48 protein-coding genes and 1 riboswitch (1 of these 49 running past the window's edge) are annotated in these 57,671 nt (G+C 39.3%); of the genes, 26 read left to right on the top strand and 22 right to left on the bottom strand.

Translation table 11 applies throughout. The annotated features are described in order from the left end of the window. Positions 1–202: 202 nt before the first annotated feature. The gene (gene murI, locus DK858_RS17135; RefSeq protein ID WP_109398442.1) at positions 203–1,069 is read right to left on the bottom strand and encodes a glutamate racemase; all 867 of its coding nucleotides are present in this window, start codon (positions 1,067–1,069) and stop codon (positions 203–205) included. Then, the gene (gene btuB / locus DK858_RS17140; RefSeq protein WP_109398572.1) at positions 1,014–2,870 is read right to left on the bottom strand and encodes a TonB-dependent vitamin B12 receptor BtuB; all 1,857 of its coding nucleotides are present in this window, start codon (positions 2,868–2,870) and stop codon (positions 1,014–1,016) included. Before btuB ends, murI begins: the two co-directional genes overlap by 56 nt. A 69-nt stretch (positions 2,871–2,939) precedes the next feature. Continuing rightward, positions 2,940–3,146, bottom strand: a riboswitch (cobalamin riboswitch). A gap of 111 nt (positions 3,147–3,257) precedes the next feature. Here btuB and trmA point away from each other — a divergent pair. Continuing rightward, positions 3,258–4,355 (top strand): tRNA (uridine(54)-C5)-methyltransferase TrmA, encoded by a 1,098-nt coding sequence (gene trmA / locus DK858_RS17145; RefSeq protein ID WP_109398443.1) that lies wholly within the window; start codon positions 3,258–3,260, stop codon positions 4,353–4,355. A gap of 123 nt (positions 4,356–4,478) precedes the next feature. Here trmA and DK858_RS17150 read toward each other — a convergent pair whose 3' ends face one another. Beyond that, positions 4,479–4,880, bottom strand: a complete 402-nt coding sequence (locus DK858_RS17150; protein WP_109398444.1) for a YijD family membrane protein — start codon at positions 4,878–4,880, stop codon at positions 4,479–4,481. Next, positions 4,880–5,566 carry an HTH-type transcriptional repressor FabR gene (gene fabR / locus DK858_RS17155; protein WP_072064633.1) on the bottom strand — a complete coding sequence of 229 codons (687 nt, stop codon included), beginning with the start codon at positions 5,564–5,566 and terminating at the stop codon, positions 4,880–4,882. Before fabR ends, DK858_RS17150 begins: the two co-directional genes overlap by 1 nt. 199 nt (positions 5,567–5,765) lie before the next feature. On the opposite strand from fabR, the gene sthA reads away from it, so the two are divergent. Continuing rightward, positions 5,766–7,163 carry a Si-specific NAD(P)(+) transhydrogenase gene (sthA, locus tag DK858_RS17160; protein ID WP_023583456.1) on the top strand — a complete coding sequence of 466 codons (1,398 nt, stop codon included), beginning with the start codon at positions 5,766–5,768 and terminating at the stop codon, positions 7,161–7,163. Here sthA and oxyR read toward each other — a convergent pair. From oxyR to argC, 5 genes are all read right to left on the bottom strand, one after another. Next, positions 7,155–8,072: a DNA-binding transcriptional regulator OxyR gene (gene oxyR, locus DK858_RS17165; protein WP_023583455.1), complete on the bottom strand. Its 918-nt coding sequence runs from the start codon at positions 8,070–8,072 to the stop codon at positions 7,155–7,157. The two genes, sthA and oxyR, sit on opposite strands and share 9 nt — an antisense overlap. Before the next feature lie 190 nt (positions 8,073–8,262). Further along, positions 8,263–9,645, bottom strand: a complete 1,383-nt coding sequence (gene argH, locus DK858_RS17170) for an argininosuccinate lyase (RefSeq protein WP_109398445.1) — start codon at positions 9,643–9,645, stop codon at positions 8,263–8,265. A gap of 76 nt (positions 9,646–9,721) precedes the next feature. Beyond that, positions 9,722–10,930 carry an argininosuccinate synthase gene (locus tag DK858_RS17175; RefSeq protein ID WP_109398446.1) on the bottom strand — a complete coding sequence of 403 codons (1,209 nt, stop codon included), beginning with the start codon at positions 10,928–10,930 and terminating at the stop codon, positions 9,722–9,724. 75 nt (positions 10,931–11,005) lie between these two features. Then, positions 11,006–11,779 (bottom strand): acetylglutamate kinase, encoded by a 774-nt coding sequence (gene argB / locus DK858_RS17180; protein WP_109398447.1) that lies wholly within the window; start codon positions 11,777–11,779, stop codon positions 11,006–11,008. Positions 11,780–11,799: 20 nt separating this feature from the next. Continuing rightward, positions 11,800–12,804 (bottom strand): N-acetyl-gamma-glutamyl-phosphate reductase, encoded by a 1,005-nt coding sequence (gene argC / locus DK858_RS17185; protein ID WP_109398448.1) that lies wholly within the window; start codon positions 12,802–12,804, stop codon positions 11,800–11,802. Positions 12,805–12,904: 100 nt separating this feature from the next. Between argC and argE the strand changes: the two genes are divergently transcribed. Further along, positions 12,905–14,068, top strand: a complete 1,164-nt coding sequence (gene argE / locus DK858_RS17190) for an acetylornithine deacetylase (RefSeq protein WP_109398449.1) — start codon at positions 12,905–12,907, stop codon at positions 14,066–14,068. Positions 14,069–14,194: 126 nt separating this feature from the next. Here argE and poxB read toward each other — a convergent pair whose 3' ends face one another. Further along, positions 14,195–15,919: a ubiquinone-dependent pyruvate dehydrogenase gene (poxB, locus tag DK858_RS17195; protein WP_109398450.1), complete on the bottom strand. Its 1,725-nt coding sequence runs from the start codon at positions 15,917–15,919 to the stop codon at positions 14,195–14,197. A gap of 567 nt (positions 15,920–16,486) precedes the next feature. On the opposite strand from poxB, the gene DK858_RS17200 reads away from it, so the two are divergent. The 3 genes from DK858_RS17200 to DK858_RS17210 are packed head-to-tail and all read left to right on the top strand — an operon-like array spanning position 16,487 to position 18,932. Continuing rightward, positions 16,487–17,308 carry a DUF3100 domain-containing protein gene (locus DK858_RS17200; protein WP_023583450.1) on the top strand — a complete coding sequence of 274 codons (822 nt, stop codon included), beginning with the start codon at positions 16,487–16,489 and terminating at the stop codon, positions 17,306–17,308. Beyond that, positions 17,305–17,754 carry a hypothetical protein gene (locus DK858_RS17205; RefSeq protein WP_006534124.1) on the top strand — a complete coding sequence of 150 codons (450 nt, stop codon included), beginning with the start codon at positions 17,305–17,307 and terminating at the stop codon, positions 17,752–17,754. The genes DK858_RS17200 and DK858_RS17205 overlap by 4 nt, the downstream gene beginning before the upstream one ends. Continuing rightward, a complete protein-coding gene (locus tag DK858_RS17210) occupies positions 17,754–18,932 on the top strand; it encodes a M20 metallopeptidase family protein (RefSeq protein ID WP_109398451.1) in 1,179 nt (392 codons plus the stop codon). The genes DK858_RS17205 and DK858_RS17210 overlap by 1 nt, the downstream gene beginning before the upstream one ends. 73 nt (positions 18,933–19,005) lie before the next feature. Here DK858_RS17210 and DK858_RS17215 read toward each other — a convergent pair whose 3' ends face one another. Beyond that, on the bottom strand, positions 19,006–20,019 hold the full coding sequence (locus tag DK858_RS17215) for a LysR substrate-binding domain-containing protein (protein WP_109398452.1): 1,014 nt from the start codon (positions 20,017–20,019) through the stop codon (positions 19,006–19,008). Positions 20,020–20,725: 706 nt separating this feature from the next. Between DK858_RS17215 and proP the strand changes: the two genes are divergently transcribed. Both proP and phrB read left to right on the top strand, forming a co-directional pair. Then, positions 20,726–22,228, top strand: coding sequence for a glycine betaine/L-proline transporter ProP (proP, locus tag DK858_RS17220; RefSeq protein WP_109398453.1), 1,503 nt, complete (start codon positions 20,726–20,728; stop codon positions 22,226–22,228). A gap of 10 nt (positions 22,229–22,238) precedes the next feature. Then, positions 22,239–23,666, top strand: coding sequence for a deoxyribodipyrimidine photo-lyase (gene phrB / locus DK858_RS17225; RefSeq protein WP_109398454.1), 1,428 nt, complete (start codon positions 22,239–22,241; stop codon positions 23,664–23,666). Positions 23,667–23,742: 76 nt separating this feature from the next. Here phrB and ppc read toward each other — a convergent pair whose 3' ends face one another. The 3 genes from ppc to metB form a co-directional block, all read right to left on the bottom strand. Continuing rightward, entirely contained in the window at positions 23,743–26,379 is a 2,637-nt protein-coding gene (ppc, locus tag DK858_RS17230) for a phosphoenolpyruvate carboxylase (protein ID WP_109398455.1), read from the bottom strand. Positions 26,380–27,285: 906 nt separating this feature from the next. Beyond that, positions 27,286–29,724 carry a bifunctional aspartate kinase/homoserine dehydrogenase II gene (locus DK858_RS17235; protein WP_109398456.1) on the bottom strand — a complete coding sequence of 813 codons (2,439 nt, stop codon included), beginning with the start codon at positions 29,722–29,724 and terminating at the stop codon, positions 27,286–27,288. 9 nt (positions 29,725–29,733) lie between these two features. Further along, positions 29,734–30,894, bottom strand: coding sequence for a cystathionine gamma-synthase (gene metB, locus DK858_RS17240; protein ID WP_109398457.1), 1,161 nt, complete (start codon positions 30,892–30,894; stop codon positions 29,734–29,736). Between the two features lie 282 nt (positions 30,895–31,176). On the opposite strand from metB, the gene metJ reads away from it, so the two are divergent. Next, positions 31,177–31,494: a met regulon transcriptional regulator MetJ gene (metJ, locus tag DK858_RS17245; RefSeq protein ID WP_109398458.1), complete on the top strand. Its 318-nt coding sequence runs from the start codon at positions 31,177–31,179 to the stop codon at positions 31,492–31,494. 189 nt (positions 31,495–31,683) lie between these two features. Here the strand turns inward: metJ and yjjJ are convergent, their stop codons facing one another. Both yjjJ and rpmE read right to left on the bottom strand, forming a co-directional pair. Next, a complete protein-coding gene (gene yjjJ, locus DK858_RS17250) occupies positions 31,684–32,988 on the bottom strand; it encodes a type II toxin-antitoxin system HipA family toxin YjjJ (RefSeq protein ID WP_109398573.1) in 1,305 nt (434 codons plus the stop codon). 212 nt (positions 32,989–33,200) lie between these two features. Then, complete coding sequence (gene rpmE / locus DK858_RS17255) at positions 33,201–33,413, bottom strand: 50S ribosomal protein L31 (protein WP_006534140.1); 213 nt, start codon at positions 33,411–33,413, stop codon at positions 33,201–33,203. 203 nt (positions 33,414–33,616) lie between these two features. On the opposite strand from rpmE, the gene priA reads away from it, so the two are divergent. The 7 genes from priA to rraA all read left to right on the top strand — a co-directional run bounded on the left by priA (position 33,617) and on the right by rraA (position 41,636). Further along, complete coding sequence (gene priA, locus DK858_RS17260) at positions 33,617–35,818, top strand: primosomal protein N' (RefSeq protein WP_109398459.1); 2,202 nt, start codon at positions 33,617–33,619, stop codon at positions 35,816–35,818. A 305-nt stretch (positions 35,819–36,123) separates the two neighbouring features. Beyond that, positions 36,124–37,155, top strand: a complete 1,032-nt coding sequence (gene cytR, locus DK858_RS17265) for a DNA-binding transcriptional regulator CytR (protein WP_072064648.1) — start codon at positions 36,124–36,126, stop codon at positions 37,153–37,155. Positions 37,156–37,225: 70 nt separating this feature from the next. Next, positions 37,226–38,017, top strand: coding sequence for a cell division protein FtsN (ftsN, locus tag DK858_RS17270; RefSeq protein ID WP_109398460.1), 792 nt, complete (start codon positions 37,226–37,228; stop codon positions 38,015–38,017). Between the two features lie 113 nt (positions 38,018–38,130). Further along, positions 38,131–38,661 carry an ATP-dependent protease subunit HslV gene (hslV, locus tag DK858_RS17275; RefSeq protein ID WP_006534149.1) on the top strand — a complete coding sequence of 177 codons (531 nt, stop codon included), beginning with the start codon at positions 38,131–38,133 and terminating at the stop codon, positions 38,659–38,661. A gap of 12 nt (positions 38,662–38,673) precedes the next feature. Next, complete coding sequence (gene hslU, locus DK858_RS17280) at positions 38,674–40,008, top strand: HslU--HslV peptidase ATPase subunit (RefSeq protein ID WP_109398461.1); 1,335 nt, start codon at positions 38,674–38,676, stop codon at positions 40,006–40,008. A 97-nt stretch (positions 40,009–40,105) separates the two neighbouring features. Further along, positions 40,106–41,023: a 1,4-dihydroxy-2-naphthoate polyprenyltransferase gene (locus tag DK858_RS17285; protein ID WP_072064651.1), complete on the top strand. Its 918-nt coding sequence runs from the start codon at positions 40,106–40,108 to the stop codon at positions 41,021–41,023. A gap of 109 nt (positions 41,024–41,132) precedes the next feature. Then, a complete protein-coding gene (rraA, locus tag DK858_RS17290; protein WP_006534154.1) occupies positions 41,133–41,636 on the top strand; it encodes a ribonuclease E activity regulator RraA in 504 nt (167 codons plus the stop codon). A 93-nt stretch (positions 41,637–41,729) separates the two neighbouring features. Here rraA and zapB read toward each other — a convergent pair whose 3' ends face one another. Beyond that, a complete protein-coding gene (zapB, locus tag DK858_RS17295) occupies positions 41,730–41,972 on the bottom strand; it encodes a septal ring assembly protein ZapB (RefSeq protein ID WP_072064652.1) in 243 nt (80 codons plus the stop codon). Positions 41,973–42,266: 294 nt separating this feature from the next. Here zapB and DK858_RS17300 point away from each other — a divergent pair, with 294 nt between their 5' ends. Together DK858_RS17300 and glpK are read left to right on the top strand one after the other, a co-directional pair. Next, positions 42,267–43,082 carry an MIP/aquaporin family protein gene (locus DK858_RS17300; protein ID WP_109398462.1) on the top strand — a complete coding sequence of 272 codons (816 nt, stop codon included), beginning with the start codon at positions 42,267–42,269 and terminating at the stop codon, positions 43,080–43,082. Between the two features lie 42 nt (positions 43,083–43,124). Next, positions 43,125–44,657 carry a glycerol kinase GlpK gene (gene glpK, locus DK858_RS17305; RefSeq protein ID WP_109398463.1) on the top strand — a complete coding sequence of 511 codons (1,533 nt, stop codon included), beginning with the start codon at positions 43,125–43,127 and terminating at the stop codon, positions 44,655–44,657. An 84-nt stretch (positions 44,658–44,741) separates the two neighbouring features. Here the strand turns inward: glpK and emrD are convergent, their stop codons facing one another. Further along, on the bottom strand, positions 44,742–45,926 hold the full coding sequence (emrD, locus tag DK858_RS17310; protein WP_109398464.1) for a multidrug efflux MFS transporter EmrD: 1,185 nt from the start codon (positions 45,924–45,926) through the stop codon (positions 44,742–44,744). A 332-nt stretch (positions 45,927–46,258) separates the two neighbouring features. On the opposite strand from emrD, the gene fpr reads away from it, so the two are divergent. After that, positions 46,259–47,005 carry a ferredoxin--NADP(+) reductase gene (fpr, locus tag DK858_RS17315; RefSeq protein WP_109398465.1) on the top strand — a complete coding sequence of 249 codons (747 nt, stop codon included), beginning with the start codon at positions 46,259–46,261 and terminating at the stop codon, positions 47,003–47,005. A 55-nt stretch (positions 47,006–47,060) separates the two neighbouring features. On the opposite strand, the gene DK858_RS17320 is transcribed toward fpr, so the two are convergent. After that, positions 47,061–47,492 carry a DUF805 domain-containing protein gene (locus tag DK858_RS17320; protein WP_109398466.1) on the bottom strand — a complete coding sequence of 144 codons (432 nt, stop codon included), beginning with the start codon at positions 47,490–47,492 and terminating at the stop codon, positions 47,061–47,063. A 97-nt stretch (positions 47,493–47,589) separates the two neighbouring features. Between DK858_RS17320 and DK858_RS17325 the strand changes: the two genes are divergently transcribed. After that, positions 47,590–48,225 (top strand): DUF1454 family protein, encoded by a 636-nt coding sequence (locus tag DK858_RS17325; RefSeq protein WP_109398467.1) that lies wholly within the window; start codon positions 47,590–47,592, stop codon positions 48,223–48,225. 106 nt (positions 48,226–48,331) lie between these two features. Beyond that, a complete protein-coding gene (tpiA, locus tag DK858_RS17330; RefSeq protein WP_069366847.1) occupies positions 48,332–49,102 on the top strand; it encodes a triose-phosphate isomerase in 771 nt (256 codons plus the stop codon). 105 nt (positions 49,103–49,207) lie between these two features. Here the strand turns inward: tpiA and DK858_RS17335 are convergent, their stop codons facing one another. Both DK858_RS17335 and pfkA read right to left on the bottom strand, forming a co-directional pair. Next, positions 49,208–50,209, bottom strand: a complete 1,002-nt coding sequence (locus DK858_RS17335) for a sulfate ABC transporter substrate-binding protein (protein ID WP_109398468.1) — start codon at positions 50,207–50,209, stop codon at positions 49,208–49,210. Positions 50,210–50,467: 258 nt separating this feature from the next. Then, positions 50,468–51,445 (bottom strand): 6-phosphofructokinase, encoded by a 978-nt coding sequence (pfkA, locus tag DK858_RS17340; protein WP_023583426.1) that lies wholly within the window; start codon positions 51,443–51,445, stop codon positions 50,468–50,470. A gap of 532 nt (positions 51,446–51,977) precedes the next feature. Between pfkA and fabG the strand changes: the two genes are divergently transcribed. The 3 genes from fabG to DK858_RS17355 all read left to right on the top strand — a co-directional run bounded on the left by fabG (position 51,978) and on the right by DK858_RS17355 (position 54,957). Beyond that, positions 51,978–52,733, top strand: a complete 756-nt coding sequence (gene fabG, locus DK858_RS17345) for a 3-oxoacyl-ACP reductase FabG (RefSeq protein ID WP_109398469.1) — start codon at positions 51,978–51,980, stop codon at positions 52,731–52,733. 213 nt (positions 52,734–52,946) lie between these two features. After that, on the top strand, positions 52,947–54,101 hold the full coding sequence (locus DK858_RS17350; RefSeq protein ID WP_109398470.1) for a glycosyltransferase family 4 protein: 1,155 nt from the start codon (positions 52,947–52,949) through the stop codon (positions 54,099–54,101). Between the two features lie 70 nt (positions 54,102–54,171). Next, on the top strand, positions 54,172–54,957 hold the full coding sequence (locus DK858_RS17355; protein WP_109398471.1) for a glycosyltransferase family 25 protein: 786 nt from the start codon (positions 54,172–54,174) through the stop codon (positions 54,955–54,957). A gap of 150 nt (positions 54,958–55,107) precedes the next feature. On the opposite strand, the gene cpxP is transcribed toward DK858_RS17355, so the two are convergent. After that, entirely contained in the window at positions 55,108–55,650 is a 543-nt protein-coding gene (cpxP, locus tag DK858_RS17360) for a cell-envelope stress modulator CpxP (protein ID WP_109398472.1), read from the bottom strand. A 198-nt stretch (positions 55,651–55,848) separates the two neighbouring features. Here cpxP and cpxR point away from each other — a divergent pair, with 198 nt between their 5' ends. Then, positions 55,849–56,547: an envelope stress response regulator transcription factor CpxR gene (cpxR, locus tag DK858_RS17365; protein ID WP_109398473.1), complete on the top strand. Its 699-nt coding sequence runs from the start codon at positions 55,849–55,851 to the stop codon at positions 56,545–56,547. Between the two features lie 12 nt (positions 56,548–56,559). Further along, a protein-coding gene (gene cpxA / locus DK858_RS17370; RefSeq protein ID WP_109398474.1) for an envelope stress sensor histidine kinase CpxA crosses the window boundary here: on the top strand, positions 56,560–57,671 show its 5' portion. 280 nt of this gene lie beyond the right edge of the window; the window shows 1,112 of its 1,392 coding nt (coding positions 1–1,112); its start codon is at positions 56,560–56,562; its stop codon lies beyond the right edge, outside the window.

Below are 57,671 nucleotides of genomic sequence, written 5' to 3' on the forward strand. Positions count from 1 at the left end.
GAGGAGGTGCATTCTACATCTTCCTCATTCAGTGTCAAGCGTTTATTTTCAAGGCTTTTCACTTTTTTTCTTTGTTCTCTCGGCTAACTCACTTAGCGTGGTTTGCCGTGACAACGAGGGCGCATTATAGGGAGTTTTGTGAAGCTGGCAATACTTTTTTTGAGTTTTTTTACTGACCGTTGAATTTTCAATCAAATTGCACTTAAAGTGCCAGTTTTCTAAGCGATTCAAAACCAAAGCCCGCTAAAACAGGTTTTAATAATTCACTATTCTCATCTTCTTTTAAGCAATAAGCGAAGCTAATTTCATTTGAACCTTTTATTTTCGCTTGATTTACGACCAACCACGCAGTTCTTCGTGCAATTGCAGCACCAGAATCGATAATTCGTGTGCCATCAGGTAAAACAGAAAGAAGTTCATCAGCTAATAAAGGGAAATGTGTACAACCTAATACCACAGTATCCGGTGGTTCTTTCATTTTTAGCCAAGGTGTAAGGATTTTACGAAGCGCATCTAAAGAAACGGATTCACCATGAAGTTTTTTCTCCGCTAGCTCCACCAGCTCAGCCGAACCCAAAGAGTGAACTTTGCAATCAGTCGCAAAGCGTTCAATAAGTTCATGGGTATAAGGACGCTTAACTGTTGCTCTTGTTGCTAATAATCCAACCACGCCATTACAGGTTAATTTAGCTGCCGGTTTAATAGCAGGTACAACACCCACAATAGGAATATCAATAAACTTAGCACGTAAAGCAGGGAGGCTCACTGTGCTTGCTGTATTACAAGCAATAACAATGGTGGCGAGATCATGCTTTTCAGCAATCGCGCTAACTATTCGAACAACACGGTCAATAATGAATTCTTGTGATTTCTCACCATACGGAAAAGCTTCATTATCGAAAACATAGATATAATGAGCATCCGGTAATTTTTCACGGATCTCACGATAAACAGATAAACCGCCAACCCCTGAATCAAAAACCAATACAGTAGGGTTAGCGGTAAGTTGTACATCAGAAGTTGTAGCTTCCTGTAAGGAAGTATTCACGTCCTGGCGTGCGATAGCCATAAGCTGTCTCATAATCTTTATCAAACAGGTTGGCTATTCTACCACGAATTGAGAGATGTGATGTAATAGGATATGACGCAGTTAAATCCCAAATACTCACACCACCTAAAGAAACATTCTCATTAGTTCCATAATCTTTATCTGTCCGTTGACCGATATATTGGTAAGTTACCCCCATATCGAGTTTTTCTACTTGCCAATCAAGCTGATATTTCAGTTGTTGACGCGCTCGACGATCAAGACGTTGGTGCGTTTCTTTATTTCTTGCATCTATATATTGATAATTAAAGGTATGATGGAAAACCCATGTATCCATTTCCCCTGTAAATTCGGCACCTTTAATTAACACCTCGCCAATATTATGATTTTTCCAACCTTGATTAGGATCTGACTGAATAAGATTATTAATTCGGTTTCTATATGCTGTTAATCGCCACGTTAAAGGCCCCGTTATGCCTTCAAATCCACCTTCCCACTGTTTACTTTTTTCAGGTTGTAAATCTGGATTACTTCCCCATTCACTATAAAGTTGCATCAATGTTGGTGCTTTAAATGCTGTACCATAACCCCCTATCACGCTATAGCCTTCAACAAACTCCCACGCTAAATTAGATTGCCACGTAGTATGCCAATTATATTCAGAATGATGATCAGAACGTACCGATGCTTCAGCAATCACATTGCCTAACTTTTGCTGTCCGGTTAGATATAAGCCTGTATTATCGAAATGTTCTTTATTAGGAAATCCGTTAGAGCCTTCTTTAACAGATTGACGTTGCCAATCAACACCACCACCAATACTGCCACTGCCTAATAGAAGGTGATTACCCCACTGCACATTATATTGCTCCGAATTAGTAAAACGGCTTCCTTTACCATAGCGACCGTAACGGGGATCATAGTCATAATCTTTGGTGTAGTTATAGCTGGCATTTAAAGAAGAAGAGTAATTATCACGATGAAACTTTACACCACCATCATAGGTACGACTAAAGAGAGCTCTTGTATCCGTTAACGTTTTATTATAACTGTCATAATAAGCATCATACGCTGTGCGATTATCGAAACCATAAGCCCGTGCATATAAAGAAACATCATCGTTAACATCGTGGTTAACACCTAACCACAGAGATTTATTCATAAAACCATCGCGATCGGGTTGCGGATGTCCACCAGTATTGCCATTCGCCTCTACATCATAACCTTTAGTATAGAGATAACTGCCCGCTGCAGTTAATGTCGTTCTATCACCGACTTTCTGTTTTATAGAACCATCATATTCTTGATAACCATGCGAACCCATTGTGGCATTAAGCGTTCCTCCTTCTGTTTTTCTTTCTGTGAGGATATTAATCACGCCACCAATTGCATCAGAACCATAAACAGAAGAGCGAGGCCCTCTTATATATTCAATACGTTGAACAAGAGAAAGGGGAATTTGGCTAATATCAGAACTACCAGATACATTCGCCTGATTTAAACGCACACCATCCACTAAAATCAGCACGTGGTTTGAATTTGTACCTCTGACAAATATTGAGCTTTGCTGCCCTATTCCACCGTTTTGCCCCACATCAATACCGGGCATTCTGCGTAACACATCAATAACACTATTACTCTGCCAACGATCGATCTGTTCACGTTCAACAACAGTGATAGGCGCTAAAATAGACGAGTCAGGCTCTTGAAAGCGGTTTGCTGTCACACTTAATGTATCGCTGTTATTCGCAAACGCACTAAAACTGCCCACCATTACACTCAACGCTATATTTGAAATAAGAAAAACTTTTTTATTATTCATGAAAATCTGCATCCAACAGAATAAGTAGCAGGATGCCGCCCAAATTAAATAAAACGCGTATTTAATTAAAGATGCGACAGGTCTTCGGCAGGTCTTCGGACTCTAGGTTAAATAAACAATTTTGTGTATTTAAGATAATGACTTCCCACGGTACTTATTAAGGTACTTGTAGTGTCTTTTATTATCCTTGATCCTATTACCGCTGCGCGTCAGTTCTGGCTTTGCACCAGATTCCCTTTTCACTCCTATTAGGAGACCGAATAACTATGCTACGATTTCAAATCCACTGAGTCCAGAAATTGAACATGAAGAATACTGGACATCTTCATGAGGATCTCTACAATTTCGCTCGCTTAATTTTATTACTGCCAAAAAAGGCGAGATACCATGCAGAATTCATTACCAACGCAAACATATCAGTCTCAACTGAATGAAAAAACACAACGTTTACAAACAATGATGGCACCTTTTAATGCGCCTGAAGCAGAGGTTTTTTCATCACCAGAACAGCATTATCGTATGCGTGCGGAATTCCGTATCTGGCATGAAGAAGACGCGCTCTATCATATTATGTTTGACCAAAAGACTAAGCAGCGTATTCGTGTTGACCAATTTCCGGTTGCCAGCCAACTGATTAATAAAATGATGGTTGTCTTGTTGGCAGAAATAAAAGATAAACCAACACTCAGAAAGAAACTGTTTCAGATTGATTATCTTTCTACGTTGAGTAATAAAATTATTGTCTCACTGCTTTATCACAAGAAAATTGATGAAACTTGGCAACAAGAAGCAATGGCATTACGCCAATCATTAATTGCTCAAGGTTTTGATGTGCAATTAATCGGTCGTGCATATAAAACAAAAATTATGCTTGATAACGATTTTATTGATGAAGTATTACCCGTCGCTGGCAAAGAGATGATTTATCGCCAAGTTGAAAATAGCTTCACGCAACCTAATGCTCAGGTCAATATTAAAATGTTGGAATGGGCATTAAAGGCAACGGAAAATGCAAAAGGCGATCTGCTTGAGCTGTATTGTGGTAATGGCAACTTTTCATTAGCACTCGCGCGTAATTTCGATCGTGTACTGGCAACTGAAATTGCAAAACCTTCTGTTTATGCCGCGCAATATAATATTGCAATGAATCATATTGATAATGTGAAGATTATTCGCATGTCTGCGGAAGATTTTACTCAAGCAATGAATGGTGTAAGGGAATTTAAACGCCTAGAAGGGATTGATTTAAAAGATTACCAATGTGAAACCATTTTTGTTGACCCACCTCGTAGTGGTTTAGATGAGAAAACAGTAGAGTTGGTTAAAACTTACCCTCGTATTTTATACATTTCTTGTAATCCAGAAACACTGTGCCAAAATTTAGAAACCCTAACAAAAACACACAAAATCAAAAAGTTAGCTTTATTTGATCAATTTCCATATACTCATCATATGGAATGTGGCGTGTTATTAGAAAAAAGATAACTGCATATTTCACTTGTTATAGATAAAAAATCCCCAATAGTACGAATAAAAACAAAAACACCAGCAAGATCACTTGCTGGTGTCAAAATTTCGCTGTGTTTACAACAAAGAGATAAGTACAGACTAGTACTGTTCTGCTTGTGATGCTCTCTCAGCTTCCTCTGCCTGTATACGTAAACGTTGACGATGTTTGAACTGACGATAAATCCATAACGCAACGATGACAATACAAACTGAAGAGAAGAAATTTGAACCCCATTCAGGGTTAACGGTTCTGGTGTAAGCGTTATAACCGAATAAGCCTAATAAAAAGAATGAAAAAATCAACTTAGGCATTCCATCAGTCATCGGTTGATTTAAATAGCGCTGATATAAACAGTAAACTGCCAATATTAAACTGATGAGTGGGAAAACCGACCACGTCTCAATCAACGGATTAAAAAAGCTTGAATATGTACCATGTAAAGCGACACCAATGACTGTGGCAAGTAATAGCGTGCTTTTTTCACAGCGATTTTGTTCCATCATTTGTCTCCTTTCTGATGCGTTTTTTTCTTTATCTCTGGGTTATCTTGTTGAGGTATTTGCGTTTCTTGCTCACGTCGATACCAATAATAGGCACCTTTAGCAATCATTCGCAGTTGTATAACTAATCTTTCTTCTAATTGTTGACGCTTTTCAATATCGATATCCAGTGCTTCTGCGCCTGCACTAAATACAATAGTGACCATTGCTTCAGATTGCATTTCTGTAAAATAGCGTGGCATATGACTCTCTTGCTCAAGATAGTCTGCCAGTTCTGCAATAAAATGTTGGATCTCTCGTGCGACAGCCGCACGAAACTCAGCAGAAGTCCCAGAACGTTCACGAAGTAATAATCGAAACGCATTAGGATTATTACCAATGAATTCCATAAAAGTTGCTACTGATGTTCTGATAACGCTACCGCCTTTCGCAATACGTTGACGTGCTTGGCGCATTAATTGACGTAACATCAATCCACTTTCATCAACCATGGTCAGCCCAAGTTCATCAACATCTTTAAAATGACGATAAAATGAGGTGGGTGCAATACCAGCTTCTCTAGCCACTTCTCGTAAACTTAGACTTGTAAAGCTACGCTCGGCACTGAGTTGGCTAAAAGCTGCTTCAATTAAAGAGCGACGGGTTTTTTCTTTTTGTTTAGCTCTGATGCCAATATTATTACTCACAGAAATCCTGATAATCCTAATTTGGTTTATACTCAATATATCAAACTTTGTTAAAAAAGCAGTGCGTACAATCATCTCTCAAGACACATTCTCATAAAAACTCAACAAAGTGTGACTAATGCCCTTAATGTCCGTTGGGCTATTATTCATTGTAATGTTAATATAGCGTTGTCGGTTTGTATAAAACAGGTCTCTTCCTATGCAACATTCTCATTTCGATGCAATTGTGATCGGTTCAGGTCCTGGTGGTGAAGGCGCGGCCATGGGGCTTGTTAAACAAGGAAAGCGCGTCGCAGTTATAGAACGTTATAACAAAGTTGGTGGGGGCTGTACTCACTGGGGAACCATTCCTTCAAAAGCCCTACGTCACGCAGTAAGTCGTATTATCGAATTTAATCAAAACCCGCTTTACAGTGACCAATCTCGTCTGATTAACTCCTCTTTCTCCCAAATACTTCGCCAAGCCAGTACCGTAATTAATCAGCAGACTAAAATGCGCCAAGGTTTTTACGAACGTAATAATTGTACGATGTATTCAGGTGAAGCTGCATTTATTGACGAGCACCGGATCAGCGTGCGTTATCCTGATGGCACTTGCGATATTCTTTCGGCTGATAGTTTTATTATTGCAACAGGCTCACGTCCTTATTGCCCGCCAGATGTCGATTTTTCTCATTCTCGTATTTATAACAGTGACACTATTCTCGATTTAGAGCATGAGCCTCATCATGTCATTATTTATGGTGCCGGTGTTATTGGTTGTGAATATGCCTCTATTTTTAGAGGATTAAGAGTAAAAGTAGACTTAATTAATACTCGTGATCACCTATTGTCTTTCCTTGATCAAGAGATGTCTGATGCACTTTCTTATCACTTCTGGAATAACGGCATTGTTATTCGTCATAATGAAGAATATGAAAGCATTGAAGGTGTCGATGATGGGGTTATTGTTCATCTAAAATCAGGTAAAAAAGTCAAAGCAGATTGCCTACTTTATGCGAATGGTCGAACAGGAAATACAGACACTCTAGGCTTAGAGAACGTGGGTATCAAAACAGATAGTCGTGGACAAGTTTCTGTTAATGCACATTACCAAACCAGTTGTGAACACATTTATGCAGTCGGTGATGTCATTGGTTATCCAAGCCTAGCTTCAGCCGCTTATGATCAAGGCCGAATTGCGGCTTTGGCTATCACAACTGGTAAATCAGAAACACATTTAATTGAAGATATTCCAACGGGGATCTACACCATTCCTGAAATTAGTTCTGTTGGTAAAACAGAGCAGCAACTCACTGCAATGAAAATCCCTTATGAAGTGGGACGCTCTCAATTTAAACATTTGGCAAGAGCACAAATTGCAGGCATGAATGTAGGGAGTTTGAAAATTCTCTTCCACCGCGAAACCAAGCAAATTTTAGGTATTCACTGCTTCGGTGAACGTGCTGCTGAAATTATTCATATCGGTCAAGCAATTATGGAACAAAAAGGTGAAGGCAATACTATCGAGTATTTCGTTAATACCACCTTCAACTATCCAACAATGGCTGAAGCCTATCGTGTTGCGGCTCTTAATGGTTTAAACCGCTTATTTTAATGCGTTTTGTTTTTCTGCATAAAATGCGGTCATATGTTCACGGATTGTCTCTGCTAATTGTTCATAACGATTACGCAAAGGCGATCCGGGACGATAAACCAAAATAATAGAACGTGATGGATTAGGATCTGTACATTCTAGATAACACACCCCATCACGCTTTTGTTCTTGAGGGACGGATAAATCAGGTAATAAGGTAATTCCACTACCGGCAGCGACCATATTACGTAGGGTTTCTAAACTTGTTGCTCTAAAATGAGTATCTTCTTTTGCACCCGCTTGGAAACAGAACCCTAACGCTTGATCGCGTAGGCAGTGTCCATCTTCTAACATCAATAAACGTTGACCCGCTAAGTCACCCATCGGCACAGATCCACGTTCATGCCATGGATGTCCTTCATAAATAGCTAACTTCATCGGCTCTTCAAATAAAGGCACTTCAATAAACGGCGCACTCTCTTTTACCATTGCTAAAATGGCACAATCGAGTTTTCCGCTATCTAATTGAGCTAATAAGCTATGAGTTTGTGCTTCATGAAGATACATCTCTAACTTAGGATAGTTTTTATGTAATTCAGGAATGATGTGAGGCAATAAATAAGGACCAACTGTAGGGATAAGCCCGATATGTAAAGGCCCGGCCATACTTTCACCTTGCAATGAAGCCATTTCTTGTAGCACTTTGACTTCACGTAAAACGGTTTTCGCTTGATCCACCAGCAATAAGCCTTGTTGAGTAAACAAAACCTTACGGCTCGTTCTTTCAAGTAACATTACACCGAGTTCATCTTCAAGTTTACGAATTTGACCACTTAATGTTGGCTGGCTCACATGGCAAGAATCTGCCGCCCGACGAAAATGTTTATGCTCAGCTAGAGCCACCAGATATTCCAAGTCACGGATATTCATTGCAGATCCCACATTTATTGCTGATAGTTAATGACTATAGATAATATAGTAACTGATAAATTTTTCTATCAGTCGAATGTTATTCTGTCTCTCTTTTTCGATATTATCGGCAATTTAAAATAAAAAAACAGAGTGAGATTCACCCTGTTCTTTTTTAATAACAGTAAGTTGTCTTAAATAAACTCTTTTCTTATTTATTTATATTTAAAACTTCTTTGGCTTTTGCTATCGCATAAGCGACCTGTTTTTGAGAAACACCACCTTTGGCAAGACGTTTATCCAAACAAGATTGGAGCGATAAAATATCGTACACATCAATCATAATTTTACTGTTAAACATCTGTAATTCAGAAAGAGGAAGTTCTTCAATCGCTTTACCTTGCTCAAGGGCGCAAACAACCACTTCACCCACAATATGGTGAGCTTCACGAAATGGTACACCTTTGGCAACAAGATAATCTGCCAGTTCAGTGGCATTAGCATAACCTTGTTTCGCGGCTTCTTCACAACGAGGACGACGAATTTGGATCCCATCAAGAACAAGGGTTGCCATATGCAAACAATCAGACCATGTATCGATAGCGTCAAACAACCCCTCTTTATCTTCTTGCATATCTTTATTGTAAGCGAGAGGTAGACCTTTTAAGGTCATCATCATACCCGTTAATGCACCTTGTACTCGTCCACATTTCCCACGGATAAGCTCAAGTGCATCTGGGTTTTTCTTTTGTGGCATTAATGATGAGCCAGAGGTCACTTTGTCTGATAATTCAATAAATCCCGCTTCACCACTATTAAAGAAAATAAGATCTTCTGCAAAACGAGATAAATGCACCATACCAATAGCTGCAGAGGATAAGAGCTCTAAAACATGATCACGATCGGATACGCTATCTAAGCTATTATTGGTTGCACTCGCAAAACCTAACCATCCCGCTAATTGTTCACGATCGATATCATAAGCCGTTCCAGCTAAAGCCCCACAACCTAATGGACTGATATCTAAACGTTTTAATGCATCAGCTAGGCGACTTTCATCTCTGGCTAGCATTTCATTGTATGCTAAACACCAATGTGCAAAAGTTATTGGCTGAGCACGCTGTAAATGGGTGTAACCCGGCATTACCGCATTTTGATTTTGTTCTGCGGTAATAACTAAGGCTTTTTGTAGCTCAACAATCGCTTGGCGAAGATGAATCACTTCTTCTTTACACCATAATTTTAAGTCTGTAGCGACCTGATCATTACGGCTACGCCCCGTATGTAGTTTTTTACCTAAATCACCCACTTTGGCAATAAGCTTACTTTCAACCCAACTATGGATATCTTCTGCATCACTTTGCAAAATAGACTGAGGGTTTGCCGTTACTTCTTCTGATAATTCATTTAAAGCTTGCTCAAGTTGAGCTTGTTCATCTTGTGATAACACACCAACGGTGACTAACGCTTTAGACCAAGCTACTGAACCAAAGATATCCTGTTGTGCCAGTCGAAAATCAAACCGCAGTGAATCATTGAATTGTTTAAACCGTTGATCTGCTTCCTGACTAAAACGTCCACCCCAGAGTGCCATAATCGCTTCCTGTATTTGTTCTGTATAATAAAAAGAGTGAGAGTGATGCTTATTCGCACCACTCTATTGTCTTACGTTATTTCTTGCTCAATGCACGAATACGTGATGGCAGAGAATATAGACGGATAAAACCTTCAGCATGGCTGTGGTCGTAAACTTCGTCTTCACCAAAGGTTGCAAACTCTTCAGAGTACAGGCTGTTGTCTGATTTTTTCTGAATTGCATTCACATGACCTTTATAAAGCTCTAACACCACTTCACCATTCACATCTTTTGCCAGTGCTTCAGCAGCAGCTTGTAGTGAAGCACGAATTGGCGTAAACCAACGTCCATCATAAGCGACATAAGACATCTCTAAGCCTAATTGCTGACGCCATTTAAATGCATCTCTATCAAGGACAAGTTGTTCAACACCACGCAAAGCCGCCATCATGATAGTTCCCCCTGGGGTTTCATAGCAGCCACGAGATTTCATTCCCACTAAACGGTTTTCAACAATATCAATACGTCCGATACCATGCTTCACACCTAATGTATTTAATGTATCTAAACATTCAAAAGGTGATTGTGTTTTACCGTTTACTGCGACAACTTCACCCGCTTTTACTGTAACCGTGACTAATTCTGGTGTTTCTGGGGCTTTCTTAGGATCGACGGTCCATGCCCAACAATCTTCATTTGAGGCATTCCACGGACTCTCTAATACCCCTCCTTCTGTTGAGATATGCCATGCGTTTTCATCACGGCTATAAATTTTCTCTAGGGTTGCTGTTGTTGGGATATTACGAACTTTTAGATAATCCAATAACGCTTCACGAGAACGTAAATCCCACTCTCTCCAAGGCGCAACCACTTTCAGTTGTGGAGCCAGTGCCGCATAAGTGCTTTCAAAACGAACCTGATCATTACCTTTACCCGTTGCACCATGAGCAACAGCATCAGCACCTAATTTTAAGGCTAGTTCAACTTGTGCTTTAGCGATAACAGGACGTGCCATTGAAGTACCTAATAAGTAGCTACCTTCATATAAAGCCCCTGTTTTTAATACTGGGTAAACGTAATCTTTGATAAATTCTTCACGTAAATCGACGATATGACACTCAGAAGCCCCTGATGCCAATGCTTTTTGTTCTACACCAACTAAATCATCACGGCTTTGACCCACATCTGCCACAAAAGCGACAACCTCGCAGTTATCATAATGTTCTTTTAGCCAAGGAATGATTGCCGATGTATCCAATCCGCCAGAGTATGCCAATACAATTTTCTTAATACCTTTAGTCATAGTGATAACCTTCAATTCCCAATTTGTTTAAATCCGCCAACTATCAAATAGCGATAAGATTTCTAGAGTGATTTTTTAAGCTAAAATACGAGTTCCTACTGCAACACCATTAAATAATGTCGTCAGTTTTTCAGCATGGCGCCAACTTGCGATTTCAACAGGTCGTCCTAGCGTTTTAGCCGCTTCCAATGCTGCGTTTACTTTCACTATCATGCCGTCAGTAATAATGCCTTGATCGATTAACATCTGTGCTTTTTCAGCTGACATCTCGGCAATCTTCTGACCTTTACCATCTAAAATGCCACTAACATCGGAAAGCAGGACTAAATCAGCGCCTAATGTTTCAGCAATAGCGGTTGCTGCTTGGTCAGCATTCACATTCATCAGCTCACCTTGTTCTGTCATACCAATAGAACTGATAATAGGTAGATAGCCAGCACCCAATAGTAAATTGAGTAAATCAGGAGAGCCGGGATTGGCCTTTCCTACATGGCCTAACTCTTCATTAATTTGAGTCACTTTCGCTAATTGCCCATCCCCCAAAGAAAGCCCCACGCCATTAAGCCCAAACTTAGTTGCCCACGATAACAAGGTTTTATTGGCACTTCCGGCAAGTGCTCCTGTGATGATGTCTATCTGATCAGCAGGTGTGACACGAAGCCCCTGTTTTTTCACCACAGGCAATTGCAATTTACCCATCAACTCATCCACTAAACAGCCACCACCATGCACGATAACTAAAGGACGAGAATACGTTGAGCGATACTGTTGTAATGCGGTGAAAAACCGCGTTAACGCTTCTTCATTATCAAGGAGCACACCACCCAGTTTGATAATTAATGGTTCCATGAAACTTCCCTACTCATTATTTAAATAAGTGATTCGGTTTCATCGAAACCAAACCGAATATTCATACATTGCACTGCTTGTGCAGCAGCCCCTTTCAACAAGTTATCTTCAACACCGACGACAATCAGATGTTCACCTTGTTGAGCAAACCCAATATCACAGAATGCTGTTCCTACAACGGCTTTTAATGCAGGTAACCCTTTTTCATAAACACGCACTAATGGTTTATCTTGATAAGCATCTTCAAAAACCTGTCTGACATCCTCTTGTGTCACGCCTGTTTTTAACTTACAGGTAATAGTGGCTAAGATCCCTCTGGCAAAATTGCCTAAATGAGGTGTAAAAATCACATTGATACCCAGATGTGTTGCAATTTCAGGTTGATGACGATGAGTAAACACGCCATAAGGTTGCAAACTCACTTCACAAAAGCTACTGGTTAAGGAGGCTTTTCTACCTGCGCCACTCACCCCGCTAGTCGCATTAATAACTGGCCACTGTGCTGTATCTAAAAATCCCGCTTCTACTAAAGGTTTTAATGACAGCTGAGAGACTGTTGGATAACACCCTGGCACAGCAATTAATTGAGCCTGGCTAATCATGTCAGCATTCCATTCAGCCAGCCCATAAACTGCCTGTGATAACCAATCAGTATTTTTATGCTCAAATCCATAGTATTGTTGATAAAAATGCTTGTTTTGTACTCGATAGGCACCAGACAAATCGAATACCACACAACCTTGCTCTAAAAAAACAGGGGCGATGTCATGGCTGACTTCATGAGCCGTTGCGAGAAAAACGATATCAATGTTTTCAGCGGCTTTAGCAACATCAACCATCGGCTCAAGTGGGAGATCCACTAAGCCACGATATTGTGGATAAAGTTCAGAAAAGCACTTTCCTGCATCTGCACTTTGAGCGGATACCATCAGTCTGCTCAAATTCACATGAGGATGCTGCTGAAGATAGGCGGCTAATTCAGCGCCAGTGTAACCACTTGCTCCTACAATCAGAGTATTTAACATGTCATTCTTACCTTGTACTATGAACACAAACCGATTAATGTATTTTTATTCAAAAAAAGTGCATGAATATTGATACTATTATGAAGAAAGGCTGTCAACAGTGAATATTAAATTACCTACATTTATTGAGATTTATCGTCAATTAATTGCAACACCCTCTATCAGTGCTACAGACGCTAAAAACGATCAAAGTAATGAAGCGCTGATTAATCTGCTTGCTAATTGGCTGGAAACATTAGGTTTTTCAATTGAAATCCAACCCGTGCCCGAAACACGAGGTAAATTTAACCTTCTGGCAACATTAGGAACGGGAAAAGGTGGATTACTACTCTGTGGTCACACTGACACAGTACCGTTTGATGAAGGCCGTTGGACACAAGATCCTTTTACGCTGACAGAGAAAGGAAATAAGTTATATGGCTTAGGCACTGCTGATATGAAAGGCTTTTTTGCCTTTATTCTTGATGCATTGCGGGATGTCGATACTAAGACCTTAACTCACCCTCTCTACATTCTTGCTACCGCAGATGAAGAAACATCAATGGCAGGGGCTCGTTATTTTGCCGCTCATACAACAATCCGCCCTGATTTTGCCATTATTGGCGAACCCACATCACTAAAACCTATTCGTGCACATAAAGGGCATTTATCAAATGCAATACGTATTACAGGGCAATCAGGGCACTCTAGTGATCCAGAAAAAGGTGTGAATGCAATAGAACTGATGCATGAATCTATTACTCACCTGAGTACACTGCGCGATACGTTAAAAACTCGCTATAACAACCCTGCGTTTGTTATTCCTTATCCAACGATGAACTTTGGTTATATTAATGGCGGTGATGCAGCAAATAGAATTTGTGCTTGCTGTGAATTACATATGGATATTCGCCCACTACCAGGATTAACATTGCAAGACTTGGATGATTTACTTCACGAAACATTAGCGCCAGTCAAAGCACGTTGGCCAGGTCGTTTAAGTGTTGAAGCGTTACACGATCCTATTCCGGGTTATGAGTGCCCAACCGATCATAAAATGGTCGCCGTGATCGAAAAACTGTTAGGTGAGAAAGCGCAAACTGTGAATTACTGTACTGAAGCGCCGTTTATTCAAGATCTCTGCCCTACCTTAGTTTTAGGCCCAGGTTCTATTGAACAAGCACATCAGCCTGATGAATTTATTGATATGGCATTTATTGAACCAACTCGTGAATTAATAGGGCAATTAATTGAAAACTTCTGTTTAACAGAGAAAACGCAATAATAAAAGTTAATAGAGTCTGGTCTATTTCTCTTCAATTTATACTCAAAATAATTTGAGTTGCAGGTAAGCGACTAACTGAACGTAGTCCCCCCTGCAACTTGAAGTATAACGAGTATAATTTAACGACTAACGTAACCAATTAGTTTTGGCAAGTTGTACAATCTCATCACCACGACCATTAATGATCGCTTTCATCATATACAAACTAAAACCTTTAGCCTGTTCAAATTTAATTTCAGGAGGCATAGAAAGCTCTTGTTTTGCGGTTACCACATCCACAATTACAGGGCCATCATGTTCAAAAGCTTCTTTAAGCGCATTATCTAGATCTTCACCTTTTTCTACTCGAATACCTTTTATACCAGACGCATTAGCAATAGCAGCAAAATCCGGATTATGTAAATCTGTACCATCCGTTAAATAACCGCCGGCTTTCATCTCCATCGCAACAAAACCTAATACACTGTTATTAAAAATAATCACTTTGACCGGCAAATTCATTTGAGCTAATGAGATAAAATCACCCATTAACATAGTAAATCCACCATCACCACACATTGCCACAACTTGACGCTTTCTATCTAACGACTGCGCACCAATGGCTTGAGCCATCGCATTTGCCATAGAGCCGTGATTAAAAGAGCCCAGTAACCGACGTTTTCCATTCATTCCTACATAACGAGCCGCCCATACTGTTGGCGTTCCTACATCACAGGTGAAAATAGCGTCATCATTTGCTAATTCACTTAATCGACGCGCTAAATATTGTGGGTGAATGAGTTCACGATCACTGGGTTGTGCTAATGCATCCAGATCTTGCCGTGCTTTGGCATAATGTTTTAATGAAGCATCAAGATGAGTTGTGTCGGCTTTCTCTTTTAAACGAGGTTGTATCGCATTCAGTGTGGCTTTAATATCGCCAACCATCGCCATATCGACATGACAATGTGAACCAATACTACTTGGATTAATATCGATTTGAATAATATTGGCTTTTGATGGATAAAATGCGCGATAAGGGAATTGCGTACCTAATAACACTAACGTATCAGCATTTTCCATCGCATGATAACCCGATGAAAAACCAATTAATCCTGTCATCCCCACACTGTAGGGGTTATTCCACTCAATGTACTCTTTCCCTCGCAATGCATGTACAACAGGAGCTTTTAATGTTTGAGCCAATTTAATCACTTCATCACGAGCTTGAGCACATCCGGCACCACACATTAAGGTGATATTTTTTCCATTATTCAAGGCATCGGATAATTTTTCGATTTCGAAACGATTTGGCATGATGAGTGGAGACTGCAACGGATACCAGTTTTCATGCGCATCTTCTGGAGCAGGTTTTAGTGCAATATCTCCCGGTAAAACAACAACCGAGACCCCTTTTTTCAAAATAGCGGTTCGCATTGCAATGGCAAGCACTTGAGGGATCTGCTCTGGATTTGAGACTAATTCACAATAATGGCTACATTCGCGAAAAAGTTCTTGAGGATGTGTTTCTTGAAAATAATTACTACCAATTTCAGCAGAAGGAATATGTGCAGCAATGGCTAACACAGGAACATGATTACGATGGCAATCAAAAAGTCCATTGATAAGATGTAAATTTCCTGGTCCACAAGAGCCTGCGCAAACCGCTAATTGGCCATTAACTGCCGCCTCAGCTCCTGCAGCAAAAGCAGCCACTTCTTCATGGCGAGTTCCCATCCACTCAATGGTTCCCATCTTTCGCAAGCTATCACTTAATCCATTGAGAGAATCGCCTGTCACGCCCCAAATACGTTTTACACCTGCATTATGGAGTACTTTAGCAATATAGGTTGCAACTGTTTGCTTACTCATGGTGATGTTTTTCCTCAGTTTTGGGTGAATTGTGCCTCTGCGAGCTACATTTATCTCCTTCCCATATTCTGTTTCTCTTCCTCATCAGCTTGCAGAGAAAATAATCTTACTAACTCAAATATAAAGAATAACACCAATCACTATAATGTCACTGTGAAGATAAGATCCGTCCTTAAAAATACAAAGAATAAAATATCACTTCCAAATACATTCATTAAATTTATAATAACCGCACCAAATAAGAATATCTCTCATTAATAACTTATTATTATTTGCTAAAGTGTAGACAAATTTTTATTATGGGATTATTTTAATAATTAAAATAATTTTTAATTATTATTTTTCTCATTACATCTTTATTAACAATTAAGCTGACTCATTTCAGCCTTACTCACTGTCTTTATTAAAAAATTTAACTTTCCTCTATTTGTTAATAAATTTATCACCATTGCATTATTTCATGCTCCATGAAAAATAGGTATGAAATAAACATGACATTGGTCACGCTACCTTTTGCTTTTTGTCCTCTAGAATAAAGCCTGATTATTTTTCAACGGAGATTAACGGATGGACAAAAGTAGAAGTCCGATAAAGGTTTTCTTTATTAGTATTCTGGCAGTCCTTTTCTTAATTTTTATTTCACAATATGTCATTGGTAAAAAAGAAATTAAGATTGGCATTGCGGTAATACCTATTTTACCAATGTTATTTGCTGTAATTATTGGTATGTGTATATCTGCTGGATTTACCCGTAAAAAAATTAAAGTATGGGGTAAATTATTTACAGAAAAAGAAGAAGGCTTCTGCGGTAAAATGGTAGGTTTCAGCCTACTTATTTTAGGCACACAATATGCAGGAATGATTGTTCCTAATATTAAAATGATTTTAAGTGTCGGTATTCCTTTATTTGTTCAGGAACTCGGTAACTTATTACCAGTATTAATTGCGGTTCCATTAGCCATTAAATTTGGATTTGGTCGTCGTGCAATTGGTGCTTGTTCATCTATTAGCCGTGAACCTTCTATCGCTGTTATTCAAGGTAAATTTGGTACAGGCTCTCAAGAATATATTGGTGTATTAGCCATTTATTTATGCGGTTCTGTTATCGGTACTTTATGGTTTAGCGTATTAGGTAGTATTGCACCATTAACTGGATTACATCCACTTGCTCTTGCCGCCGGCTCTGGCGTGGGTTCAGGTTCAATGTTAAGTGCTGCATCAGGTGCATTAATTAATGGTCTTGATGAAGCATTAGCACAGCAAGTATTAAGTGTTGCCGCTGCATCTAACTTATTATCTTCAGCATTAGGCGCACTGTCATTAACCTATTTAGGTTTACCTCTTTCAGAAAAAATTTATAAAATTTTCACCAGAGGCAAAACTGCATGAAAAATATAATTATTGATATGAAATTTGTATTCGTTGCTATTTTACTGGCAATGTTTACTCAGACGTTAACATCAGGGATCGCTCTTTATGCAATGTGGGATAGCTTTATTGCTATGTCATTAGTGGTATTTATTTCACTCGTTGCAAAACATTATTTACCTTCATCTTTACCAACATTTGCTTATGCAACAATTATCGGGATACTTATTTGTTTACCCGAAACTCCGGTAAGAGATTTCTTTATTAGCTCTATTGGTAAAGTTTCTTTCTTATCTTGTTGTGTTCCTTTATTAGCATTTGCTGGTTTATCCGTTGGTGGTCAATTAGAAGAACTTAAGAAAATGTCATGGAAAGTTATTCTTATTTTCATGATTGTTTCAACTTGTTGTTTCTTTGGGGCATCAATCGTCGCGCAAATTGGATTTACTATCCAGGGAGTTATCTAATGAATAATATTTATAATGTCAGTGAAAAACTCTTTCAATTAAATGACTTTAGTAAAAAAACACGACAAGACCTGCATAAAATACCTGAGCTATCAGGTGAAGAATATAAAACATCTAAATATTGTCGTGAATTAATGGAAAGTTTCGGTTATCAAATTAAAACTTTTGATGGATATACTGGTTTTACCGCAGACTTAATTGTTAATTCTGAATTTCCATTAATTGCTATCCGTGCCGATATGGACGGATTAGAAATGCCAGACTTAACAAATAACGAACATAGTTCAATTCACCAAGGTTGTGCACATAACTGTGGTCACGATACTCATATGACCATGGCATTAACCAGTGCTAAGTATCTTGCCGAAAATAGAGAAGAGATGAGCGCGAACGTTCGCTTTATTTTCCAAATGGCTGAAGAAGATATGCGTGTACCTGGCGCTGAAAAAATGGTTGAACTAGGTTGCATGGAAGGCGTTGATGAAACTTATGCACTTCATAACGATGCCGCAATTGAAACGGGTTGTGTTCGCTTTAATGATGGTGTGATGTCATCTTATGGCTCTGCATGGACATTGGATGTTTATGGTGTTTCTGCCCATGGTTCTACACCACACAAAGGCTTAGATGCGATTCGTGAAGCAACGCGCTTAATTGATTATATGGATTATGTTGTTGCGAAAAAAACAGATCCATTTAGCCCAGCAGTCTTTGGTTGTGGCATGATCAATGGGGGAACAATCCCTAATGCATTAGCTGATCACGTACAAGCTCGTGGTACTATCCGTTCTATGGATGAAAATACCGACCAAGTACTGAAAGCAAGTTTTGATGAAATCGTTGCACGCAGTACAGCGGGTGGATTTAAAACCACATTAAGCTATAGCGGATACCCAGCTGTTGTGAATCATCCAACTGCACATCAGCATTTATTAGATGCGATGCGTAAATTCTTACCAGAAGAGAATATTGAATCAAACGGTAAGCCAATGACAGGCAGTGAAGACTTTAGCTATATGGTTAATGCCACAAAAGGTAAAGTCGGTGCAATGTTCTTCTTAGGAAGTGGTAATCAAGCGAAAGGTATTAATAATTACCTTCACGCAAATCCTTATTTTGTCGATGATGATTGTTTACTAGTCGGTGCTCAGATTTTTGTTAATATTCTGACTCGTTAATCTCTTATTATTCTGCCTTAAGCCCGTTATTGCCCCCGCAAAAAACGGGCTTTTTTATACCTGATTCCGGTATCTATTCTGCAACGCTATTATTTACATTTACTGATCGTAAATCAGGTAATCCTTGGTATACCTCTTTGCTGTGCCATTGTGTTTCCCACTGATCTGGCATCTGAATAATATTTCTATCAATATGTGGCGCATAGAGAGAAATAAATTCATGCATATAATCTTTCATATGGGTATGTTTACTGACACAAATATGGGTATAGCTCGGTTGCACTAAATGATCGATATTAATACATTTTAATGCGCCGCTATCTTCAGTCTCATCATAAGAGGCGGTCGCAATAACACCAATACCTAAATGTCGCTTAACATAGTATTTAATAATCTCTGTATCCGTCGCGGTTAATGCCACCTTCGGTTTAAGGTTACTTTTATAAAACACCTTGTCTAATTTAGATCCTCTTGTAAAACCGAAAACATAGGTAATCAATGGATACTCTGCCATTTGTTCGATGGTAACCTGCTCTTCATCTTTCAATAAGGCAAGAGGATGATCATAAGGAACTAATAAACTACGAGTCCAGCGGTAACAAGGTAATGTAATGAGATCTTCATAAAGGTGCATGGATTCTGTTGCAATAGCAAAATCCACATCACCATTTTTAACCATCTCCGCTAATTGAGCAGGGGCACCTTGATGAAAATGTAGCGAAATATTAGGGTAATAGCGACGAAAGTGATCAATCACATTAGGTAATGAATAACGTATTTGAGTGTGTGTTGTCGCAATATGTAAATCAACTTTTTTATTACGATCTTCTTCTGCCACAATGCTTTTTATTCGGTCCACTTGGCCAAGAATATCGCAAGCAATTTTATGAACTTCTTTACCCATCGGGCTTAATGCTAATAAGTTATTATTTTTACGCACAAACAGCGACACACTAAGCTCATCTTCTAATATTTTTAGTTGCTTACTGATTGTCGGTTGTGAGGTATAGAGTTTTTCAGCCGCATTAGTAATGTTGAAATTATTTTTCACGACTTCAACAAAGCTTTTCAGTTGATTAATGTTCATAGAGGTACCCGGGGTTATCTGCACAAATGCGCGGTTAATTATTAAATTTATAAATTGTTATTCTAAATATAGGTAACGCTTGGCGACCTTTAATATCTCTGTAGTAATATCCCATAACTGCCTTGATATAAACTTATAATAAGAATAGCGAGATCTATTCTATTATCCACATTTTCATCTTGATTATTCTCTCAAATAATTAAGTAAAATAAGGCGTTATTATTTGCTATTTATCTATCAGACCTTACATTATGCACAATGCCCATATAAATGCGTTAGCCTGAATCAAAAAAACAGAAAAAGGATATAACACACTGTTATTAAAATAAAAAAACAAATTTGTTTTTTATTTATTTGAATGAAGCTTTCAATTAACTTAACGCAAATAATCACTCAATAACGCCATAAATTTTACACAAAAGCAGAATTACGTTATGATATTGATCACGTTTTAATACTTAGAGGCTCTGTTTTGTTATATCAAAACAACAAAGAAAACATTCTAATATCTTATTCAATCTCATCTATACTTAATAAATATTCTCTTATCTATTAGCTTAATACCACTATTTAAACTTGGTAGAAGTAAGCTGTTTTTTAGTGAATTTTTATTACTCACTCTTCTCGCTAACAAATAGTCACTTCATTTCTTTTAATTAATTGAACAACAAGAAATTACGAATACCTTAATAAAAGGTCACTTAATATGAAAATGAAGAAAAAAAGAAACAAACCGCTAAGAATCAATGATATAACTATTATTGATGATAGTAAGCTTAAAAAAGCGATTACGGCGGCAGCATTAGGTAATGCCATGGAATGGTTTGACTTTGGTGTCTATGGCTTCCTTGCGTATGTCTTAGGTCAAGTCTTCTTCCCTGGTGCATCTCCAGGTGTCCAGATGATTGCTGCCCTTGCCACATTCTCAGTGCCATTCCTTGTAAGACCGCTAGGGGGTGTTGTATTTGGGATGCTTGGGGATAAATTTGGTCGTCAGAAAGTGTTATCTGTTACTATCATCATTATGGCACTCAGTACATTTGCCATCGGCCTTATTCCTGCTTATGAAACCATCGGTATTTGGGCTCCGGTCTTATTATTACTCGCTAAATTAGCACAAGGTTTCTCTATTGGTGGTGAATATTCAGGAGCTGCGATTTTCGTTGCTGAATACTCACCCGACCGTAAACGTGGATTTATGGGAAGCTGGTTAGACTTTGGTTCTATTGCTGGTTTTGTTATGGGTGCTGGTGTTGTCGTACTTATCTCTACTATCCTTGGAGAAACAGCATTTCATGAGTGGGGATGGCGTATCCCGTTCTTCTTAGCATTACCATTAGGTCTTATTGGCTTATATTTACGTCATGCTTTAGAAGAAACCCCAGCATTCCAACAACACGTCGATGAAATGAATAGCGACGATCGTAAATCTATCCAAGATCCACCTCGTGTTTCATTACGTGAAATCGCATCAAAATATTGGAAAAGCTTAACTGTCTGTGTAGGTTTGGTAATTGCCACTAATGTTACCTACTATATGTTATTAACTTATATGCCGAGTTATTTATCTCATAACCTAAATTATTCGGCAGATCACGGTGTGCTGATCATCATCGCGATTATGATAGGTATGTTGTTTGTACAACCTGTTATTGGGTTACTTAGTGATAAAATTGGTCGTAAGCCATTTGTTATCGGCGGAAGCATTGGGTTATTTATCCTTGCTTACCCTGCATTTATGATGATTAACAGTGACGAGATCGGCTTAATTTTCTTAGGACTCTTAATTCTTGCCGTTCTACTCAACTGTTTTACTGGAGTTATGGCATCAATATTACCGGCTATTTTCCCAACCCATATTCGTTATAGTGCATTAGCAATTGCTTTTAATATTTCAGTATTAATTGCAGGGGCCACACCAACAGCGGCAGCTTGGTTAGTTGAAGCAACCGGTGATTTATATATGCCAGCTTATTATCTGATGATTGTCGCTGTTGTCGGTTTGATAACAGGTATCAAGATGATCGAAACTGCAAATAAACCTTTACGAGGTGCAACACCTGCAGCATCAGATAAATCAGAGGCAAAAGAAATTCTGTCTGAACATTATGATAATATCGAACAACGTGTTGAAGATATTGAAGCAGAAATCGAAGCATTACAGAAAAAACGCCAATCCCTTATCGATCAACATCCTAAGTTAGATTAAGAGAGGTTACATGCACCCGTCCCCTGTTCATTTAGTTTGGTTTCGTAATGATTTAAGAGTGACAGATCACAAGGCACTCTTTCACGCTTGCCAAGATAAACAAGCACAGGTGCATGCTATTTTCACCGTAACGCCTGAACAATGGAAAGCTCACAATATGGCTTTGTCATGTCAGGCGTTCATTCATGATGCGTTACTGGATCTTTCAACTTCACTAGCAAAACTCAATATTCCACTGACAATAGTGATTAGCGATATTTATTCAAATGCAGCCGATAAAGTGGCTGAGTATTGCCAACAACATCACGTCACTGCGCTTTTTTTCAATCACCAATATGCTCTTAATGAACAACGCCGTGATAAAAAAGTCACTGAGTTACTAAAGAATAAGACAACCATTTATACTTATCATGACAATGTATTTATTCCACCAGGTGATGTAGTTACCCAACAAGGAGAGATGTACAAGGTTTTTACTCCCTTTAGAAATGAATTTTTGCGACTCTTCGTTTCACAAGATAACGCTTCATTACCTATCCCAGAGATAAGAACACATCAAAAAGCAGTATCGCCTTTAAAAGCACCGCTATTCTCGCTTGAAAATACAAACTCGCTCTCTTTTATCTCTACCGAAGAAGAGGCACTTAAACGCTTAAAACAGTTCTGTTACGAAAGCGTGCCACATTATGCAAAATGGAGAGACATTCCTGCAGTTGATGGTACAAGCCGATTATCCCCTTATCTTTCCATTGGATTACTGTCTATTCGCCAATGTTTTAATCGCCTTTACCAAACTGAACCTGATTTCTTAGAAAACAGTACATCAGGTGCATTTGTTTGGTTTAATGAACTTATTTGGCGAGAATTTTATCAACACTTAATTGTGACAAACCCCAATTTATGCAAACACATTGCATTTCAGCTTTGGACAGAAAAAATCAATTGGCGTAACAACCAAGATGAATTTAATGCTTGGACTCAAGGCTCAACAGGCTTTCCTATTATTGATGCTGCAATGCGACAGCTTAACCAAACAGGTTGGATGCATAACCGCTTACGGATGCTCACAGCGAGCTTTCTTATCAAAGACTTGTTAATTGATTGGCGTTGGGGCGAAGCTTATTTTATGTCACAACTCATTGATGGTGATTTCGCATCAAATAATGGGGGTTGGCAGTGGGCTGCATCCACAGGAACGGATGCCGTACCTTATTTTCGAATTTTTAATCCTACCACCCAAGGTCGTAAATTCGATCCTGATGGTGAATTTATCCGTCGTTGGCTTCCTGAACTTGCTAATGTGCCGAGCCGATATATTCACACCCCTCACGAATGGGCGGCAAAAACCAATAATTCGCTCGATTATCCATTACCCATTGTTGATCACGCCAAAGCACGAATAAGAGCAATTGAGTCTTATGAAAAAGCAAAAAAATAAAACCAATAGCAGTAATAAGAGATAAAAAAACAGCGCTGTTATTAAGCGCTGTTTTTCTTTCTAAATACTGATGACTCTAACCTGTATTACGCATACCCGCAGCAATACCTGCAATAGTAACCATTAATGCCTGTTCAATACGCGGATCTGACTCGCTATGTGTGCGAGAACGCTGTAACAACTCAGCCTGAAGCACATTCAATGGATCGGTATAGACATTACGTAGTGCAATAGATTCAGCAACCCATGGCAAATCCGCCATTAAGTGTTCATCTTTTGAAATTGCTAAAACACTCTTAATATCATCGGAAAGTTGCTGACGTAATTTCGCACCTAATGGCCATAAACGTTCTTCAACTAAACGTTGATCGTAATATTCCGCTAACCATAAATCCGCTTTGGCATACACCATTTCCAACATCGCAATACGTGTATTAAAGAACGGCCAGTTCTCACACATATCGTCTAATACCGCTTGTTTTCCGCTATCAATTTCATGTTGTAATGCAGCTCCAGCCCCCAACCAAGCTGGTAACATTAAGCGGTTTTGAGTCCATGCGAAAATCCACGGGATCGCACGCAAAGTTTCAACACCACCGGTAGGACGACGTTTCGCAGGACGTGAACCTAATGGTAGTTTGCCCAACTCGCCTTCTGGGGTTGCTGCTCTAAAATAAGGCACAAAGTCTTCTTCCCCTCGTACATAGTCACGATACATCGCACAAGAAACGTCAGACAAAGAATCCATTACATCAATCCAAGGCGCTTTGGGCTCTGGTGGTGGTAATAAATTCGCTTCTAAGATTGCACCTGCATAGTGAGCAAGGCTACTAATGGTGACCTGAGGTAATCCGAACTTAAAGCGGATCATTTCGCCTTGTTCCGTCACCCGCAGACCCCCTTTTAAACTTCCTGGTGGTTGAGAAAGTAATGCCGCATGTGCTGGCGCACCACCACGGCCAATTGTACCGCCACGTCCATGAAATAGTGTTAATGTCACACCTGATTTTTCACAGAGTTTGATTAATGCATCTTGAGCACGGTATTGCGCCCATGATGCTGCCATCACACCCGCATCTTTTGCTGAATCTGAATAGCCAATCATCACCATTTGTTTATCATCGATTAAATCGCGATACCAAGGAATATCAAACAAACGGGTCATGACGCTTTCAGCATTATTTAAGTCATCAAGTGTTTCAAATAACGGGGCAACAGGTAACCGGATATCCGCACCCGCTTCTTTCAGTAATAGTTTTACAGCCAATACATCAGAAGGCACTTTTGCCATTGAAATCACATAAGAGGCAATAGAATCTTTAGGTGATTGTGCAATGACACGACAAGTCTCAAAGACTTCTTGAGTCGCTACACTTGGTTGCCAATTTGTCGGGATCAGTGGACGTTTAGAATTTAATTCTTCAAGTAAGAACGTTTGTTTTTGCTCTTCGGACCAATTCGCGTAATCACCAATTTCTAAATATTGTGTCAATTCAGAGAGTGCTTCCGTGTGATTGGTACTTTCTTGGCGAATATCGAGCTTAACTAACTGTAAGCCAAAGCAACGGATTCGACGTAATGTATCTAACAGTTGCCCATTAGCGATAATACGCATCCCACATTGAGTCAATGATTGATAGCAAGCGTATAGCGGATCCCAAAGTTGGGCATTATCAATTAACAGCCCTTCAGGAGGTAGAGATTGCTGTCCTTTAATACGTTGTTCTAAATAATCACGAGTCACTTGTAAGCGAGTACGTAATTGTTTAGCTATTTCACGATATGGCTCTGCAACTTCAACCCCTCCCGCTAATTCACGCAGTTCTGGTGTACTTTCTGTCATTGAAAGTTCTGAAACTAGAACTTGAATATCATTTAAGAATAAATCAGCGGCTTTCCAACGGCTTAATAGTAAAGCATGGCGTGTGATTTCAGCCGTCACATTTGGGTTGCCATCGCGATCTCCCCCCATCCATGAGGTAAAACGAATAGGAGACGCTTCTACTGGTAAGTTGTAATCAATAGATTCTTTAAGCTGTTCATTAAATTCACGTAAAAAAGCAGGAACACCTTCCCATAGGCTATTTTCAACAACCGCAAAGCCCCATTTCGCTTCATCAATCGGTGTTGGGCGAATTTTTCTAATTTCATCAGTGTGCCATGATTGAGCGACTAACTGGCGTAGACGACGCATAATATTAGTACGCTCATAATCCGCTAAATCATCGTGATCAAGTTGAGATAAACAGGAATTAACTTCAACCAACTTATGAATAAGTGTACGGCGTGCAATTTCGGTTGGGTGTGCCGTTAATACCAGTTCAATAGAGATTTGCTCTACTGCTTCTTTTAATTGCTCGTCGGTAAAATTCTTATCTTTTAGCCGCGTGATCAGTTTTGCCAATGCCACAGGATTGCTAGCAGCTTCACCATGAGGCGAAATGCTATGGTATTGTTCAGCCACATTCGTCAGGTTTAAGAATTGATTGAATGCTCTAGCAACGGGCAATAATTCATCATTAGAAAGATTTTGTAACGTCAACAACAGTTTTTGTCGCTGAACTTCATTACCCGCTCGTGACGATTTAGATAATTTTCGAATAGATTCAACCTTATCTAGAATTTCTTCACCGAGTGCTTCTTTTATCGTATCTCCAAGTAGCTTGCCAAGCATACTGACATTACTACGCATAGCAGAATATTGTTGATTCATAAGACTCCTGACCTTGTCTTTGTGGCGGTAACAACATGCTTCTTCCTATTAGAAAAGTCATGTCCTCCCAGTTGTGTAATTAACTTTCATTTCTTATGTGACTTTATTTTGATTTTTGTGATAAGCCACACTGCTTTTTTTACTTAGCCTACTATTCATATCAGAAAATAATCGTTTTGGGGGATTTTTCTGAAATTTAATTACGGCTTTAGTCTTATAAGAATGGCTAATAATCATGCTGTTCTAGCTCAATTTTATTCAGAATAAGGACATTTTTTCGTTTCTTATCTACTACGAAGAGTTTTTTACTAAAAAGGAAGGAATACGTAAAAATTTATGTGGCGGTAAATTTAGATGATTTTTTTTAATATTGATAAATTGTCTGGTCTGTTTTTTTTGATTTTTAGCTTATTCCGCGCGTAGGGCTAACTCATGTTTCTCTGTCACTCCTTATTTTCCTTCTCTTTTACATTTTTACTAGATTAAGATTTTCATAAGATAAAAACGAATAAAGCGCTGAATATCAGCGCTTTAAATTAAGAATAACGAATTGTCTTTCAGTAAGTTAAGTTGTCTGTTGTAAATAATGTGGTTAATCGAATTGTACTCTAAATAACGTTTAAACACGTTGTAACTGTACTTCAACTTCCACTCAAGACGCTTAAATTCACATCATGAGCTACTGACAAAAGTTCTCTTTAGCTTGATGGTTCACCTCCGTCATTTCATTTCTTAGTGGGACAATCTGTCTTACTACTTTTGACATCAATCGCTCCTTTGTGACTAGAGATAAGTTAAGTATAGCCAAAGAAATTAAAAAAATTGGGTGATATGACACAAAAATGACAAAAGGTTATCAGCAAGAAATAACCCACTGATAACCTTTATAAAAAAGAAATAATAAAATTACAGTAATTGAGAAAGGCGGTTTAAATCTGATTGAATTGCGCCTGCTGTCACATCTCTGCCAGCTCCTGGCCCTCTGATCACAAGAGGATTATCACGATACCAACGGCTTTCAATCGCAAATAAATTATCCCCCGGTAATAGTGAAGCGAGAGGATGATCTTTTCTCACGGCTTCAACACCAACTTTGGCTTTGCCATTAGCATCAAAACGAGCGATATAACGTAATACCATGTCCATTTCATTTGCGGCGGCTAATCGTTGTTCCATTTGTTCATTGATCAACGCACTGTTATCAAAGAACGCTTCTAACGAACCCGTTTCAGCTTGTACAGGCACTAAAGATTCAACTCGTACTTGCTCTGGCTCGATATCATAACCCGCTTCACGAGCAAGAATAACCAGTTTACGCATCACATCTTGCCCTGATAAATCAATACGAGGATCAGGCTCTGTTAATCCTTGTTGCCAAGCTTGTTCCACCAGCTCACTGAAAGGGACTGTGCCATCAAATTGCAAGAATAACCAAGAGAGCGTGCCAGAAAAAATACCGCTAATTGATAAAATCGTGTCACCACTTTCACGCAGATCACGCACCGTATGATTAATTGGCAAACCCGCACCCACTGTAGCGTTATATAACCAATGGCGGCCTGTTTTAGAAAACGCATCTCGCGTAGCACGATAACGTACACTCGAAGCAGAGCCTGCAATTTTATTCGCACTGATAACATGAAAACCGTAGCTAGCAAAATCTTCATAAGAAGCAGCAAGAGACTCATTGGCTGTAATATCAACAACCACTAAATCATCATAAGGATGAGATCTCATCCAAAGATAGAGCGATTCTTCCGTATGTTCAGTCGCTTCGTCATCAAAGAAAGCCAAAGCACGACTAGGATTAATCCCTTGATAATCAAGTAAACTACGACGGCTATCAACCACACCGGCAAGAATAAACTCAAAATCACTACGCGCTGATAAAGGCTCTTGTTCACGAGCAAACAATTCTAACCAACGTGAACCAATATTCCCTTTACCAAACAGCACTAAGCCAATTTGTTTTTCAGCCCTAAATAATGTTTGATGCAAACCTTGCAGTAAGTGCTCAGTATAGTTACGTAGCACGGCAACTAAGCTGATGTGATCTTCCGCATGCCAAATAAATTCAACTGGTTGATCTTTAAGTTGTTGATAAAAACGATGACAATGCAATGGATTTTTACAGACACCCGCTCCCACTAAAGCCACTAATGAGAAGCCTTCTCGTAAATGCAATTTACCTGGCAAAACGGCATCTTGTAGTACATCTAATGCGCTGTTAGCAACTTCACTGGTATAACAAAGTTGTAAAAGTTGGCTGTCTTTATCCACACCCGTGGCTAAAGGACGAATTTGTGCACGCTTAAGTAATTCATCAACCTCTTTCACCACTTGTTCAAAATTTTGATGAGATGAAAGTTGGAGTTCAATCAAACAAACATCATCATGGCTAGTCACGATTTTAGCACCCGTTCCTGATGCCAAAACACGTTCTATACGAGTTGAACCCTGTTCTGGTTGATAGCTACAACGAAGTTGCAAATCAATATTACTGCCTGAAACGGGTTGAAGTGTACGCGTATGTAAAACAGGGGCGGCTAATCGAGCTAATTCACTCGCTTCATCTAAACGCAACAAGGGTAATAAACACGCATCTTTTACTTTGCGAGGATCTGCACTATAAACCCCTGCAACATCACTCCAAATTGTGACTTTACCAACATCAGCTAAAGCACCTACTTGTGTAGCTGAGTAATCACTACCGTTACGACCTAGCAAGACCGTTTCACCCTGTTGATTACGACTAATAAAACCCGTTACAACAAAACGGCTTTCAGGATATTGAGCTAATAGTGATTGTAATAATGGGCGAGATAACGTTTCGTTTACTTGTGGTTGAGCGGCTCTTTCAGCACATAAAAATTCACGTGCATCTAACCACACACTAGGTAAACCTTGCTCGGTAAGTAAACTCGCCATTAATCTTGCAGACCAAATTTCGCCGTGGCCGACAACTTCAGCATAAGTTGCATCTGTAATAGGTTTATCTAACAAATAGCTTAAACGTTCAAGATCAGCAATAAAGGCTTGAGAAAGCTGCTCTGCATTCTCTTTTGAAAGTAACCCCTCAATTAAAGATAATTGGTAACGGCGTAAAGTTTGCTGAACTTGGTGAGCAGAAATACGATCGCTTTGGCTAAGTTTTAGCCAGCTAATCAACTGATTTGTCGTCGAGCCCGCCGCAGAAACCACCATTAGGTCATTAGGTTGGCTATAGTTCGTCATGATATTCACGACACGTTGATAACATTTTATGTCTGCAAGACTGCTACCACCGAATTTATGTAACTGACGGCAAATCGGCTCCGCCTGTTGTTTAATCGCCACTACGCTCATGATCCATGGTTACCTTTTAGTTGCTGCATCAAACGCACTTTGCAAATCGTTGATTAAATCCTGACTATCTTCAATACCCACTGAGATACGAAGTAATGAGGGACTTATCCCTGCTGTTTTTTTCGCTTCTTCTGACATACCTGCATGTGTCATGGTGGCAGGGTGACAAATTAAGGTCTCTACCCCACCTAAAGATTCTGCCAGTGTAAAGAGTGTTAATTGAGATAAAAAGAGTTTAATCACATCCAATCCCCCTTTTAACTCAAAACTTAACATCGCACCGAAACCTTGTTGCTGTTTTTTTGCTATTTGATGTCCAGCATGATTTTCCAGTGCGGGATAATACATTTTTTCGACTAAAGGCTGTGCTTGTAAAAAAGCCACTAATGCCTGTGCATTTTCTTGTTGAAGTCGAATTCGAGGCACTAATGTTCTTATGCCACGTAATAATAAATAGCTATCAAATGCGCCAGAAGTGACACCAATATTATTCGCCCACCAGCTTAGCTCCTCAAGTTGTTTCTGACACTGACAGATAACAACCCCTGCGACAATATCTGAATGTCCATTAAGATATTTTGTACATGAGTGCACAACAATATCAGCGCCTAATGTTAACGGTTTTTGCAAGACAGGGCTCATAAAGGTGTTATCAGCAACGACTAAAGCTCCTTGCTGATGAGCCAGTTCACTGATCTTTTGAATATCCGTTATTCTTAAAAGAGGATTACTTGGTGTTTCAATAAAAACAATTTTAGGCTGATGTGCTAAAGCCTGCTTAAGGGCAATATCATCATTTTGATCAACAAAAATGACACGGTAAGCACCACGCTCTTGTTGGCTGTTAAAAAGGCGATAACTTCCCCCATAACAGTCATGAGGTGCAACAATCACATCGCCAGGTTTTAGAAAAACCGTACAAATTAAATGAATTGCTGACATTCCACTGCTAGTGACAACGGCCCCTACTCCACCTTCTAACTCGGCTAATGTCTTTTGCACCATATCTCGAGTTGGATTACCTCGACGAGAATAATCATGCTCGCGAGGCTGATTAAATTCTAAAAAATTATAAGTACTAGAAAGATAGATAGGCGGTACGACACAACCAAATTGCGTGTCTTCATTTAGCCCATTATGGATAGCAATTGTTGCTGTTTTCTTCGTCATACAGGCACCTTGTCACAGCGATAAGTGGAGAAGTCTACAACAGCATATCCAATTAGACACCAAGACGTCAATACATCTAGCCATCTAAACTACTTTACGGATAGATTAAGTAATGGAATAATACATAAATTGAGAATATCGCCAGTGGCTATTACTTTTTCTCTCACCTTTAGCCAGAAGAGTCGGTGGTTTTAGAAAAGTCATGATAAACTGGTATTGCCCGTCAGAATGTGGATTAACCCTATTCTGGCTTCAACTAAATGATATTAATTAAGGTAATCCATGGCTGAATGGAACGGTGAATATATCAGCCCTTACGCTGAGCATGGCAAAAAGAGTGAGCAAGTTAAAAAAATTACAGTTTCAATTCCATTGAAAGTGCTAAAAATTTTGACTGATGAACGCACTCGCCGTCAGGTTAACAACCTAAAACATGCAACCAATAGTGAATTATTGTGTGAAGCATTTTTGCACGCATTTACTGGACAACCTCTGCCAAATGATGAAGATTTACGTAAAGAACGTAATGATGAAATCCCTGAAGAGGCAAAAAAAATAATGCGCCAGCACGGGGTTGATCCCGATACTTGGGAGTATTAATCAGCGTCAGTCTTTGACTTATTGCTTGATTAACACGAACAAAAAAAGCCCAAAGCAAAAACTTTGGGCTTCAGATTATGCCCCCCAAACTTTTAGCGAGAGTGGGTTATTTAGGTATGTATTGAAGATCTTTCCAAATAAAATTCAGCAATACATCATCTCAAATTAATTTTTTAGGTCTATTTGTCATCAGCCTAGGCGAGATATACGCGAACTTGCTTCATCAAGATGACTACGTAACGCTTTAAGGCATGGAGAAAAATTATCAGAAAAACAATTACAGCTCTCAGCTAAAGTATAAAACTGCTCGGCTAACCCTAAACATTCCTGCCAGATTTCACAGCTGACCCCATCAAGTAATGTCACAGGACGAAGTGTATTGACTATTTCACCACCGGACTTAGGTGCAAATCCCATTGGTAAAATATCGTAGGCAGGTGAAATCTCATATGGGTGACCATGTCTATTGATAAACGACAAATTGCCATGATGCATATCAGTATTTCCAATCAACATACCAAATGCCCAACGGCGTGCCGTGCTAATCGCAGCATCTGGATGAACGCGTTTTTGCTTAATTAGCTCATTAACTAATACTGGCCAAGGCTCCCTTGCCCGTCCTATAAACTCAGCATCTAGCGCTTGTAAAGAAAAAAGACCTATACGGCCTAGTGGACCTACACGATCAAATCGTGGAATTTCGAGGAAGCGTTGGCCTTCAAAATCAAATACCTCTGTTTCAACTCCAAGTACTTTTAATGCCAGATGCTCAGCTTGAAGCAGATCACGCCAACGCTCACTAACTGCATTATTGTCAGGCGCCGTAAATTTTACGATAACATGACCTTTCTCTGTATAGGCACAAAATTTGGGTTGCTCTCCACCAGCGGATGAGCCAGGATCCTCTCCCGAACTAACAGCTCGTGCTAATATGGGAAAAGTTTTATCACGCTCAACAATTTCTGGTGTCTGCATACCCAAAAATTGATTTCTTGCCTGCTCTCCTATTAACAGATTTCCGACTGCATCATGTCCATGAGTCAGCAATGCTCTGATTATATCGGTATCAGACCAACGATCTGGGTTTTGGGGCAAACCAAGCTCAACCGAATAAGCTGAAGCATAAGCTCTCCCAAGATATCCTTGGGGACGCATATCCAATAACCACCATGGCAAGCCTTCACTATGTCGGTTCACATTGTCTACCCGTTCCATGACGAAACCTTCTGGAAAAACTGGCGTCAATTTACCTAGTGGCTTGACTTTACCTTCTTCATTTATGCGATAAATAGGAACTGAATTAAACCCACGGGAACTATCGCGTAAGGCATATTGAATAGAAGTTCCTGAACCAATTCGCACAATATCATCACTTAGCGCACTTAATGCCCGTGACATCGTAGGCTGACTAATATTCATAATATCAGCAAGTTGCCTTGCTGTTTTAGGTTCATTACGTAATATTTGCCGTATCACTTCAGAGCGTTTTGTCATGATATTAATTTTTTTATGAATAGGTAAGTGAATAGAAGAATGAATAGATAATTTATCAGTTGTGATCTGGCTTGTCACGACTAAAAGCGTTATCTAAAAAGAGAAAACTTTGCCCATAAAAAAAGCCCAAAGCAAAAACCTTGGGCTTTTTTTCAATTCCGAACTGTCTGCAAGATGTCAGACTAGGCTGACATCTTGTGACAACAAATATCTTATTTGCTGCCTGGAATTTTGAAGCGTTTGTTGAACAGATCAACACGACCACCAGTTGCAACATCACGTTGTTTACCAGTATAGAATGGGTGGCATTTGTCACAAACGTCCAGATTCAGGTTATGACCCGCAGTGGAGTTGATTTTCATAACGTTACCGCAAGAACAAGATGCAGTAATTTCTTCGTATTTAGGATGGATATCTTTTTGCATGGAAAACCTCTACTAAGGCCGTGTCGCCATTCAGCCCACAGCCGAACACCACACGTCGTGTTGATTGAAATTAAGTGTTTGGTAATTTATCTACCAAAGGGGGCGGATCATACAGAATATCCACTAAACGCGCAATGAAATCTGCACACTTTTTGTGATATTCTTAAGGCCACCTTTTCGCTAAAACTCTCGGAAACCCTGATATGACCATAGTTCAGGTGATTTTACCTGTACCACTATTTTCCTCTTTTGATTATCTGTTACCAGAAGGGATTGATGCGCCTGTTATCGGCAGTCGGGTGATCGTGCCTTTTGGTAATAAACGTCGCTCTCTTGGTATTGTCAAAGGACTCAGTACTCACAGTGAGTTTCCTATCGAAAAGCTAAAGCCTATTGATGAGATCCTTGATAGCGAAACACTCTTTCCTGGGGTGCTATGGGATATGTTAAATTGGGCATCGGCTTATTACCACTATCCATTAGGGGAAGTGCTATTTCACGCCATGCCAATTTTGTTACGACAAGGAAAACCCGCCGAATTCACACCATTATGGCAATGGTACGCCACTGAAGAGGGGCTTAATCTTGACCTCAATAGTTTAAAAGGTGCCAAAAAACAGCAACAAGCATTAGCGGCGCTTCGCCGTACACCATTATATCGCCATCAACTTGATGAATTTGAGATCACCACGGCAACACTCAATAACTTAAAAAAGAAAGCCTTTGCAGATCTCCGTCCTATCCAACCTGCCCCTATACACTGGCACAAGGATCTCACTGTTCAAGGCGAACGATTTAAATTAAACACTGAACAAGCTATTGCAGTAGGTGCGATCACAGCACAGGCTAATCAATTCTCACCTTGGTTATTATTGGGTATTACAGGTTCAGGTAAAACAGAAGTTTATTTAAGTGTATTAGAAAAAATTCTCGCGGAAGGTAAACAAGCATTGATTCTCGTGCCTGAGATTGGCTTAACACCTCAAACGATCCGTCGTTTTAAGGCGCGCTTTAATGCTCCTGTTGATGTACTTCATTCAGGATTAAATGATACTGAACGCTTAGCCGTTTGGTTACGAGCAAAACGCGGTGATAATGCCATTATTATTGGTACGCGATCAGCGCTTCTCACCCCTTTCCAGCATCTTGGTATTATCATTATCGATGAAGAGCATGATGGCTCTTATAAACAACAAGATGGTTGGCGTTACCATGCTCGTGACCTCGCTGTTTTCCGAGCCAAACAAGAAAATATTCCTATCGTGATGGGAACCGCAACACCATCAATTGAAACCAGTTTTAATGTTGAGCAAAAAAAATACCGACAACTCACTCTGACTCAACGTGCAGGCAATGCAAAACCTGCAACAGAGCATTTAATTGATTTAAAAGGCCAACCGTTAACAACAGGGTTGTCTCCAATTCTTATTAAAGCAATCAAAGAGCACCTTAATGCGGGTAACCAAGTGATGCTCTTTTTAAATCGCAGAGGATTTTCGCCCGCGTTGTTATGTCATGAATGTGGTTGGATAGCAGAATGCCCCCGCTGTGATCACTATTATACGATCCATCAAAAGCATGGCATGTTACGTTGCCATCAATGTGATAGTCAGCGACGAATTCCAGCACAATGTCCACAATGTGGTTCAACAAATTTAATCCCCGTAGGATTGGGAACCGAGCAACTTGAGCAAGGGATTGGTGAATTATTTCCTGACACACCAGTGACGCGGATTGATAAAGATACAACAAGTCGCAAAGGCGCTTTAGAACAACAACTGGAAGATATTTATCAAGGTGGCTCACGTATTCTTATCGGTACACAAATGTTAGCCAAAGGGCATCACTTCCCTGATGTCACCTTAGTGGCTTTACTTGATGTGGATGGAGCACTGTTCTCTAGTGATTTTCGTGCAGCCGAACGTTTTGCTCAACTTTATATACAAGTATCAGGTCGAGCAGGTCGAGCGGGTAAACAAGGCGCGGTATATTTACAAACACACCAGCCAGATCACCCTCTGTTGCTGACACTATTAGAAAAAGGTTATGACGCTTTCACTAAAGAGGCTTTACAAGAGCGACAAGCCACTTTTTTACCACCTTATTCTAGTCATATTATGATCCGCTCTGAAGATCACAATAATCAACGTGCACCCCAGTTCTTACGACAGCTTAAGCAGTTTTTTGAACAACACCCGATGCGAGATGCTAATTTATGGGTAATGGGGCCTGTTCCTGCCATTCAAGCTAAACGAGGTGGAAATTATCGTTGGCAATTATTGCTCCAACATCCTTCGCGAAGTTATTTACAAAAATTAATGTCTGTCACTTATCCTCAGATTGTCGCCTTACCTGAGAGTAAAAAAGTGAAATGGAATATTGATGTTGACCCAACAGATTGTTAAGGCGCTTTTCTGCCTAAATTGAATATATTTTAGCCAGTGTTATGTTAAGGATATAATTCCGCTTGAATACTAGTTACAATCCAAGACTATTTATCAATTTTGCGAACTACCTCATAAAAACGATTGGTATCACACTTTTTATGCAAACTAGGTAACAGTATCTATTTAAAAAGTGGGTAGAATAACAATTTAGAATATTTCTTGAATTAAAAACCGTCGATAAAATCCTTTTTTAAATATTGGCGGTTTTTTTGCAATAAAAAAGCAATCGTTTAACTAAACCATCCAAAAGGGAGGTATGGGGTTTGCAACAAAATAATAAAGATAATACGCAAGCAACAATGAAAGATGTTGCCCTTGCAGCCGGCGTGTCCACAGCAACTGTGTCACGTACATTAATGAATCCGGAAAAAGTATCCTCACAAACCCGTCAGAAAGTTGAACAGGCTGTTCTTGATGTGGGCTATTATCCACATAACCTGTCAAAAAACCTTAAACGTAACGAGTCAAAAACGATCCTTGTGATCGTCCCTAATATCAGCGATCCCTTTTTTACTGATGTTGTGTGTGGCATCGAAGAAACCGCTGCACAACATGGTTATCTCGTATTAATTGGTGACTGTAAGCATCAGCAAAAACATGAAAATGCCTTTATTAATCTTATTATCACCAAACAAATTGACGGCATGTTACTTCTTGGCTCACACATCCCTTTTGATGTTTCCAAAGAAGAGCAGAAAAATTTACCACCGATGATCATGGCAAATGAGTTTGCACCTGAACTTGAATTACCTACTGTTCATATCGATAATCTGACAGCATCGTTTAGAGCGACACACTATTTACAGCAAATGGGGCATAAGCGTATTGCCTGTATTACAGGCCCTGAAGATATGCCTTTATGTCGTTATCGCTTACAAGGCTATATTCAAGCCATGCGTAGAACAGGCGTCCCCTTGCGTGAAGATTATATTATTCGTGGTGATTTTACCCATGAAAGCGGTGCAGAAAGTCTGAAAAAGTTGATTTCATTACCTGAGCCACCAACTGCTGTGTTCTGTCATAGTGATATAATGGCAATTGGCGTTATGTGGCAGGCAAAAAAATTAGGGTTAGAGCTCCCTAAAGATCTCTCTGTGATTGGTTTTGATAATCTGGATATCACACGTTATAGCGAGCCTGCTCTCACCACAATGGAACAACCTCGTTATCAGATTGGACGTGAGTCTATGTTGTTATTACTCGACCAACTACAAGGTAGACCTGTTGCACCCGGATCTCGCTTATTAGATTGTGAGCTAATTATAAGAGACAGTGTCTGTCGGCTTAAAAGCTAGGCAAAACACACTATGTTAAGTAACATATCGTTTGTGATACCTATTCCTTTAATTACCAGCGAATCGAACTGTGGCACAACGAGACTATGTGGGACGAGGGCAGACATCTGCTCGTCGTAAAAAAACAACGAAAAGTAAGAGCAAAAAGGCTGCTAAAGGGCTGCCTTTAACGACGCTTATCGCGGCAATCGCTATTGTGGCGCTGTTTATCGGTGGCCTCTATTTTATTACACATAATAAAAAAGAAGCCGTAGAAACAACGCCAGCTATCACTGGGCAACATCCAGCAAATAGCTTACCGCCCAAACCGCAAGAGCGTTGGCAATATATTAAAGAATTGGAAAATCGTCAGGTAGGTACACCTTTACAGCCTGAATTTCCTTCATCGGGTAGCCAGATTAATCCGAAAGCAACACTTTCGCCTGAACAGTTGCGTTTTTTACAACAAATTGAAGCGGATAAACGCCAACCCGCCGTTCAACTGCCAGAAGTGCCTTATAATGGTGAAGTACCACGCTCACAAGTGGTTGTAACGCCGCCAGCAACAACAACGCCTTCTGTTACACAACAGCCAGTACAAACTCAACAACCGCAAGCACCTGCGATTGTTACAACGCCTAAACCTGCGGTGACTGAAGCAAACTTTTTAGTGCAATGTGGCTCATTTAAAAATACCGAACAAGCTGAATCAGTGAGAGCAACGCTAGCTTTTTCTGGTGTTGAAAGCCGAGTAACGAAAGGCAATGATGGCTGGATCCGCGTATTATCAGGTCCTTACAGTAAGGAACAAGCCAACTCTGTGAGTAAACAAGCGGCTGGAGCTGGTGTATCAGGTTGTATTCTTCGCTCTTCTGGGGGTTGAAAAATAAATTATCTCCCCCACCTATAATTCTAATTCACATAACGGGTCGTACTTTATCTTAGATAAAAGCACTTCCCGTCTCATTTTTTATTGATTAAACCAGGGGCTGACTCATGACTACAATCGTAAGTGTTCGCCGTAAGGGCCAAGTTGTAATCGGTGGTGATGGACAGGCGACGATGGGTAATACCGTCATGAAAGGCAATGTTCGCAAAGTACGCCGTCTTTATAACGACAAAGTCATTGCGGGATTTGCTGGTGGCACTGCTGATGCTTTTACTCTTTTTGAACTGTTTGAACGCAAATTAGAACTTCACCAAGGGCATTTAACTAAAGCTGCGGTAGAACTTGCTAAAGATTGGCGTACAGACAGAATGCTACGCAAATTAGAAGCGTTGCTTGCTGTTGCAGATGAAAATACATCTCTTATCATCACCGGTAATGGTGATGTGGTTCAACCAGAAAACGATTTAATTGCTATCGGTTCTGGTGGTCCTTATGCACAAGCAGCGGCTAGAGCTATGCTAGAAAATACCGAACTTTCTGCACGAGAAATTGCTGAAAAAGCACTTAGCATCGCTGGAGATATCTGTATTTACACTAACCACAATGTCAACTTTGAAGAACTCTCTTCAAAAGAGTAAGGATTAGAGAGCATGTCTGAAATGACTCCTCGCGAAATTGCCAGCGAACTCGATAGATTTATTATTGGTCAAGATAAAGCGAAACGTGCTGTGGCAATTGCCCTGCGTAACCGCTGGCGTCGTATGCAGCTTGATGAAGCGCTGCGTCACGAAGTAACACCTAAAAACATTCTGATGATTGGACCTACTGGTGTAGGTAAAACTGAAATTGCACGCCGTTTAGCTAAACTGGCAAATGCGCCTTTCATCAAAGTTGAAGCAACCAAATTCACCGAAGTGGGTTATGTAGGTAAAGAAGTCGATTCTATTATCCGTGATTTAACCGACTCTGCGGTCAAAATGGTACGTAGCCAAGCTATCGATAAAAATCGTTTCCGTGCTGAGGAAATGGCTGAAGAACGTATCCTCGATGTACTTATTCCACCAGCAAAAAATAACTGGGGTGTAGCAGAACAAGCGTCTGAACCTTCAGCAGCACGTCAATCTTTCCGTAAAAAATTACGCGAAGGCCAATTAGACGATAAAGAGATTGAAATTGAGTTAGCTGCAACACCAATGGGTGTTGAAATTATGGCTCCTCCAGGAATGGAAGAGATGACTAATCAATTACAATCTATGTTCCAAAATTTAGCAGGTCAGAAACAAAAAGCGCGCAAGATGAAAATCAAAGATGCGTTTAAACTTATTGTTGAAGAAGAAGCTGCGAAATTAGTTAACCCTGAAGAGCTTAAACAACAAGCAATTGATGCGGTAGAACAACACGGTATCGTCTTTATTGATGAAGTAGATAAAATCTGTAAACGTGGTGGACAAAGTTCTGGCCCAGACGTTTCTCGTGAAGGCGTACAGCGTGACCTCTTACCACTGGTTGAAGGTTGTACTGTTTCGACAAAACACGGTATGGTAAAAACAGACCATATTCTGTTTATTGCATCAGGCGCATTCCAAGTTTCAAGTCCTTCTGATTTAATTCCTGAATTACAAGGACGTCTACCTATTCGTGTTGAACTTCAAGCGCTGACAGCAGAAGATTTTGAGCGTATTCTAACTGAACCTAATGCATCGTTAACAAAACAGTATGAAGCATTAATGGCAACCGAAGGGGTGTCTATTAGCTTCACCGAAGACGGTATTCGCAAAATTGCTGAATCAGCATGGCGTGTAAACGAAACCACTGAAAATATCGGTGCTCGTCGTTTGCATACTGTTTTAGAGCGTTTGATGGAAGAAATTTCCTACGATGCGAGTGAACGTCAAGGTCAATCAATATTGATTGATGCAGAATATGTGAAACAGCATCTGGATGAGCTTGTCGCAGATGAAGATCTGAGTCGATTTATTTTATAATCAACTTGTGCGATCCTTATCAGCAATATTTACGTGGGAGGCTTGCCTCCCATTCTTATTTTTATAATAACAACGAACATGAGTATTGAATTTCAGCATGAGCTCTCTAAATTCCACTAGCCGGACTCAAGCCTGGCTTGAAAGTTTACGACCCAAAACACTGCCTTTAGGGTTAATTGCCATTGTGACGGGTTCCGCATTAGCGTATTGGATGGGTCATTTTGAGCTACCTATTGCACTGCTTGCTATATTGACAGCGGGAACGTTACAGATCCTATCAAACCTTGCCAATGACTATGGTGATGCCGTAAAAGGAACAGATACTGAAGAACGTTTAGGGCCACTTCGTGGAATGCAAAAAGGCATAATAACAGCAGCTCAAATGAAAAAAGCGCTGATCTTAAATGTTATTATTTCCTGTATCTGTGGTATTGCACTGATTATTGTCGCCTGTAAAAAGCCTGAAGACGCTATTGGCTTCCTAGTGATGGGTTTACTCGCTATTGTTGCCGCAATTACTTATACCGTGGGTAAGCGCCCTTATGGTTATATGGGGCTAGGTGATATCTCTGTGTTAATTTTCTTTGGCTGGTTAAGTGTCATCGGAACTTATTACTTACAATCCAACACCTTTGATATTGTTACCTTACTTCCTGCTACAGCCTGTGGTTTACTTTCTGTCGCTGTTCTAAACATTAATAATATGCGCGATTTAGAAAGTGATATTCAGGCAGGTAAAAATACATTAGCGGTTCGCTTAGGCCCTGCTGGCTCACGAACTTACCATACCTGTGTTATTTTTCTCTCTATTGCCTGCTTAATTATCTTTACTCTACTCTATATGCATCGCTGGACCGCGTGGTTATTTTTACTCGCCACCCCAATGCTTTTACTGCATATCAAACGTGTAAATGCCGATCACTCCGGTGAAGGAATGCGTCCCCTACTCGAACACATGGTAAAAGCAGCACTACTAACTAACGTTCTTTTCTCTTTAGGTTTAGTTTTAGAATAATTTCACTCGATTGTTGATTTGACTCACTGAATTTTCAGTGAGTCTTTTGCCAACTACCCCTGTTAAGGGATATACTGACCTTTCCTGTGGCAACCTGACGTAATCTCCTATGAAATATGATACTTCTGAACTCTGTGATATCTATCAAGAAGATATCAATGTCGTAGAACCGCTTTTCTCAAACTTTGGTGGTCAAAGTGCCTTTAACGGGCAAATCATCACCGTTAAATGCTTTGAAGATAATGGCCTGCTTTATGACTTACTCGAAGAAAATGGTAAAGGCCGTATTCTTTTAGTTGATGGAGGTGGCTCTGTACGTAAAGCCTTAGTTGATGCTGAACTAGCGCAACTTGCCGTTTCTAATGAATGGGAAGGCATTGTTGTTTACGGTGCAGTACGTCAAGTTGATGCATTATCAGAGCTTGATTTAGGTATTCAAGCAATGGCAGCTATCCCTGCGGGTTGCCAAAGTGAAGGCATTGGTGAAAGTGATATCCGTGTTAACTTCGGTGGTGTTACCTTCTTCTCTGGTGATTATCTTTATGCTGATAACACAGGGATTATTTTATCTGAAGAGCCATTAGGCTTAGATGAAGATTTGATTGAAGAGTAATTGTTACTTTTTAGTTATATTCTTACGATTTCAATACTCAAAAGCCACCTAACGGTGGCTTTTGTTTTTTAGGCTTTAAGCAAACAAAGACAATTACTGCACGTCTTCCATTTTACCTAACAGCGCGCGTAAACGCTCTTGCCAGCTTGATTGCTCTTGTTTCAATTCTTCATTTTCACGAACAAGGGCTTCGCGTGATCCTTTCGCTTCTTGAACTTCTTGGCTCAGCGCATCATTTTTTTCTTTTAGCTCTTCGATTTCCATCTGTAATAACGTGATGGTATCAATGGCTTGTTGTACTTTTGATTCTAACTTCTCGAAAACTTCAAATGACATACTGTAATCCCCCATATAATCGATACTTCCGATTGTAAGTAGCCTATCAACAACTGTCTAGCATCTTCCGAGGAATTACATTCTTTTTTCAATTTTTCAAAAACACTGGTCAGATCACATTACAAATGTCGATCAAGTCACTAATTAAGAGCGTTTTCACTCATTTTCTTGATGAGACACACAAATTTCAATTTCGCTTATTCTCGTTTACGCTCATTAACGATAAATTCACAGTTATCTTTTCAATTCGAAAAGAATACTAACAATAAATAACCCTCTTTCAGGATAGAATATATGAGCCAGACGAAAACCTCTCTTATGGGTCAATGCATTTCTGAATTTATCGGAACTGCTTTGCTAGTCTTCTTTGGTCTTGGTTGTGTTGCTGCGGTACGTATTGCAGGCGCAGAGCTAGGGCTATGGGAGATAAGTATTATCTGGGGGCTGGGTGTTGCCTTAGCCGTTTATCTTACCGCTGGTACCTCTGGTGCTCACTTGAACCCTGCAGTGACTGTTGCGTTTTGGTTATTTGCTTGCTTTGAACGCAGAAAAGTCATCCCTTATATTATTGCACAAATGTTAGGTGGCTTCTTTGCCGCAGCAATTGTGTACTTTATGTACTACAATGTTTTCCTCGACTACGAACAAGTTAATGGTATTGTCAGAGGCTCACAAGAAAGTCTCTTCACTGCCGGTGTATTTTCAACTTATCCTGCAGCTCAAATCTCCGTTATACATGCCTTTTTTGTTGAAGTTATCATTGCCGTTATATTAGTTGGCTTAATTTTAGCCTTAACTGATGATGGCAACGGTGTGCCTAAAGGCCCATTAGCACCTTTATTAATTGGTATCTTAATTGCCGTAATCGGTGGTGCATTTGGCCCATTAACCGGATTCGCCTTAAACCCAGCTCGTGACTTTGGTCCAAAATTGGTTGCGTACTTTGCTGGCTGGGGTGATATTGCGCTGACTGGTGGACGCGATATCCCTTATTTCTTAGTTCCAATAATTGCTCCATTTATCGGTGGTATTTTAGGTGCACTGGCTTACCGTAAATTAATTGGCCGTCACTTGCCTTGCGATACCTGCAAAATTGAAGACGATAAATAAAATTAAGAGCAATATTGTTGATTATCAGAACAGGTTACTAATATGACAACAGAAACAAATACATCGAATACCGAGAAAAAATACATTGTTGCGCTGGATCAGGGCACAACCAGTTCACGTGCCGTAGTCATTGACCACAATGCCAATATCGTCAGTATTTCACAGCGTGAATTCACCCAAATCTATCCTAAACCGGGTTGGGTTGAACACGATCCAATGGAAATTTGGGCAACACAAAGCGCAACCTTAGTTGAAGTATTAGCAAAAGCAGATATTCCCTCCGACCACGTTGCTGGTATCGGTATCACAAACCAACGTGAAACCACGATTGTATGGGATAAAGAAACCGGTAAACCTGTTTATAACGCGATTGTCTGGCAATGTCGCCGTACTGCGGATTTCTGCACTCGCTTAAAAGATAAAGAAGGCGTTGAAGAATATATTCGCCAAAACACAGGTTTAATGGTTGACCCTTATTTCTCTGGTACAAAATTAAAATGGATCCTCGACAACGTCGAAGGTGCACGTGAAAAAGCAGAGAAAGGCGAATTGTTATTCGGTACTGTTGATACTTGGTTAGTTTGGAAAATGACACAAGGCCGCGTTCACGTTACAGATTATACTAACGCCTCACGTACTATGTTATTCAATATCCACTCTTTAGATTGGGATCAAAAAATTCTCGACCTACTGGATATTCCTCGCAATATGCTACCAAAAGTGGTGCCATCTTCAGAAGTTTATGGCCAAACAAACATTGGTGGTAAAGGGGGGACACGTATTCCTATCGCAGGTATGGCGGGTGACCAACAAGCAGCACTTTATGGTCAGCTTTGCGTACAAAGCGGTATGGCAAAAAATACCTATGGTACGGGTTGCTTCTTATTGATGAACACAGGTAAAGAAGCGGTTCGTTCTAATCATGGTTTGTTAACAACCATCTGTTGTGGCCCTCGTGGTGAAGTGAACTATGCTCTAGAAGGTGCAGTATTCGTTGGGGGTGCTTCTATTCAATGGCTACGTGATGAGCTAAAACTTATTGATGAAGCAACTGACTCTGAATACTTTGCAACGAAAGTGAACGATACTAACGGCGTCTATGTTGTTCCTGCATTCACAGGTTTAGGCGCACCATATTGGGATCCGTATGCCCGTGGCGCTATTTTCGGTTTAACCCGTGGTGCTAACCGTAATCACATTATTCGTGCAACCTTAGAATCTATCGCTTATCAAACACGCGATGTGCTTGATGCAATGCAAGCCGATTCAGGTGCACGTTTACAATCACTGCGTGTTGATGGTGGCGCCGTTGCCAACAACTTCTTAATGCAGTTCCAATCCGATATTTTAGGTACTCGAGTAGAACGCCCTGTAGTTCGTGAAAGTACTGCATTAGGTGCAGCATTCCTTGCAGGTCTTGCTATCGGTTTTTGGAGTGATTTAGAAGAAGTGAAAAACAAAGCAGCTATTGATAAAGAATTCCGTCCAGGCATTGAAACCACTGAGCGTAACTATCGCTATAACGGCTGGAAAAAAGCTGTCGCGCGCGCTCAAGAGTGGGAAGATCGCGGTTAATTGCAGTAAAACAGTTTGAGAGAGAAGTAGCCTAGGCTACAAAACCAAATGCCGAGATTTTTTATCTCGGCATTTTTTATTCCACTAAATAGTATGTTCTTCATGGCTAAAACGATGAGCTAACGGAAGCCAACAAAGCATAATCGCCACTGACATAGCAAACATAATCATCCCTAAGCTAAATTGATTATGCTGTGGCAGTAAAGCAGAAAACCATGTTGCCACACCGGAACCTACATTTTGTAAACCACCTACCAGCGCACCAGCAGAGCCCGCTAAATAAGGAAATGGTTCCATTGCTCCTGTCGTTGCTAACGGAAATAGCATACCTGCACCAAAGAAAAACAGTGCAGCAGGAACCAGTAATGTCCAAATATTAATAATATTTAGCCAACCAGGGATCCACATTAAGATACCCGCAGATAAACAACAAAAAACAGAGTGCCACATCAGTTGCACAAAGGTTTTACCTTCACGACCTGCATACCAAGCGCCAAAGAATGCAGCAGGGATCGGTAGAATAAACAATATACTGATAGTAATACTGCTTAATCCTAATACTCCTCCCATTAACACACCGCTTGATGCTTCAAAAACAGCAATACCGGATAATGCACAAATCAGCATAATCAAAAATGCACTAAAAGTACTATTTGAAAGCAGTAAGTAAAATGATGACAACATATTACGCTTTTCAACTTGCACTGGCCGCGTTTCTGGCATCCAACGATACATACAAAGTAGGACACTGGTTCCTAATAATAATAAGAAAATATAACACGCATGCCAGCCAAAGAAATGAGCGACAACACCACCAATCATCGGCGCTAATAATGGGCTAACTAAAACGCCCATATTTAACAAACTATTGGCATAACGTAATGCAGTTCCTGTATATAAATCACGAGGTTGAGTACGTGTCATAACGCCTGCAACACCCGTTCCCATTCCTTGTAAGGTACTTGCGATAACCAGAGTGGTTAAATTTTGCGAGAAAATTGCCACCAGCGTTGATAAACAAAAGATAGTCATTCCGACTAAAATAACAGGACGGCGCCCTACTTTGTCGGATATAGGTCCATAAATTAACTGTGAAAAACCATAAGAAAAAAGATAAGCTCCCATAACTTGCTGTACCGCCCCTGTGGGTTCACCAAAGTAAACGGCCATATCAGCAATAACAGGAACATAAATAGTTTGAGTCATTTGACCCACAGCAACCAATGCAATTATCAATAATAATAGATTTGCATGCTCTAACTTTCTCATTTCTTTTCTCAAGAATTTTAGATAAATACATTAACGGACAGGCGCATACCACAGAGAATTTATAAAAATAAACTCTGCAAAATGCGTACCTTTTCAGAATGAGACTAAGTTAACAAATTTGGAGAAATTTGCGAGATAGCCAGCAATTTTTGTATAAAGATTAATGTCAGAGAAATACACCATAGTTGTCAATATAAATGTACATATTGTGTCAATTATTGACAAAATCTTAGATTAATCACATCACCACACCATATTGATAAATAAAAAACCACATCCTATTTAGAATAAATAAGCAACATAAGCGTGTTTATCAAAAGGAGATAATCTCTATGGCTAATTGGGTGAATGGAAAAGTTATTCAAGTTCATCACTGGACTGATGCGTTAATAAGTCTCGTCGTCAATGCTCCTATTGATAAGTTTACAGCCGGACAATTTGCAAAATTAGCACTAGATATTGATGGCGAGCGAGTACAACGAGCCTACTCTTATGTAAACGCACCAGATGATCCCAATTTAGAGTTCTATCTGGTTACTGTACCTGATGGAAAATTAAGCCCTAAATTAAGCGCACTAGAGGTTGGTGATGAAGTCCTGATCACTGAGCAAGCCAGTGGTTTTTTTGTATTAGAAGAGATCCCCACAACAAATACACTTTGGATGCTTTCGACAGGAACCGCCATTGGGCCTTTTTTATCTATTTTGCAATTAGGTCACGATCTTGAGCGATTTGAAAATATCGTTCTTGTTCACGCTGTTCGATATGCTAATGACTTAAGCTATTTACCTTTAATGGAAAAACTTGTTGAACGTTATCAAGGCAAATTGCGCATTCAAACCATTGTCAGCCGTGAAAATCATATTGGCTCATTAACCGGACGTATTCCTGCATTAATTGAAAGTGGTGCCTTAGAAAAAACAGTTGGCCTAACCATCAGCCCGGAAGAGAGCCATATTATGTTATGTGGTAATCCTCAAATGGTCAGAGAGACACAACAACTCTTAAAAGAACAACGAGAAATGCGTAAGCACTTACGACGCAAACCCGGACATATCACCAGTGAGCAATATTGGTAATAAAAAAATAAGGGTGAGCTTATTTCTCTCACCCTTATTGGTTTCACCATATAGATTAACGCCAGCGACGATAATCCACTTGTTCAGTCTGTTTACCAAAATAGTTTTCACCGTCATTACCAACAAAGACTCCGCAATCAAGCAACATAATCATTCCGATAAAAGAAGGAAGAAAACGCCCTATCGCCCATTGCCAAAATGGTTCTAAACTACTGGTATCGGCTAATCCTAACATCACGGCAAGTAAGAGTAATAAAAGCCATATTCCTCTTTTATTTCTGTCATGAAGTCTTTTTGTAAAAATTGCACATAGCGGATAAAGAATAAAAAAGGACACTATCCATATTACAGTGGTAGGTAATGGATAAATCACATCATTAATAATAATGAGGCCTAAAAACAGCGCAAAGCAAACACCAAAACCAGCCCAAAAGTCACGACGCCCAATTCGCCCTTTGAATGAAAATGCCCAATGTTGTAAGGTCATAAATTCTCAATAATTTACTTAATTTGTGAATTACACTGTCCATTTAGTATCAAATAATACAGACTAGCCAATAACAGCACAGACAAACGGAGGACAGATGATAAAAGCAAGCACACTTTCTACGTTATACCTGATAATCATAAGCATTGCTCTTTGTTTGCCAACTTCTGTTTTTGCAACAGAGATGTCTGTCGCACAAAAACAGCCCAGTAAAGATGATATTGCCTATCTTAAGCAAGATGCGCCTGTTTTTGAGATGACCATTCCGGAGCTAAGAGCCAAGTTCAATCAACAAAATCCGTTGTTATCGCTTAATGAATATAAAATTATCACTAATCACGATATTGCCATCCCTCTTGTCAGAGCCGCAACGCGTATTACGCCTTATCTCTATTCATCTGCGATATTAGAGCGTGGTAGCGAAAAAATAAAAAGTTTACAACTCACGCTGATCCATACCCCTGATGCACCTGAATTAGAAAAGAGAAATCGTGAGATCACAACACAATACATTATCACTTTAGTCACTCAATTTGATCCATCTATAACCCAAGAGCAAATTCAAGAGGCTCTCAATTTATTCGCTTTTAAAAATCAAACTTCTGATTATATTAGCCATGATGTGGGGGCTATTCGCTATATTATTGCCCATGAAGATGATCAATTAACAACCTTTGCTATTGAACCGATTAAGCTTTCTTTAAACAGCAAGATCGTTTCAGCTATTCCGTGATAAAAAACAAAGCTATTCTATTCATTGTTCTCTATACTGTTGTGCATCAACAGAATTCGTGTTTATTAGCAAACTAAATTTAAACCACTCGGTTGGAGGAAAAGTTATGCGCCATCCATTAGTCATGGGTAACTGGAAACTCAACGGCAGCATTCATATGGTTCATGAATTAATTGCTGCATTACGTAAAGAAGTTAGCGGTGTTGCAGGTTGTGATGTTGCTATCGCACCACCCGCAGTTTACCTATGCCAAGCACGCCATGAAATTGGTGGAAGCCGTATCGCATTAGGTGCTCAAGATACAGGTGTTAACTTATCAGGTGCTTTCACTGGTGAAACTTCAGCAGAAATGCTGAAAAACGTTGATGTTAAATACGTTATCATTGGTCACTCTGAGCGTCGTACTTATCATAAAGAATCTGACGAGTTTATCGCTCAAAAATTCGGCGTGTTAAAAGAGTTAGGTTTAACACCAGTATTATGTATTGGTGAAACTGAAGCAGAAAATGAAGCTGGCAAAACGCAAGAAGTTTGTGCTCGCCAAATCGATGCCGTGTTAAATGCACATGGTGCAGCAGCATTTAAAGATGCCGTTATCGCTTATGAACCAATCTGGGCTATCGGTACAGGTAAATCTGCAACTCCAGCACAAGCTCAAGCTGTTCATAAATTTATTCGTGATCATATTGCGAAGAAAGATGCGGCTATTGCTGAACAAGTTATCATTCAATACGGTGGATCTGTTAACGATAAAAATGCAGCAGAACTGTTTGGTCAACCAGACATTGATGGTGCATTAGTCGGTGGCGCTTCACTGAAAGCTGACGCATTTGCCGTTATCGTTAAAGCAGCTGCACAAGCTAAAGCGAAAAAATAATTTTTATCTTTCTGGCTTCTGCCATTAATCGATAAAAATAGAGAAAATCACCTTACTGAATATAAAGCAGAAGGTGATTTTTTTGTTTTGCTTACCTCGGCTTAATCAACGGCGACTAATTTCATCAAATACCCCCCCAGTCGCAAAATGTATTTTCTGCGCAGATTGCCAATCACCAAAAACATCATTAAGAGTAAAGAGTTCTAGTGTTGGAAAACTGCTTTGGTATTTCTCTGCTATTGTTTTATCTCTGGGACGATAATAATTTTTTGCCGCGATCTCTTGTCCTTCTGGTGAGTAAAGATAGTCTAAGTATGCTGTGGCAATTTCTCGTGTTCCTCGTTTATCAACAACCTTATCAACTACCGACACAGTAGGCTCTGCAAGAATAGATACTGATGGTGTAACTATCTCAAATTTATCAGCGCCTAATTCATTAATCGCTAATAACGCTTCGTTTTCCCATGCAATTAATACATCGCCGATACCTCGCTCAACAAAGGTATTTGTTGCTCCTCTCGCACCTGAATCTAATACTTCAACTTGCTGATAAAGTGCTTTAACGAAGGCTTTCGCTTTTTCACTATCCTGATGATTAGCTTTTAATCCATAACCCCATGCAGCAAGATAGTTCCATCTTGCACCTCCTGAGGTTTTGGGATTAGGTGTAATAATGGAAACACCCGGTTGAATCAATGAATCCCAATCTTTAATTTGTTTGGGATTTCCTTTTCTCACTAAAAAAACGATTGTTGAAGTATAAGGGGCTGAGTTATCAGGTAATCGTGTTATCCATTGCTTGTCGATGCTTCCTCTTTGTGCAATCGCATCGATATCATAAGCGAGTGCCAATGTAACAATATCGGCCTCAATACCATTGATAACTGATGTCGCTTGCTTTCCTGAACCACCATGTGATTGGCGAATAGTGACACTATCTCCCGTTTTCTGCTTCCAATACTGACTAAATGCTTGGTTATACTGCTGATAAAGCTCTCGCGTTGGATCGTAAGAGACATTCAATAATTGAATATCTTTAGCCCATACGGTATTGGAAAAAAGTAACGTCGCTAAAACAGTTGATAATAAGCCCCATTGTTTAAACATAGCTATCCACCCTTTATCGTTAAGTATTTAACTAGGCTGACAGAAAGTGTTATCACGATGAAATAACAAAAAACCGATGGATATACACAACGGGAATATGACTAGCAATATAAGGGGATAAGAAGAAATAAAGGAAGATAGAAATAGCTAAATGAAATATTTTCACTCGAGAAGCTACTCTGACACAAAGAAAATGTATCAGAGCAGTTCACGAATAAGGATAGAACTCAGAAAGGCTCTGGTATTGCGGAAAATCTATTAATACAGTTTTTTCGCTGTCTCATACCAGTCTGCTTTAAAGACACGTTTCATATTCATAACCGCATCAATAATATCATGGTGAACCAGTTTTTCGTTTTGAATACCGACACAACGACCGCCATAGCCTTCTAATAGCAGTTGTACAGAGTAAGCACCCATGCGAGAAGCAAGAATACGGTCGTAAGCAACTGGAGAACCACCACGTTGGATATGACCTAATACCGTTGCACGCGTTTCATGTTTAGTTTCAGCTTCAATAAAACGTGCTAACTCATGCACATCACAAACGTGTTCGGTAATAGCGACGATTGCATGGCGTTTACCACGTTCAATACCCGCTTTGATTTCTGCCAGCAATTCATCACGATTAAAAGGTAATTCAGATTCAGGCAGAACAACAAATTCACAGCCCCCTGCGATTGCCGCAGACAGTGTTAAGTCACCACAGTAGCGTCCCATCACTTCCACGATAGAGATACGTTTGTGAGAAGTTGAGGTATCACGTAAGCGGTCAATTGCTTCAACAGCCGTTTCTAATGCAGTAAAATATCCGATAGTGTAATCAGTACCAGCAACATCATTATCGATTGTGCCCGGTAAACCGATACATGGAAAACCTGCTTCCGTTAATTTTTTTGCACCTAGATAAGAACCATCACCACCAATAACGACTAAGGCATCAAGCTCATTTTGTTTCATGTTTTCAATGGCGACAGCACGCACATTGTCTTCACGAAATTCAGGGAAACGAGCAGAACCAAGGAATGTACCACCACGGTTGATCATGTCTGACACGCTAAAACGGTCGAGTTTTTTCATGCGATTTTCGTATAGCCCCATATAGCCATCCATAATCCCATAAACCTCTAAACCTTCACTTAGTGCAGCACGAACAACACCACGGATCGCGGCATTCATACCTGGTGCATCACCACCACTTGTTAAAACCCCAATTCTTTTGATCCTATTGACCATGATTACCTCTGATTCTTATTCGATGTAATTATTGCAAAATTGTTGGAATAACTTTTTATCTCAATACCGGTTTGTCTGGTGTTATATACCGATATCGTAAATGCTGAATTGATTCAACAATACCATTGTACGCATATTTTTTACCAGTTCATCATTATCGTACATTTTTTTTCATAAACTTGATGCGCATTAAACTAATCAAATAGCCTGTATAAAGATTATACTAGTCTATCTCAAATGTGTTTCCTTAATAAGTTAACACTTTTTATACAGACACTTTACTGCCTTTTTGCATTCATCTCAAAAAAACGCTATTTATGCTAAAAAATAGCATCGGCATATTTTGATAAATATTCAATTTTCTCTGGTGTGATGTTCTATCTGCCGTTTATCTCTCTATTTTGTGATGTCATCCTTTTAAAGAAAAAAATGATCTAGGGTACATTTGTGACCAACAACAAAGTTCTCTGGTTGATTTACCGCTTTTCAAGCTAGACTGATACAGTGGAACTTTCACTTAATAGGAGGTTTTATGTTTGATTTAACGGGTAAAATCGCTTTAGTTTCAGGTGGTGCAAAAGGCATTGGTAAAGGTATCGTTATCGCACTTAAAAAGAGTGGTGCGAAAGTGATTATTGCCGATATTGATGATGTAGCAGGTAATAAAACAAAAGATGAATTAGATGTAGGTTTTATGCACCTTGATGTCACCCAACAATCCGCCTGTGAAAAAGTGATTGATAATGTTGTAAAAGAGTATGGCAAACTTGATATTCTTTGTTCCAATACTGGTATTTTCCCTCAAGCTACCATTAAAGAGATGACGGAAGCCGACTGGGATAAAATGCATACCGTAAACTTAAAAGGCATGTTCTTTTTAGTTAAAGCGGCACTGCGTGTAATGGAGAAACAAAAACAAGGTCGAGTGATCATTACCTCTTCTATTACCGGTGCGATTACAGGTTATCCTGGCTGGAGCCACTACGGTGCAAGTAAGGCGGGACAATTAGGTTTTATGCGTAGCGCAGCTCTTGAATATGCACGTCATGGTATTACCATTAATGCAGTGATGCCGGGCAATATCCTCACCGAAGGCTTACAAGCGCAAGGCGAAGCGTATTTAAATCAAATGAAAGCATCAATCCCAACACATACTTTAGGTGAACCAGAAGATATCGGTTACGCAGCTGCATTCTTTGCGTCGAATGAAGCAAAATATATTACAGGCCAGACAATTATCGTCGATGGCGGACAAATTTTACCTGAATCTCCAGAAGCGTTGTTGTAGGTCAAGATAAAAATCATGTAGACTGGTGCGGCACCAACCGCACCATAAACATAAAATATAAGAATATAATTTACTGTTTATGGGTAATTTCAGCTAGCTCTATTACTACAAATTGCTCATTCACCTCAGTGAAATAAAAAATCTTAAAAATCCACCAAATTATATTTTTATGTTAAATAATTATTTCACACTCTATTGCGAGTTCTACACGTTATGAATAAAGAAAATAAACGCAAAATTAAAGTAGGTCTTATTGTTGATGAATTCTTTGGGGCTGCAAATACTCGATTTGGTGGGTATGGATACTTAGCAAGATATTACATTGCTAAATATTTAAAAAATGAAGAGTTTGAATTCGATGTTTTATTAGGTAAAGGAAAAAGTCATTTTTTTGCTGAAAAAACAATAGTCGATGATGTAGCGCTTTATAAACTCCCCCGCAGAAAATGGTTTACACAAAGATTCTTAAAAAAGAAAGACTATGATATCTATTTTAGCGTTGAGCTTACACACGATAATGTATTAAAAAATGAACTAGATCCATCAAAACGACTAATTCTTTGGATACAAGATCCCAGACCTATGTATGAATGGGATGAAATTTTCACAGTAAAATTAATTCCTGAAACATCTTACTATAATCAAAAAATCTACGATCTTGTTCATTCTTGGTACAAAGAAGGAAGAGTACGATTTATTACTCAGGCGCAGTGCCTTAATCAAAAAGCCATTGATTTATATAATTTAGATAAAAACGTTTCTATTGATTTTGCTCCAAATCCAATTGATATTGACTATAATTTTGATGTTTTAACTCACCCTAAACAAAATAATGTCGTTTTTTTAGGCCGTATTGCATCCGTTAAACGAGGTTGGATTTTCTGTGAAATAGCAAAAAAAATGCCTGAATACAATTTCTATGTTTTAGGTAAAATATTTAGAGCCGATGACAAAAATCACGATATCATGTCAGAATATGAAAAAATTCCAAATCTTCACTTTGTGGGCCATGTTGAAGGAGAGGAAAAAAATAAATATTTACGCGATGCAAAAGTGCTAGTTAATAGCTCTATTCATGAGGCATTACCTGTTTCATTTCTTGAAGCATTATCTTTTGGCACATTACTTGTTAGTAACAGAAATCCGGACGACTTAACATCTAAATTTGGTATCCATGTTGGAGAAGTGCTTGGTAATGGTTTTGATAAAGTAGACTTATTTGTAAATGCAGTTAGAGAACTCATTGAGAATGATGAAAAGAGAAAAACATTATCAATAGAAGCTATTGATTATATTAAAAAAGTTCATAACGTGGATGATTTTATAAAAAATACACATGCAATCATCAAAGATGAGCTAACAAAATAAAAACAAATCTACTAAGGGAAATAACACTCTTATATTTCCCTTACAATATTACTTAGATAAAGAATATTACATGAATAATTTCATAATTAGCTTAAAAGATAATAATGAAGATAGGCGTACACATATATCTAATCAATTTAATTCAAAGAATATTCCATTCTTATTTTTTGATGCTATAAATAAGAGTAACTTAGATATTTCAGAACATTTAAATATACGCTTTAATAATCCTAATTTAACTGCTGGAGAAAAAGGATGTTTTTTAAGCCATATATTTTTATGGAAAAAAATTATTGATGAAAATATTGATGTAGCTGGAATTTTTGAAGATGATATTTACCTAGGAAAAAATTCTGAAGAATTGCTAAGAAATTATTCATGGGTGAATAAAAACATTGATATTATAAAAATTGAAAAATCTAATGATAAAATAAAAACATCCATTAGACCAATAAAAAAAGTCAATGATATTCAAATTGTTAGATTGAAAAGTCGGCATTTAGGTACTGCAGGATATATTATCACAAATAAAGGCGCTCATTTTTTATTTGATAAAATATCTCAAAAACCTATTAACAATCCAATAGATCATGAAATATTCAATGATTTATTAATAAACAATAAATATATTGTTGGACAAACTATGCCTTGCTTATGTATACAAGATTTTGTTTTAAATAAAAATGATAATAATTTCCCTAGTATTTTAGAAGATAATAGAATTCATCGCGTTATACATAACAAGACAGGAAGTAATAATAAAATTATACGAGAACTATCTAGACTAAAACAACAAATTTTAGATTTCACACTAAAAAACACAATAGAAAGAAAAGTATATTTCTACCTAAAATAAAACTGATATAACTAAAAAAATAACGAACAAAAAAAAAGCCCCTCTCCAGAGGGGCTGCAAAAGACAGGGATGGTGTCTATGGCAAGGAAAAAACTTCGTTGTTGCTACTTACTCTCTAACTAGGTACTTCTTTACTACACTCTTACTTCATTACTGATTTTGTTGACTTTGTTGGTCAAAATATGACATTTGCTGTTGGTAATTCTTTTCCAACTGCGCTTTCTGTTCTGGGGTTAACAACTGATACATTTGGTTATGGACTTTTGCCATTTCTACATGGCGCTCTATTGCTTGTTTATCCATATCTTGCATCTGTGCTCTTACAGCAGCTTCATCAAATTGAGGTGCAGTGACTAATTTATGCATATTCTCATGATGCTGACGGAAATTTCCGTTATATCTATCTTGATGATGCTGGCGCATTAAATCACGCATTTGAGTACGTTGTTGCTCAGTTAATGTGATACCGTTAAACATACGTGACTCGCCATAATTGCGATCCATCATATGTCCTCGTTGTCCGCGGTGACCTCTATAATCACGGTCGCCATGCATTCCATAGCCATAACCGCAGTGGTAGTTACCATTATACTGTTGCTCAGTAGGCGGATTAGTATTTGCAGTTTCAGCTAATACCATCGTCGGAGCTGCCAAAAACATTGATGCTAGTGCAACTACTGCTACTTTACGCATTGCTTCACTCCTAATTCGGTAAATTAATACCGACCTAATTAATACGACCTCAATGTGTATAATTCATATGTGTAATTCTTTGCTATGTGGATTACTATACCGTTACGGCTGCAAACTAGCGTCAGAGCGTGTAAAAGAACGTAAAGTCATAGATTCGCGCTATTTATTATCGTATTTTTCTCTTGGAGGAATTGACGAATGCATAAAATCTTATTAGTGGATGACGATCGCGAATTAACATCGCTATTGAAAGAACTACTTGAAATGGAAGGCTTTAATGTTGTAATCGCCTCTGATGGCGAGCAAGCACTTAAACTTTTGGATGCTTCTATCGACTTGTTATTACTGGATATCATGATGCCACGTAAAAACGGGATTGAGACACTCAAAGAGTTACGCCAAAATTTCCAGACCCCAGTCATTATGTTAACGGCAAGAGGCAGTGATCTTGACCGAGTTCTTGGCTTAGAGCTAGGTGCTGATGATTATTTACCAAAACCTTTTAATGATAGAGAACTGGTTGCACGTATCAGAGCTATTTTGCGTCGTTCAAACTGGAGCGAACAAAAACAGACTGATAGCACTACATCTCCAACATTACAGGTTGATAAATTACAACTTAACCCTGGCCGACAAGAAGCAAGTTTTGATAATGAACCGCTAGAGTTAACAGGAACAGAGTTTACTTTGCTTTATTTACTTGCTCAGCATTTAGGACAAGTCGTATCACGCGAACATCTAAGCCAAGAAGTCCTTGGCAAGCGCTTAACACCGTTTGATAGAGCGATCGATATGCATATTTCTAATTTACGCCGTAAATTACCAGAAAGAACAGATGGACAACCTTGGTTTAAAACGTTACGTGGCCGCGGTTATCTAATGGTTTCAATAACTTGATAAATATTCTTTATGATAAATAGTCTGTCAGCGCGCATTTTCGCAATATTCTGGCTGACGCTAGCATTAGTTCTCGTGCTAGTTATGATGGTTCCAAAGCTGGACTCGCGCCAGCTTACCCCTCTTTTAGAGAGTGAATACCGTCAAGGCGTTATGCTAGAACAACATATCGAAGCTGAATTAGCTCAAGATCCGGCTAACGATCTCCTTTGGTGGCGTCGATTAATTCGAGCCATTGATAAATGGGCTCCCCCTGGCCAACGTTTAATTATTGTCACGAGTGAAGGCCGGATCATCGGTGCTCAACGTAATGAGATGCAAGTTGTCAGAAACTTTATTGGTCAATCTGATAACGCCGATCACCCCAAAAAGAAAAAATATGGTCGCTCTGAGATGTTAGGGCCTTTTTCTGTAAGGGATGGTGAAGATCATTACCAACTTTATCTCGTACGCCCTTCAAGTAGCCCTCAATCTGACTTTATCAACTTATTATTTGATAAACCATTATTGTTACTCATATTCACCATGCTTATCAGCACACCATTATTAGTATGGCTTTCTTGGAGCTTAGCAAAACCCGCAAGACAACTTAAAAATGCCGCTGATGATGTAGCTAAAGGTAACCTACGCCCTCACCCTGAACTAGAAACGGGTCCTCAAGAGTTTTTAGCCGCAGGCACGAGTTTTAATCAGATGATAAGCGCTCTTGAGCGTATGGTAGAAGCTCAGCAACGTCTGATCTCTGATATTTCTCATGAACTACGTACCCCATTAACACGCTTACAATTAGCCAGCGCATTGTTACGTCGTCGTAGTGGAGAGAGCAAGGAGCTAGAGCGTATTGAAACTGAGACTCAACGCCTTGATGGTATGATTAATGACTTACTGGTGCTTTCCCGTAACCAGTATAAAAACGAGTTATTACGCGAAACAGTAAAAGCCAATGAATTGTGGGATGACATTTTAGATAACGCTAAATTTGAGGCCGAACAAAATAATAAGACACTGCAAGTCACTACACCTCCAGGAGCATGGCCTATTTACTGCAATCCATATTCTCTGGCGAGTGCATTTGAGAATATTGTTCGTAATGCCCTGCGTTATTCAAATTCTCGCATTGAAGT

It is taken from the genome of Proteus faecis, assembly GCF_003144395.1.
Lineage (GTDB): Bacteria > Pseudomonadota > Gammaproteobacteria > Enterobacterales > Enterobacteriaceae > Proteus > Proteus faecis.

Bases quoted from the DNA above. Each gene is read 5' to 3' on its own strand.
- DK858_RS17300 (WP_109398462.1), top strand. From the start codon at position 42,267: ATGAGCCAGACGAAAACCTCTCTTATGGGTCAATGCATTTCTGAATTT.
- DK858_RS17350 (WP_109398470.1), top strand. From the start codon at position 52,947: ATGAATAAAGAAAATAAACGCAAAATTAAAGTAGGTCTTATTGTTGAT.
- DK858_RS17150 (WP_109398444.1), bottom strand. From the start codon at position 4,880: ATGGAACAAAATCGCTGTGAAAAAAGCACGCTATTACTTGCCACAGTC.
- cpxP (WP_109398472.1), bottom strand. From the start codon at position 55,650: ATGCGTAAAGTAGCAGTAGTTGCACTAGCATCAATGTTTTTGGCAGCT.
- rpmE (WP_006534140.1), bottom strand. From the start codon at position 33,413: ATGCAAAAAGATATCCATCCTAAATACGAAGAAATTACTGCATCTTGT.
- DK858_RS17175 (WP_109398446.1), bottom strand. From the start codon at position 10,930: ATGACTAAAGGTATTAAGAAAATTGTATTGGCATACTCTGGCGGATTG.
- fabG (WP_109398469.1), top strand. From the start codon at position 51,978: ATGTTTGATTTAACGGGTAAAATCGCTTTAGTTTCAGGTGGTGCAAAA.
- oxyR (WP_023583455.1), bottom strand. From the start codon at position 8,072: ATGAATATCCGTGACTTGGAATATCTGGTGGCTCTAGCTGAGCATAAA.
- murI (WP_109398442.1), bottom strand. From the start codon at position 1,069: ATGGCTATCGCACGCCAGGACGTGAATACTTCCTTACAGGAAGCTACA.
- DK858_RS17355 (WP_109398471.1), top strand. From the start codon at position 54,172: ATGAATAATTTCATAATTAGCTTAAAAGATAATAATGAAGATAGGCGT.
- cpxR (WP_109398473.1), top strand. From the start codon at position 55,849: ATGCATAAAATCTTATTAGTGGATGACGATCGCGAATTAACATCGCTA.
- emrD (WP_109398464.1), bottom strand. From the start codon at position 45,926: ATGAGAAAGTTAGAGCATGCAAATCTATTATTATTGATAATTGCATTG.
- DK858_RS17335 (WP_109398468.1), bottom strand. From the start codon at position 50,209: ATGTTTAAACAATGGGGCTTATTATCAACTGTTTTAGCGACGTTACTT.
- priA (WP_109398459.1), top strand. From the start codon at position 33,617: ATGACCATAGTTCAGGTGATTTTACCTGTACCACTATTTTCCTCTTTT.
- zapB (WP_072064652.1), bottom strand. From the start codon at position 41,972: ATGTCATTTGAAGTTTTCGAGAAGTTAGAATCAAAAGTACAACAAGCC.
- DK858_RS17320 (WP_109398466.1), bottom strand. From the start codon at position 47,492: ATGACCTTACAACATTGGGCATTTTCATTCAAAGGGCGAATTGGGCGT.
- poxB (WP_109398450.1), bottom strand. From the start codon at position 15,919: ATGAGTAAGCAAACAGTTGCAACCTATATTGCTAAAGTACTCCATAAT.
- ppc (WP_109398455.1), bottom strand. From the start codon at position 26,379: ATGAATCAACAATATTCTGCTATGCGTAGTAATGTCAGTATGCTTGGC.
- hslU (WP_109398461.1), top strand. From the start codon at position 38,674: ATGTCTGAAATGACTCCTCGCGAAATTGCCAGCGAACTCGATAGATTT.
- metB (WP_109398457.1), bottom strand. From the start codon at position 30,894: ATGACGAAGAAAACAGCAACAATTGCTATCCATAATGGGCTAAATGAA.
- phrB (WP_109398454.1), top strand. From the start codon at position 22,239: ATGCACCCGTCCCCTGTTCATTTAGTTTGGTTTCGTAATGATTTAAGA.
- tpiA (WP_069366847.1), top strand. From the start codon at position 48,332: ATGCGCCATCCATTAGTCATGGGTAACTGGAAACTCAACGGCAGCATT.
- btuB (WP_109398572.1), bottom strand. From the start codon at position 2,870: ATGAATAATAAAAAAGTTTTTCTTATTTCAAATATAGCGTTGAGTGTA.
- pfkA (WP_023583426.1), bottom strand. From the start codon at position 51,445: ATGGTCAATAGGATCAAAAGAATTGGGGTTTTAACAAGTGGTGGTGAT.
- hslV (WP_006534149.1), top strand. From the start codon at position 38,131: ATGACTACAATCGTAAGTGTTCGCCGTAAGGGCCAAGTTGTAATCGGT.
- argC (WP_109398448.1), bottom strand. From the start codon at position 12,804: ATGTTAAATACTCTGATTGTAGGAGCAAGTGGTTACACTGGCGCTGAA.
- glpK (WP_109398463.1), top strand. From the start codon at position 43,125: ATGACAACAGAAACAAATACATCGAATACCGAGAAAAAATACATTGTT.
- yjjJ (WP_109398573.1), bottom strand. From the start codon at position 32,988: ATGACAAAACGCTCTGAAGTGATACGGCAAATATTACGTAATGAACCT.
- DK858_RS17215 (WP_109398452.1), bottom strand. From the start codon at position 20,019: ATGAACATTAATCAACTGAAAAGCTTTGTTGAAGTCGTGAAAAATAAT.
- DK858_RS17285 (WP_072064651.1), top strand. From the start codon at position 40,106: ATGAGCTCTCTAAATTCCACTAGCCGGACTCAAGCCTGGCTTGAAAGT.
- proP (WP_109398453.1), top strand. From the start codon at position 20,726: ATGAAAATGAAGAAAAAAAGAAACAAACCGCTAAGAATCAATGATATA.
- DK858_RS17235 (WP_109398456.1), bottom strand. From the start codon at position 29,724: ATGAGCGTAGTGGCGATTAAACAACAGGCGGAGCCGATTTGCCGTCAG.
- trmA (WP_109398443.1), top strand. From the start codon at position 3,258: ATGCAGAATTCATTACCAACGCAAACATATCAGTCTCAACTGAATGAA.
- sthA (WP_023583456.1), top strand. From the start codon at position 5,766: ATGCAACATTCTCATTTCGATGCAATTGTGATCGGTTCAGGTCCTGGT.
- argB (WP_109398447.1), bottom strand. From the start codon at position 11,779: ATGGAACCATTAATTATCAAACTGGGTGGTGTGCTCCTTGATAATGAA.
- DK858_RS17200 (WP_023583450.1), top strand. From the start codon at position 16,487: ATGGACAAAAGTAGAAGTCCGATAAAGGTTTTCTTTATTAGTATTCTG.
- DK858_RS17210 (WP_109398451.1), top strand. From the start codon at position 17,754: ATGAATAATATTTATAATGTCAGTGAAAAACTCTTTCAATTAAATGAC.
- fpr (WP_109398465.1), top strand. From the start codon at position 46,259: ATGGCTAATTGGGTGAATGGAAAAGTTATTCAAGTTCATCACTGGACT.
- DK858_RS17325 (WP_109398467.1), top strand. From the start codon at position 47,590: ATGATAAAAGCAAGCACACTTTCTACGTTATACCTGATAATCATAAGC.
- DK858_RS17205 (WP_006534124.1), top strand. From the start codon at position 17,305: ATGAAAAATATAATTATTGATATGAAATTTGTATTCGTTGCTATTTTA.
- argH (WP_109398445.1), bottom strand. From the start codon at position 9,645: ATGGCACTCTGGGGTGGACGTTTTAGTCAGGAAGCAGATCAACGGTTT.
- metJ (WP_109398458.1), top strand. From the start codon at position 31,177: ATGGCTGAATGGAACGGTGAATATATCAGCCCTTACGCTGAGCATGGC.
- rraA (WP_006534154.1), top strand. From the start codon at position 41,133: ATGAAATATGATACTTCTGAACTCTGTGATATCTATCAAGAAGATATC.